Below are 57,671 nucleotides of genomic sequence, written 5' to 3'. Positions count from 1 at the left end.
CACTGGAGGGGTGCGAGGAGCGAGTCGGACACTACCCGAGCCCTCGGTCAAATGTCACGTTCCGGTTACGACGATGTGGGAAGCGTGTCGCGACTCACGTCCGTGGAGCAACAAGAAGCCCGGATTTCCGCGACTCTCAGACCTCGACGAAGAGGTGGCGGGTCACGTCCTCCGGCACGTCGAGCACCAGCTCGGAGCCCTCGGCACGGAGTGAGACGATGCCGACACCGCGCTGCAGCTGCAGCCGCACGCCGGGCCGCACCCCGGCCTCGGCGAAGCGGGCGAGGAGCTCGACGTCAACCTGGAGCGGCTCGCCGATGCGCCGGAGGACGACGTCACCGTCGTCGGTACCGGCGAGGGAGGCCAGCGCCCGGAGCGTGGGCTCGGCGGGGGCGCGGGTGTGCTCCCCGAGCTGCGCAAGCCCCGGGATCGGGTTGCCGTACGGGTCGTGGTGGGGGTGGTCGAGCAGCGCGACGAGCCGGTGCTCCACCTGCTCGCTCATCACGTGCTCCCAGCGGCAGGCCTCCTCGTGGACGTACTCCCAGTCCAGCCCGATGACGTCGATGAGGAGGCGCTCGGCGAGCCGGTGCTTGCGCATGACCTGGGTCGCCTTCTCCCGCCCCGCCTCGGACAGCGCGATGCGGCGTCCCTCCTCGAGGTGGAGCAGGCCGTCACGCTCCATCCGGGCCACCGTCTGCGACACCGTCGGTCCGGAGTGCCCGAGGCGTTCGGCGATGCGGGCACGCATGGGCACCACCCCCTCCTCCTCAAGCTCGTAGACCGTCTTGAGGTACATCTCGGTGGTGTCGATCAGGTCACTCATGCGTCGCTGCCCATCTCTCGGCTCCTGCACCGAGGATAGGACGCCCGGCGGCGCACGTCCGGTCCCCGGCGTGGCGTCCTGCGCAGTGGCACTCGGCACAGCGACCGCCCGGCGACGCTGTGGGAGAATGGCACAACCATGACCGACCGCACCCCTGCCCCGGCTCGTCCCGGCTGCCGTGCGTCCGTCGTGTGTTGTCCGACCTGCTCCTGAGCCGAACGATCCCCTCGGCCCGGAGCGTCGGACGTGTCGCCGGGCTCGACGTGGGCCCGTCCGCCGCCGGCCCGGGCCTCGACGAAAGGTCCCCCATGACGAAGACCCCATCGCGGGTGCTGGCCCTGACCGCCGTCTCCGCGCTCGCGCTGGCCGCCTGCTCCGGTGGTGACGGTGGCGACAGCGGCGGCGGCAGCGGCAGCACGACTGCCGCCGAGACAGAGGTCATCATCGGCTCGACCAACGAGCCCACCGGCTTGCAGCGCAACGTCGGCGGCAGCTCCGGCGTCCGACAGACGATGACCCGCAACGTCTACGAGGGCCTGGCGGCCATCGACGTCGACGGCGAGATCATCCCCGCGCTCGCCGAGAGCTGGGAGGTGAGCGAGGACGGCCTCACCTACACCTTCGACCTGCGCGAGGACGTCACCTTCCACGACGGCACCCCCTTCACCTCCGCCGACGCGGTGTGGTCCCTGAGCGAGATCATCTCCGAGGAGTCGGTCGCCGCCCGCAAGTCGGACCTCAGCGTCATGGAGGAGATCACCGCTCCCGACGACCACACCCTCGAGGTCGTGCTCTCGCGCCCGTCCCGCTCCCTCATCTTCCACCTCGCCGGCGAGACGATCGTCAAGGAGGGGGACACCGAGCACACCGCGGACAACGGCACCGGGCCCTACCGGTTCGTCGAGTGGACGCAGGGCGACCACCTGACGATCGAGCGGTACGACGACTACTGGGGCGAGCCGGCGAGCAACCCGGGCGCCACCTTCCAGTTCTTCACCGACACCACCGCGATGAACAACGCGCTGGCGACCGGCGGTCTCGACCTCGTCATCGCGGAGGACTCCCCCGACCAGCTCGCGCAGTTCGAGGGCAACCCCGGGTTCACCATCAGTGAGGGCACCTCGACGACGAAGTGGCTGTGGGCCTTCAACGACGACGAGGCGCCCTTCGACGACGTCCGGGTCCGCCAGGGCCTGTACCGCGCCGTCGACCGCGACGCCGTCCTCGACGCCGTCTGGGCGGGCCGCGGGCAGGTCATCGGCTCCATGGTCCCCCCGACCGACCCGTGGTTCACCGACCTGTCGGACGTGCACGCCCACGACCCGGAGAGCGCGCGTGAGCTGCTGGCCGAGGCGGGCGCCGAGGACCTGACCATCACGCTGGACTACGTCGCGGGTGACACCGAGGCGACGATCGCCCAGCTGCTCCAGAGCGACCTCGCGGACGTGGGCGTCACCCTCGAGCTCAACCCGATCGACGACGCGACCTGGTACCAGCGCATCTACACCGACCACGACTTCGAGACGACGCTGATGGGGCACGTCAACCCGCGCGACGTCTTCTGGTACGCGAACCCCGAGTTCTACTGGGGCTACGACAGCGCGGAGTTCCAGGAGCTCGTCGCGGCCTCCGAGGCCGCGGGCAGCGACGAGGAGCAGACCGCGCTGCTGCGCGAGGCCAACGAGCTCATGGCCCAGGACGCCGCGTCGGCGTGGCTCTACCTCGAGCCGCAGATCCGGGTGGCCGCGGCGGGTGTCACCGGCTACCCGGTCGACCAGGCCACCGAGAGCTTCTACGTCGCGGACATCACCCGGGAGCCCTGAGCGTGCTCCGTTACCTCGCGCTGCGCGTGGCGGTCCTCGCCGCCTCGCTGCTGCTCGCCAGCCTGGTGATCTTCGTGATCCTGCGGCTGCTGCCGGGCGACAGCGCGGGGACCTCGCTCGGGGTCGGGACGACGGCGGAGCAGCTCCAGACCCTGCGCCGCCAGCTCGGCACCGACCAGCCCGTCCTGGTCCAGTACCAGCAGTGGGTCACCGGCCTCCTGGGCGGCGACGCGGGCACCTCGTTCGTCTCCCGGCAGCCGGTCGGCGAGCTCGTCGCCGACCGGCTGCCGGTCACGGTGCCGCTGAGCCTGGGAGCCTTCCTGGTCGCCGTGCTCGTCTCGGTCCCGGTCGGCGTCCTCGCCGCGGTGCGGCGCAACAGCCGGCTCGGGGTCGCGGTCTCGGCCCTGTCGCAGCTCGGCGTCGCCGTCCCGGTCTTCTGGGTCGGGGTCATGCTCATCGGGGTCTTCGCGCTCAGCGCTGGTTGGCTGCCGCCCGGCGGCTTCCCCCGAGCCGGGTGGGGCGACCCCGCCGCCGCGGTTCAGGCCCTCGTGCTCCCGGTCCTCACCGTCGCGATCGCCATGGCCTCGGTCATGGTGCGCTACGTGCGCTCCGCCACGCTCGACGTGCTGGGTCAGGACTACATCCGCACCGCGCGGTCGCTGGGCTACTCCCGCACCCAGGCCCTCGCCCGGCACGGCCTGCGCAACGGGGCCGTGCCCGTCGTCGCCGTGCTCGGGATCGAGCTGGCCACCTCGCTGCTCGGCGCCGTCGTCGTCGAGGCCGTGTTCGCCCTGCCGGGTCTCGGCTCCCTGCTGCTGAGCTCGGTGCTCGGGCGCGACCTGCCGGTCGTCCAGACCGTCGTCCTGGCGATCACGGCCGTCGTCCTCGTCGTCAACCTGCTCGTCGACGTCGTCCAGCGGTTCATCGACCCCCGGCTGCGCACGAGTGCCGTCCTGGAGCGCGCATGACCACCGAGCTGTCCACCGTCGACCACGAGCCGGCCGCCACCCCACCCGCCGGCCGGACGCGGCCGGGCCGGTCCCTCACCGTCGGTGCCGCACTCGTGGGCCTCGTCGTCGTCGTTGCCGTCGTCTCCCTCGCCTGGACGCCCTACGGTCTCACCGACGGGTCGGGACCACGCCTCAGCGGGCCGTCGGGCGAGCACTGGGCGGGCACGGACCGGCTGGGGCGCGACCTGATGACCCAGCTCATGCTGGGAGCCCGCGCGGCCGTCGTCGTCGCCGTGTCCACGACGGTCGTGGCCGCCGCCATCGGCGTGACGGTCGGGGTCCTCGCGGCGAGCGCGACCCGCTGGCTCGACACGGCGCTGCACACCGTCGTCGACCTGCTCATCGCCTTCCCCACCCTGCTGCTCGCCATGCTCATCGTCACCGTGCGGGGCGCGTCGACCGCGTCGGTCGTCGCGGCGATCGGGATCGGCGGCTCGGCGATCATCGCCCGGGTCACCCGCGTCAACGCCGCCCGGGTGCTCCGCGAGGACTACGTGACCGCCGCCCGCGCCGCGGGCACCGGCACCCTCGGCATCCTCCTGCGGCACGTGCTGCCGAACATCGCCCCCACCCTCCTCGTCCAGCTCATGCTGCTCGCAGGCAGCGCCGTGCTGGCCGAGGCGTCGCTGTCCTACCTGGGTCTCGGGGCGCCGCCGCCCGCCCCGACGTGGGGACGGATGCTCCGTGAGGCGCAGAGCACCATCGCCACCTCCCCGACGAGCGCGATCTTCCCGGGCCTCGGCATCGCCGCCTTCGTGCTCGGCCTCAACCTGCTCGGTGACGGCATCCGTGAGCGCCGCGACCCGGAGCTGGCCCGATGACCCTCCTCGACGTCCGCGACCTCACCGTCCGGACCGCCACCGGCCGGGCGGTCGTCGACGGCGCGACCTGGAGCGTCGACACCGGCGGCCGGCTCGGGATCATCGGGGAGTCCGGCTCCGGCAAGTCCCTCACCGCACTCGCCGTCCTCGGGCTCGTGCCCGAGGGCATGGACGTGAGCGGGCAGGTCCTTCTCGACGGCGTCGACCTCCTCACCCTCCCGCCCCGCGGACTGCGCCGGGTCCGTGGGGCGCGCGTCGCGATGGTCTTCCAGGAGCCGCTCACCGCGCTCGACCCGCTCATGACCATCGGCAGGCAGATCGCCGGACCGCTGCGGCTGCACCGCGGGCTGCGCGGCGACGCGGCGCGGGCCGCGGCAGCCGAGCTGTGCGAGCTGGTGCGGCTGCCGGAGGTCGGCCGGGTGCTCGACTCCTACCCCTGGCAGCTCTCCGGCGGGCAGCGGCAGCGGGCCGGGCTGGCCCTCGCGCTCGCCTGCGAGCCGGACGTGCTCCTCGCCGACGAACCGACGACCGCACTGGACGTCACCGTCCAGGCCGAGATCCTGGAGCTGCTCGACGACGTCGCCCGCCGCACGGGCTGCGCACTCGTGTTCATCAGCCACGACCTCCCGGTCGTGGCGCAGCTCGCGCAGGACCTCGTCGTCATGCACGACGGCGTCGTCGTCGAGCACACGACGCTCGCCAGCGCCCTCGCGGGGGCCGACCACCCGTACACGCGTGAGCTCATCGCGGCGGCCCGCGCCGTCTCCCACCTACCGGAGGACGCATGAGTGCCCCGCTCCTCGAGGCCGTCGACCTCGCCCGGACGTTCGGGTCCGGGGCCGGACGCACGACCGCGCTCGACGGCGTCTGCCTGGCCGTCCCCGCCGGCCGCAGCATCGGCATCGTCGGGGAGTCGGGTGCCGGGAAGACGACGCTGCTGCGGCTGCTGCTCGGCCTGGACCGTCCCGACTCGGGGACCGTGCGGTTTCGTGGCGAGGAGCTGCGGCCCCGCGACCGTGCCCTCATGCGCCGCTTCCGCCGCGAGGTCCAGGTGGTCTTCCAGGACCCCCGGTCGTCCCTCGACCCCCGGATGCGGGTCCGGGACGTCGTCGCCGAGCCGCTGCGCTCCCTGCGGGTCCCGGGGAACCACCGCGCACGCGTCACCGAGCTGCTCGCGGCCGTCGGCCTCGAGCCGGACATGGCCGAGCGCTACCCCGCCCAGTTCTCCGGCGGCCAGCGGCAGCGAATCGCCATCGCCCGCGCCCTGGCACCGCGCCCGTCCGTCCTCATCGCCGACGAGCCGGTCAGTGCCCTGGACGTCACCGTGCGGCAGCAGATCATCGCGCTGCTCGACCGGCTGCGGACCGAGCTGGGGATGTCACTGGTCATGGTGAGCCACGACATGGCGGTCGTCGGTCACCTCTGCGAGGACGTCCTCATCATGCGCGGCGGCCGGCACGTCGAGTCCGGGCCCACCCGGGAGATCTTCCGCAGCCCACAGCAGTCCTACACCCGCCAGCTGCTCGCCGCGGTCCCGCGCCTCCCGTGAGCAGGCCGGCGCACCCCGAGATGCGGGGCGCGTGACGTCGGTCACACACTGAAGGCGTCAGGTCGACCGACCACGTCAGGAGGTTTCATCATGGCCACCGGAGAGACGGGCTTCGACGACGTCACCTTCGACCTCATCTCGGTGCAGTACCACGCACTCAAGGCCGGCCACGACTACGGCCAGTACGTGCGCGACGCCCGCAACGCGGGCAAGGAGGACATCGCCCAGTTCTTCGAGCAGGTGATGAAGGAGGACTCCGACCGCGCGCACAGGTGCCACGAGCTCCTCAAGGAGCTCGGCGGCGGGACGGACCAGACCGCACCGCAGGGCGGTTCTGCCTGACCGGGCGGCCGCGGCGTCCGGCGGTGCCCGAGTGCCGTGGCCCGCCCCGGTGCGGCCGACGCGGTCAGGGGCGCTCCCAGTGCTCCACGGGGCCGGGGACGCGGACGAACAGGGGGTGGACGTCGACTCCCGTGACGGCCCGCACAGTCGCGAGCCGGTCGGGGCTGCGCACGGCGAGCTTGGCCAGCAGGTGGGCCCACTCGTGCGCGACCTGCCCGTCGGTGACAGGCAGCTGCGGGACGCCGCCGGGCCCGATGCGGGCCGGACGGTCGATGCGGGCGGCGTCGAAGCGGTACCCGCGCTCCGTCGCCTCCTCCGCGAGGACGACGAGGTAAGCACCGATCGTGGCGACCGGGTCCGCCGCGGTACGGAAGCGCACGAGCTGGCTGTGGTTGCGGTACCCGCGGGTCCGTCCCGCCAGCACGGCCTGCGCGAGCAGCGACTCCCGCCAGCACGCGACCAGGCCCTGCCGGTCGAGGTAGGCGGGGTGGAGGGACCAGACCCTCACAGCGCCTCCCGCGCCGGGATCCCCAGCCGCACCGCCCACCGCGTCCACGGTGGGGCGACGGCCCAGTTCACGGCCAGGGTGCGGAAGGCCCGGCGGAAGCGGCGCCGTACCTGCGACCAGCCGACGAGGCTGCGCGCGGAGACACCGACGACGAGCGAGCGGTCGAGCAGGACGGCGCGCCGCGGCCCGAGCGCGAAGGCGAGGTCGAGGTCGTCGTGGAGCTCGGCGTCGTCGTCGTGCACGGCGGCGCGGACCTCGAGCCACGTCGTTCTGCGCAGCGCCATCGAGGAGCCCCACAGGGCGTGGTGCCCGAGGGCCGCGTGGCACAGCCCGTAGTAGGCACCGAGGTAGACGGCCGCGACCGCGCCGCCGGTGCGGCCGAGCTCGTAGAACCGCCCGACCCCGGTGACCGCGTGCCAGCCCGGCTCCGCGAGGACCGTGGCGACCCGCTCCACCCACCGCGCCGTCGGGACGGAGTCCGCGTCGAGTCGGGCGATGACCTCACCGCGGGCGGCGTCGTAGCCCGCCGCGGCGGCCATCGGGATGCCCACCCGGGGCTCGGTGACGACGCGGGCGCCGTGACGGCGCGCCACGTCCGCCGTCTCGTCGGTGGAGCCGTTGTCCACGACGACGACCTCGAGCGGCGCGAGGGTCTGCCGGGCCAGGGCCCGCAGGCAGCGGTCGAGGGCCGGTGCGTCGTCCCGCGCCGGGATGACGACGCTCACGCCGCTCACCGTGCCCACCGTGCGACGAGAAAGCCGGCGACGAGCGACCCCGCACCACCGGCGGTGAGGTCACCGATGGTGTCGCCGTAGTAGACGTAGACCGACTCGTCGACGAACGTGAAGCCGACCCACTCGGCGATCTCCCACACCACGCCCAGGGCGACCCCGACAGCGGCCGTCGTCACCGCGACGCCGGCCCTCCCGGCACGCCGGGACGGGTCACCGAGCATCCCCGCACGCAGCATGGTGATCCCGATCGAGGCGGCGATGAGGCCGGTGAGGAGCAGATGGACCGGGACGTCGATCCAGGTGAGCGTCTCGTACAGGCCCACGACGCTCGCCCAGGCGGCGCCGAGCAGGGTGACCCCGAGGAGCACCTGGAGCGCGCCGGGCAGGGCGAGCACGCGGCCGAGCACGACCCCGCCCAGGACGAGGGCGGCGACCGCGGCGGCGACGAGGTCGACGGTCAGCGCGGCCGGCACGCCGAGCACCGCGAGCGCGGCGACGGCGTGGGCGGCGGCGCGTGTGGCGGGCGGCCCAGGGACCGTGAGGAGGACGGCCGCGGGACTGTCGGGACGAAGCGGGCGGTCGATCATCGGGTCCACGCGATCGCGATGAGGAGCTGCGTGACGAGGAAGCCGGTGAGGATGTTGAGCCACAGGAACCGCCGCCAGCCGGCGTTGGCCGTCTCGCACTCGGCGTCGGGCACGGAGCGGTAGGGCGCGATGCTGGCGACGTAGGGCACGACGAGCAGCGCCGCGAGCCCGCCGGGCCACCCGGTCCCCAGGACGACGACGCCGGCGGCGGCGTAGAGACCCATCGCGAGCCGCACCGTCCGCGCGGCGCCGAGCCAGGTCGCGACCGAGGCGATGCCGGCCTGACGGTCGGCGGAGACGTCCTGCACGGCACCGAAGGCCTGGGAGGCCATCCCCCAGAGGAAGAAGGCGGTCAGCGCGGCGAGCGCGGTGCGGTCGAGATCGGCGCCCACGAGCACCAGGCCGTAGACGGCCGGGCTGACGAAGTGGGTGCTCGAGGTCGCGGAGTCGAGGAGGGGACGCTCCTTGAACCGCAGCACCGGCGCGGAGTAGGCGACGACCGCGAAGAGGCTGACCGCCAGCACGACCGCCGCGGCCGCCGTCCCGAGGACGAGGAGGGCGACGACGAACGGGACGGTGCTGAGCACCGCCGCCCAGATCGTCGTGCGGTGCCAGCGGCGGTCGAGGACGACGCCCTCGATGCTGCCCTTGCGCGGGTTGCGGAGGTCGGACTCGTAGTCGAAGACGTCGTTGAGCCCGTACATGAGCAGGTTGTAGGGCACGAGGAAGAACAGCGTGCCGATGACGAGGGCGGCGTCCACCGTGCCGCCGCCCATGAGGTAGGCGGCCGCGAACGGGTAGGCGGTGTTGATCCAGCTCACCGGGCGCGAGGACCCGACGAGCTGACGCAGCGCGCTCGTCGCCGTCGTCGTCATGCCTCCTCCTCCCTCTCGGGGTCGTCCCGACCGGGACGTCCCCGGACCAGCTCCCAGAGTGCGGGCAGGAGCAGCACGGACGCCAGCGGCCACGCCAGGTCCTCCACGGGCGCCAGGAGCAGGCGCACGCCGGTGAGCTGGGACTCGTCGTAGCGGAAGAGGTCCGCCCAGATCATCACGCTGTCGAACACCACGGTGAGCATGAGGAGGACGAGGAGGCTGAGGCCGGTGGCCGCCCACCACCGCCGCCCCAGCCCGCGCCGGCGCCCGACGGCGAGGGCGAGCACGAGGGCGGGGGCGATGAACAGCGCCGCGAGTCCGAGGTAGCTCATCGGCGCACCTCGGCACGCCGCCGCCGGCGGAGCGCGAGACGGACGAGCCCGTGGAGCACGAGGGTGAGGTAGCACAGGAAGGTGACGAAGAGGAGCTCCTCCAGCGGAAGCTCCGGAGCGAGCATGATGCCGGTCATCGCCTCGCTGTCCCCCCGGTGGTAGAAGCCCGCCGCGATCGCCGCGACGTCCCACAGGAGGAAGAAGGCCACACCGACGGCGAGGACGAGCCCACCGCGGCGGGCGTCGGCCCACAGCACGAGCCGGAAGCGGCGGTCGAGCAGCGCCATGCAGGCGGTCACCCCGACCAGGGCGCCGAGGTAGGCGAGGGCGACCATCAGCCCACCCGCCAGCGGGTACGTTCGGCGCGGACCCGGTCGCGCAGGATCTCGGCGCTGATGAGACACATCGGCAGCCCGATCCCCGGGATGGTGCCCGCACCCGCGTAGTACAGACCGGTGACCTTGCGCGACGCGTTTCCCGCGCGGAAGAAGGCGCTCTGCCGCAGCGTGTGCGCCGGCCCGAGCATGCTGCCGCGCCACGCGTTGAGGTCGGTGGCGAAGTCGGCCGGGCCGATGGTGCGCCGCACCCGGATGCGGTCGCGGAGGTCGCGCACGCCCGCCCACTCCGCGACCTGGTCGATGGCGGCGTCGGCGACGGCCTCGACGGCGAGGTCCCCCCTCCCGTCCTCACCGCCGTGGCCGACGGTGACGTCGGCGGGCACGGGGACGAGGATGAACAGGTTCTCCTCCCCGTCCGGCGCGACGGTCGGGTCGGTGCGCGAGGGCGTGCACACGTAGGCCGACGCGGGGCGTGGCACCCGCCCGTCCCGGATGTCGCGGAAGTTCGTGCGCCAGTCGCGCGTGAAGAACAGCGAGTGGTGGGCCAGCTCGGGCACGCGGCCACGCACCCCCAGGAGCACGAGGACGCCCCCCGGCCCGGGGTCGCTGCGCCGCCACCAACGCTCGGAGCGCTGCCGCAGGGCGGGGGGCAGCAGCGCGGTCTCGACGTGGTGCAGGTCCGTCGCACCGACGACGACGTCCGCCGCGAGGTGCCCCTCGACGCCGTCGGGCCCCCGGAAGCGCACGCCGGTGGCGCGGGCACGCCGCCGGCCCGGCCCGGGCGTCGTGGTGATGGCCGTGACCTCGTGGCTCGGGCGAAGAGTCACGCCCGCGTCCTCGGCGAGCCGGGTGAGCGCCTCCACCAGCCGGGTGAAACCGCCCTGCGGGTACTGGACGCCGCCGGTGAGGTCGAGGGCGCTCATGAGGTGGTACATGCTCGGAGTGCGCTCGGGCGAGGACCCGAGGAACACCGCCGGGTAGCCGAGGATCTGCCGCAGCCGGTGGTCGGTGAAGGACCGGGCGACGTGGGACTCCAGGGAGCGCAGCAGCAGGGGCACGAGCCGGTGGGTGCGTCCGACGACGTCCCCCGTGGCGAGGTCGCGCACCGACGTGAAGCTGGTGAACAGGAAGCGTCGCAGGGCGACGTCGTAGGTGTCCCGCGCGGAGGCGAGGTAGGTCCGCAGCCGCTCCCCCGCACCCGGCTCGATGCGGTCGAAGGTCGCGACGTTGGCCTCCTCGTCGGCGACGATCTCCACCGGCTGCTCGTCGCCCTCGAAGAAGACCCGGTAGGCGGGGTCGAGCCGGGTGAGGTCCAGCGCCTCGTCGGCGGACGTGCCCAGCTGCCGGAAGAAGCGGTCGAACACCTCCGGCATGAGGTACCACGAAGGTCCGGTGTCGAACCGGAAGCCGTCGGCGCTCCAGCTGCCGGCGCGGCCCCCGAAGGACGCGTTGCGCTCGACGAGGTCGACGCGGAAGCCGTCGCGGGCCAGGAGGGCGGCGCTGGCGAGGCCGGCGACGCCTCCTCCGACGACGACGGCGGCAGGACGCGAACGGGTCTGGCCCCCGCCGGAGCTGCGGCGTGGGGCTCGTGGGGTCACCGGCGTCCTCCCGAGAGCACCGAACGCAGCACCAGCCGGGCCTTGACGGCGTCGGGGACCCGGACCCGGCGGGTGCGGATCTCGGCGGCCGGGGTCGCGCGCAGCCGCCGGGACAGCTCCGTGAACAGCGCGTGGGCCGCCCGGACGGCTCGGCGGCTGCTCGGGGGCAGCTGGACCAGAGCCCGCTCGGCGGCCGCGAGGTCCTCGTCGATGGCGTCGAGGAGGACGTCGCGGTGGGCGTCGCCGAAGGTGGCGGGGTCGAGCCCGGGGAAGTACGTGCGGCCCAGGGCGTCGTGGTCCTCGGCGAGGTCCCGCAGGAAGTTGACCTTCTGGAACGCGGCCCCGAGCCGTCCGGCCCCGGGCGCGAGACGCGCGTAGGCGTCGTCGTCGCCGCCGACGAAGATGCGCAGGCACATGAGCCCGACGACCTCGGCGGACCCGTGCACGTACCGGGCGAGGCTGGCGTCGTCGTGGCGCGAGACCGACAGGTCGGCACGCATGGAGGCGAAGAACGGCGCGATGAGGTCCCGCCCGATGCCGTACCGGCGGGCGGTCCGCGCGAAGGCATGGACGACGAGGTTGGCACTGCGGCCGCCCTCGACGGCGCGGTAGGTCTCCTCCTCGAGCCCGTCGAGCACGACGGCGCGGGCCGGGGCGGACCACGTGGCGTCGGGCTCGTCGACGATCTCGTCCGCCACCCGGACGAGGGCGTAGACGTTGCGGACGTGCTCGCGCTCGGGCTCGGCGAGCAGCCGGCACGCCCAGCCGAAGGACGTGGAGTAGGTGCGGATGACCACGGCGGCGCTCGCGCTCGCGACGGCGTCGTACGGGCGGGTGGGGGCGGGACGGCGCGCGAGCATGCTCATCGTGCCTCCCGCGTCCGCAACACCGTGCGGACCCAGCCCTCGAGCAGCGGCGCGACCGGAAGGTGCGCGACGGCGCCGCGCGCCTCGCCGGCCAGCTCGGCGACGAGGCTCTCGACGAAGCGCCGCGCGCCGCACCGCTCGAGGAGGCGACGCACGTGGGCGGCGTCGGTCTCGTCGACCTCTCCGGAGGCGAGGTAGGGGCTGATCCGCGGCCAGTACTCGGTGGTGCGGGCGTGCGCGACGAGGGGCGTGTGCTTGCCCTCGCGGAGGTCGGAGAGCGTGCTCTTGCCGATGACGTCCTGCTCTCCGAACATGCCGTCGAGGTCGTCCTGCAGCTGGTACGCGACCCCGAGGAGACGGGCGAACCGGGTGAGTGGCTCCTCGTGGCGCTCGTCCGCGCCGGCGAGCACCGCCGCCAGCCGCAGGGGCAGCTCGAAGGAGTAGACGGCCGTCTTCTGCTGCTCCATCGTGATCGCCTCGGCGACGTCGGAGCCCGCGCCCATGCTCAGCCGGACGTCGGTGAGCTCGCCCGCGGCGGTGAGGTGGAGGGCCCGGTCGAGGTCGTCGAGCATCCGGGCGACGGTGGCCGGGGCCGCCCCGCAGAGCGCGATCATGCGGACCGCGCCGGCGAGGGCGAGGTCCCCGGCGAGGATGGCGGCCGCGGCACCGTAGTGCCCCGCTCGGTCCTCGGGTTGGCCTGCGGCACGCGCCTGTTCGCCGAAGGTGCCGGCGACGTTGGGCCGGCCGCGGCGCACCGTGTCCCCGTCGATGACGTCGTCGTGCACGACGAGCGCGGTGTGCAGCAGCTCGACGGCGGCACCCACCCGGGCCGCGACGTCACGCTCACGACCACCGAAGGCCTCGTACACGCTGTGGAACAGGGCCGGGCGCAGGCGCTTGCCGCCGTCCGCGGAGTCGGCGAGCGCCTCCCACAGCCGGCGGTGGTCCGGTGTGCCGATGTGCCGTGCGCCGTCGGCGAAGAAGTCGGTGAGCGCGTCCTCGGTGCTGCCGGCCGCGTCCGGGCGCACCTCGCGGACCGGGGCGCTCACCCGGGTGGCCCGTCGCCGAGGAAGCCACCCGCCACGAGCTGCTCGACCTGTTCCACCATCCAGGGGCTGAGCGCCCAGGGTGCGGTCTGGACGGCCTGGACGGCGCTGCGCGCGTCGACCCACCGGTACTCGACGACCTCGTCGGGGTTGGGTGCCGGCTCCTGGGTGGTCGTGGCGAGGTACACGGGGCAGATCTCGTTCTCGACGACGCCCGAGGCGTCCACCGCGCGGTAGCGGAAGTCGGGCAGGACGCAGCGCACGTCGCTCACCTCGAGGCCGAGCTCGTGCCGGGCGTGGCGCGCGATCGCCGCGGTGACGTCCTCCTCGGGGCGCGGGTGCCCGCAGAAGGAGTTGGTCCACACGCCGGGCCAGGTCCGCTTCTCCAGGGCGCGCCGCGACATGAGCAGCCTGCCCTCACCGTCGGTCAGGTAGCAGGAGAAGGCGAGGTGCAGGGGTGTGTCGGTGGTGTGGACGGTGGCGCGCGGAGCGGTCCCGATCGGGCTGCCGTCCTCGGCGAGGAGCGTGACGAGGTCATCGGTGGTCATGCCGTAGTGTCCTGTCCTCTCACCCGGGTTGCCACTCCGACGCGCAGTCGGGTGACGATCGTGACGACGACGACGAGCGCGGCGACGACGCCCGCCGCGACGGCGGTGGTGGGCGACTCGGGCTCGCCGCTGGTGCGCGCGACGACGATCCAGGCCAGGCCCCACACGATGGTGGCGGCGACCGCGACCCGTCCGCGACCCACGACGGCGAGCGCGACGCCGACGACGCCGACGGCGGCGAGCACGCCCACCGCCCACCACTGCGGCTGCCCGGCACCGGTGAAGCCGGCGCCCAGCAGGGCCGCGGCGGCGTTCGCGCACGTCGCGACGCACACCCAGCCGAGGTACAGCCCCAGCGTGCCGTCCGCGACCACGGCCTCCAGGACGCTGCGCGGCGGGACGGCGAGCAAGCGTCGGAAGGTCTCGGCGAGCACGACGAGCAGCGCGACGATGACGGCGACACTCGCCCACACCAGGCCGGCCTGCACGACGAGGATCCAGGCGGCGTTCAGCACGAGCGAGGCGACGACGAGCCAGGCGATGCGGCGCGGGTCGGTGCGGTCCCACCACTGCCACAGCGTGTAGGCCCCGAGCCCCGTGTAGATGACCGACCACACCGAGAACGCCGGCGATGCGGGGGCGAGGTGGGTGGAGTCCGCCGCGAGCAGCCCGTCGGCGGCCTCGGCGATCGGGGTCCCGCCGAAGAGGCCGACACCGATGAGCGAACCGGCGACGCACCCGACGTACGCGAGCGTCACCACCACCCGGCGCACCAGGGCCGGCTGTCCGCTCATGCGCCGCTCCCCACCGCTGCGGGCTGCCGGGCTCCCGTGACGTCGTCGTCGCTCCCGTCCTCGGGCACCCGGGCCTGCCACGGCCACCATACGGGCCGTCCGATGTCGTAGACGAGGCCGGAGACGAGCAGGCTGCGGACGATGAACGTGTCGATGAGGACACCGACGGCGACGATGAAGGCGAGCTGGACGAGGAAGAGGAGCGGGATGACGACGAGCGCACCGAAGGTGGCGGCCAGCACGAGCCCCGCCGAGGTGATGACCCCACCCGTCATGGCCAGCCCTCGCCGGACACCCGTGCGGGTGCCGTGCTCGAGCGCCTCCTCCCGCACGCGCGTCATGAGGAAGATCGAGTAGTCGATGCTCAGTGCCACGAGGAAGACGAACCCGAACAGCGGGACGGAGGCGTCCGCCCCGGGGAAGCCGAAGACGTGGTTGAAGAAGATCGCCGAGAGTCCGAGCGTGGCGGCGAAGGACAGCACGTTGACCGCGAGGATCACGAGCGGCGCGACGATCGAGCGCAGCAGGATGACGAGCATGACGAAGATGACCGCGAGGACGAGCGGGATGATGGTGCGCAGGTCCTGCTCCGCCGTCTCCTGGGTGTCCAGGCGCTGCGCGGCTGCGCCGCCGACGACGGCGTCGGGGTCGACGTCGCGGACGGCCGTGCGCACGTCGGCGGCCGTGATCGTCGCCTCCTGACTCTCGGAGGTCGCGCTCGTGACGGCGTTGACCTGCACCCGGCCGTCGACGACGACGGGCGCGCCGGCGTCGTCGGCCACGACCTGGGCGCCCTCGACGCCGTCGACCGCGGTGACGGCCGCGACCGCCTCCTCGGCAGTGTCCTCGGCGGTGATGACGACGACGGGCTCGACCTGCCCCGCGTCGAAGTGCTCGACGAGGACGTCCTGGCCGGCCACGGCCTCGGTCTCGTTGAGGAACACGTCGGCCTCACCGGTGCCCTCGGCCTGCAGGGTGGGCAGGAAGGCCGCGAGGGCGAGGAGCGCGACGGCGGTGGTGCCCCAGACGAACCGGGGACGTCGGGCCACCGCGCGGGCGATCCTGCCCCACAGGCGGCTGGTGTCGTCCGACGTCGGGGCGCTCTCCGGCCGGTACTCGGGCATCCGCGGCCAGAAGATCCACCGGGCACGACGGCCGCCGATGAGCAGCAGCGCCGGCAGCAGGGTGAGCGCGGCGAGCACCGAGGCGGCGATGCCGATCGCACCGACGGGGCCGAGGCTCGCGTTCGACCCGAGGTCGGACAGCAACAGGCACAGCAGGCCCGCGATGACGGTTCCGGCGCTCGCGACGATCGGTGGCACGGACGCCTTCCAGGCGGCCGTCATCGCCTCGCGGGGCAGGGCGTTGCGGGTGAGCTCCTCGCGGTAGCGCGCGACGATGAGCAGGGAGTAGTCGGTCGCGGCACCGATGACGAGGATGGACAAGATGCCCTGGCTCTGCCCGTTGAGGAGGAGCACCCCGTTGCCGGCGAGCGGCTTGACCACGAGCGCCGCGGCACACAGCGCGAACACCGAGGTGAGCAGGACCGTGAAGGGCAGGCTGGGCGAGCGGTAGACGACGAAGAGGATGACGAGGACGACGACGAGCGCGACCAGCAGCAGCACACCGTCGATGCCGCCGAAGGCGGAGACGAGGTCGGCGATGAAGCCTGCCGGTCCGGTCACCCAGGCGTCGAGATCGGCGTCGAGCAGGGTGTCCGCGGCGAGCGCGCGCACCTCGGAGACGACGACGTTGACGACCCGCTCGCCGGTGTCGCCGAGGTTCTCCTCGGCGAGCGCGCTGTCGATCGAGACGGGGAAGAGGAAGGCCTCGCCGTCCTCGGCGGGGATGACCGGGACGGGTCCGTCGAGGACGTCGGCCACGGTGCGACCGTCGGGCAGCTCGAGCTCGGGGATCGCGGCGGCGAACCGCTCGGCGGCGGCGAACTGCTCGGGGGTGACCTCACCCCCGTCGGCGGCGGTGGCGACGACCAGTGCGGGCAGCGGCTGGTCCGCGGTGAACTCCCGGGCGAGCTCGTCGGCACGGGTCGACTCGGCGCTCTCCGGGAGGAAGGCGGCCTGGTCGTTCTCCTGCACCTCGGACAACGTGCCCTGCGCCATCCCGCCGAAGGCGGCGACCGCGAGCCAGGCGGCGAGGACGGCGACGAGGAGCAGTGCGCGGGTGACGGAACCGCGACCTGAGGCATTCTTGTGGGCCGGGCGGGTCCGCTTCCGGCCATGATTCCTAAGCACGCTTAGTAATATGGACGACCGGCAGCCACCGCGCAACGCGAACGACCAGGGACGAGGAGCAGTGACCGACCGACGAACGGAGCCGGCATCCGCCGGCACCCCCACCGGCCGCACGCACGAGAGCGCGGCGGCCTACCCCCCGCCGGAGACGTGGCCCACCGGCCGGCTGCTGTCCGCTGCCGCTCGCCGGGTCGAGCGGGCCTGGGACACCTACCTGCAGCAGTGGGGCCTGTCGCACGCGTCGGTGCCGGTCCTCGTCGTCCTCACCGCAGGCCCGCTGTCCCAGCGGGAGATCGCCGCCCAGATGCACGTGACCGAGCAGAGCATCGGTCGGGTGCTGCAGGGGCTGCAGCGAAACGGGCACATCACCCGCGAGCGGCACCCGGAGGACCGCCGCAGGCACGTCGTCACGCTCACACCCGCAGGGTTCGACGCGCTCCGGGCCCTGGACCGCGCGCAGACCGTCGAGTCGCTCATCGGCTCCTCGCTGAGCGCGGACGAGACCGCGACGTTGCGTGACCTGCTCATCCGGATGCTCACCGACCTGCCCCTCCCCGACGAGCGGGACGGGGTGTGACCGTCCAGCCCCTACGATCAGCGTGATGGAGACCACGTCCGATCGATCCGCGCCGATCTTCCGCGTCGGGCCCGACAACGAACCGCACTACCGCGACCGCCCGCTGTCCGAGCTGCTGGAGCTGGGCTTCGAGCGCGTGTGGGGACTGCTCGTCGACGGCGTCCCCTCCCCGGTCCTGCCGCACGCCGAGCCGTTCCCGCTGCCCGTGCGCACCGGTGACACCCGGGTGGACGTCCAGAGCGCGATCGCCCAGCTGGCCCCCGTCTGGGGCTACCGCCCGATCGTCGACATCTCGCCGGAGCGCGCCCGCGAGGACCTCGCCCGCGCGTCGGTCCTCACGCTGTCCTTCGTCGCGCAGTCCGCACGCGGTCCGGACGTGCCGGCGATCCCGCAGCGGGAGGTGGAGCAGGGCAGGTCGGTGGCCGAGCGCTTCCTCATCCGGTGGAGCGGCGCGGCCAGCGCCGACCACGTGCGCGCCCTCGACGCGCTGTGGACGGTCCTCGCCGAGCACGGCCCCCAGCTGCCCTCGACCCGCATCGCAAGGATCGCTGCCGGCAACGGCGCCGACGTCGGTGCCTGCCTCGCCGGCGCGATCTCCGGCGTCAGCGGCGCCCTGGCCGCCGGTTCCGTCGCGCGCGCACGCCGCTTCGCCGTCCGGGTCCACGACGGCGAGGACGCCGTCGAGGTCGCCCGCGAGGCGCTGGGCGAGCAGGTCACCGTCGCCGGGGTCGAGAGCTCGGACGTCAGCCGGCGCGCCGAGCTGCTGCGCGAGGTGAGCCGGCGGCTCGACGTCCGACTGTTCGCGGCAGCCAGCGCGCTGGACCGGGCGACCGTCCAGGAGCTCGACGTCCCGGCGGGCGCCACCGCCTCGCTGTGGTGCGCCGCCCTGCTCGACCACCTCGGTTTCGAGCCGCGACTGTTCAACGCCCTGGTCATCTGCGGCCGGACGGCGGGCTGGTCCGCGCACGTCCTCGAGGCACAGGCCGAGCTGCTGCAGTCCTGAGGTGGACGCTCCGCCGGTCCGGTGGCGGCAGGTGGCAGGATCAGCGACATGTCGACCGTGCAGATCCCCACCGAGCTCCTGCCCGCGGACGGCCGCTTCGGCTGCGGTCCCAGCAAGGTCCGCCCCGCGCACGCGGCGGCGCTCATGGCCGTCGCCGAGACGCTGCTCGGTACCTCCCACCGGCAGGCACCGGTCCGCTCGCTCGTGGGACGCGTCCGCGAAGGGGTCGCCGACCTCCTCGGCGCACCGGAGGGCTACGAGGTGGTGCTCGGCAACGGCGGTTCCACCGCCTTCTGGGACGCCGCCAGCCTCGGCCTCGTCCGCGAGCGCGCCGCCCACGCCGCCTTCGGGGAGTTCGGCAACAAGTTCGCCGCCGTCACCCGCCGTGCGCCCTTCCTCGCCGACCCCCACGTCGAGACCGCCGAGCCGGGCTCCCTCGCGACCCTCGGCCCCGTCGACGGCGTCGACGTGTACGCGTGGCCGCAGAACGAGACGTCGACCGGGGTCCTGTCCCCCGTGAGGCGGGTCGCCGACGACGGCGCCCTCGTCTGCGTCGACGCGACGTCCGCGGCGGGCGGCGTCCCGGTCGACCTCCAGCAGACCGACGTCTACTACTTCGCGCCGCAGAAGAGCTTCGGCTCCGACGGCGGGCTGTGGGTCGCCGTCATGTCCCCGGCCGCCCTCGCCCGGGTCGAGGAGGTCGCCGCGACCGGCCGGTGGGTGCCGGAGTTCCTCTCCCTGCCGGCGGCGGTGGAGAACTCCCGCAAGGACCAGACGCTCAACACCCCGGCGATCGCCACGCTCGTCCTCATGGCCGAGCAGATCGACTGGATGCGCGACCACGGCGGACTGTCCTGGGCCGCCGCCCGCAGCGCCCGCTCCGCCGAGATCCTCTACGGCTGGGCCGCCGAGCGGGACTGGGCCACGCCGTTCGTCGAGGTGCCGGAGCACCGCTCCCCCGTCGTCGGGACGATCGACCTCGCGGAGGAGATCGACGCCGCCCGGGTCGCGGCCGTGCTCCGCGAAAACGGGGTGGTCGACGTCGAGCCCTACCGCAAGCTCGGCCGCAACCAGCTCCGGGTGGGCATGTTCCCCGCCGTGGAGCCCGAGGACGTCCGCGCGCTGACGGCGTGCGTCGACCACGTGGTCGGCGCGGGGTGAGCGCGTCCGCCGTCTCCCTCGTCCCGCTGTCGACGCAGCTGCGGGAGCGCACCCGAGCGGCGCACGAGCGTGCCGAGACCGTCCCCTTCATCACCGACCTCATGCACGGCCGGCTCGACCGCGCGGCCTACGCGGACCTGGCGGCCCAGCAGCACGGCATCTACCTCGCCCTCGAGACGTCCGGCGCCACGTTCCGCGGCGTCCCCCGTGCCGAGGGGCTGCTCCACGACGAGCTCGTCCGCACCCCGTCGATCGAGGCCGACCTCGGCTACCTCTACGGGCCACGCTGGGCCGAGCGCATCGACGTGCTGCCCGCCGCGCGGGAGTATGCCGACCGGATCGGCGACACCCGCGGCGACCTGCCCAGGTACGCGGCGCACGCCTACACCCGCTACCTCGGCGACCTCTCGGGCGGGCAGGCCGTCAAGCGGCTCGTCCAGCGCCACTACGGCCTCGGCGAGGCGGGCACGACCTTCTACACCTTCACCGGCATCGCCCGGCCCCCGGTGTTCAAGAACCACTACCGGGCACGGCTCGACCAGCTCGGCCTCAGCCCCCCCGAGGTGGCGACCGCCGTGGCGGAGGCGATGCTGTCCTTCGAGCTCGCGACCGCGCTGTTCGTCGCCCTGGGCGAGCGTCACGCCGCGTAGCCAAGCCCTCAGCCGCGCTCTCGGCTCCCGGCGACCAGCGCCCCGCCGAGCAGCACGACGACCACCAGCATGACGAGGGTGGGGAGGGAGTCCGCCGTGGTCGCGCGGGGCTGGGCCGCGGCAGGCTCCTGGGTGACGGGCTCCGCGGCCTCGGCAGCCGGCGGCGTGGCCTCGGTGCGCAGGGCGGCGGGCCACTCCGGCAGGTCACCGGGCCCCGCCTCGGGCGCGCTCACCCCGACGGCGGCAGGCTGCGGGGCCGCGGCGGGAGGCTCGGGGGCGGGCTCGGCGGTGGGCTCGAGCGGTGACGGTCCCGGGGCGGGTGGTACGAGGGACAGGGGCACACCCAGCTCCTGGTCGGGGTTCGTCGCCCCGCCGGCCGGGTAGGTGTAGACCCCTGGGACGCCGTCCTCGGGCCACCCTCTCTCGGGGGCGGCGACGACGAGGGTGGCGGTGAACGACCCGTCGGTGGCGAGCTCCACCCACTGCCCGGTGCCCCGGAGCTCGGTGGGGACCTGCTCGAGGACGTCAGCGGCGAGCGCCCGGACCTGGGTGACCGCCGTGCGGGAGCCGGCCGGCGCGCCCTCGGACGGGCGCCAGTGGTCGGCGAACGCACCGAGTGCGACGACGGTCCCCTGCGGGAGGTCGTGAGGGACGGTGCCCTCCGTGCCTCCGGCGTTCGCCGCCGGGCCGAAGCCCGTCCCACGCACGACCACGGCGTCCCCGGCGCGGACCTCGCCCAGTGGAGTCTCACCGTCGTCCGCGAGGAGCTGGACGGTGGGCGCCGGGACGGTGAGCGTGGCGGCGTCGCTGAGGACCCCGGGCTCGACACCGACGACGGCGCGCACCTGGGTGCCGTCCTGCGCCACGGAGACCGCCGGCAGGGTCAGGTCCGGGCCGGCCGATCCGGTGAGGTCCTGCCACTCGGCCAGCGCGTCCGGCCGGCTCTGCCACCGGACGTCCGACCCGGCGGGCGCGGTGACGGCGAAGTGCGCGTCCTCCCCGGCGTGGGCCACGACGTCCTCCGGCTGCCGGGTGGCGGGAGTGAGGTAGATGGTGAGGTCGAGCGAGCCGAGTGGCGCCCCGGGCTCACGACCGACGGTCGGTGCGCCGTCGGCGGTGAGCGTGACGGGTGCACCGCTGAGGGACGCGGCGCCGTCGGACACCGTGAGCGGGTGCCCGGTGAGGTCGATCGCGCCCAGCGCGACGCCCGGGGAGGTCAGCGGTTCGCCGCCGTCGGCGGGTGCGGTGACGTCGGCGAGCAGCGTGCCCTCGTCGCCGTCGACGAGCACCTGCACCTGGGTGAGACGGGCGTGCCCGGCCGGTGCGTCGTCGTCGTCGACGGCGGGGTCGCCGCCCGGCTCCACCGACGGAGCCGGTACGTCGGCAGTGTCGGACGGCGGGGCAGGGTCCGCGGACCCGGCCGGGAGCAGGATCTCACCGGCGAAGGTGACCTCGGCGGTCGTGGCGGTGACGGTGCCGCCTGTCGCCACGAGCGCGGGACCCGTCGCGGAGTCGAGGGCGGCCGTCCCACCGGCGACCGTCCACGTCGGTGCGGCGGGGGGCTCCCCCGCCCCGGGGACCAGGCCACCCGCGAGCGCCACGACGGCGAGAGCGCGTCGCACGCGTGCGCGCGTCACCGCTGTCGCCATGTCCGCCCCCGAAACCCGGCCCTCACCCGGGGACCGCTCGGCACCCACGCTAGGAGTCCACGGCGACAGTTGTCACCATGGCCTTGCCCACACCCGACACATGACCCGTTCACCGTCCCGACACGCGTGTGTCACCGGTCACTGCTTGGATGTCGCCATGCCCAGACGACCTGCCCGCATCCGGACCTGCGCGCTCGGTGCCGCTGCCGCGCTCGCCCTGACCGCCGTCGCCGCCACCCCCGGGGCTGCCGCGACCGACGACTTCCGCGTCCAGCCCTACCTGCAGAGCCCCTCGACGACCTCGATGCTCGTCAACTGGTTCTCCTGGGAGGAGGAGCCCGGGGCGCTCGAGATCCCCGGACGTGAGGCGCTCAGCTCCGTCCCCGAGCTCCAGGAGCACCTCGACTGGACCGAGAACAACCGTCAGCAGGCGGTGGAGAACCCGGAGTGGGGAGACTGGTTCCGCGAGGGACGCAACTACCGCCACCAGGTCCTCGTGGAGGGACTGGAACCGGGCACCGAGTATGAGTACACGGTGCGGCAGGGCGACTCGGAGGTCACGAGCACGCTGACCACCGCCCCGAGCCGGGAGGACTGGGAGCACATCAGGTTCACGGCCATGTCGGACTCCGAGACCGAGCCGGCGGGCCGTGTCACGCACCGCGAGTGGGTCCCGGGCGCCGTCGCCGACGGGAGCGAGCGGCCGTCCTCGACCGACTCGCTGTGGGCACAGACCTTCGGCACCCAGGAACGACAGGGCGAGCTCATCCTCCAGTACGCGCTGACCGAGGACGAGGGCTTCGCCCACAACATGGAGATCGTCGCGCAGCGCGACCCGGACCTCATGCTCTTCGCCGGCGACCTCGTCCAGGGTGGCGGCTTCCAGCCCGCGTGGGACGAGTGGTTCCGCCACCTCTCCGGGGAGGTGGGGCAGACGGCGCAGAGTCGCCCGGTCGTGACGGCGCTGGGGAACTGGGAGCCCTACGGCGCGTCCGACGGTGCGTACACGCTCCCCGCAGTCATCGACGGGCGTGCGTCCTACCGCAGCTACTTCACCCCGCCGAGCAACGGCACGCCGGAGCACCAGAGCAACTACCACCGCGTCGACTACGGTCCGCTCACCATCGTCACGCTCGACTCGACCAAGGGCGTGCCCGACGACCACCGGGACAACTACCCCGAGGACGAGCGGCTCACCGGCCGGGAGTACACCGGACCGGGTGCCGACACCCAGTCGAGCTACACGTCCACGGCGTACGAGGCCGCCGGCGGCACCGACCTGTCGCCCTACAACGAGGGCGGCGTCCAGTGGGCGTGGGCGGAGGAGCAGCTGGCGGACGCCCGGGAGCAGGGGCAGATCGTCGTGGTGCAGTTCCACCACGCGCCGTACTCCTCCGGTGAGCACGGGCTGCCGATGAACCACGAGGAGTCCTCGGGTCAGGGCGGCACGCCGATGCGCGCGTACAGCGGCATGCTCGAGGAGTACGGGGTGGCCGCCGTCATCTCCGGGCACTCGGAGATGTTCGAGCGCTCCTACGTCGACGCCGACGGGGACGGGCTGGGTCTCAACTACTACGACGTCGGCGTGGCCGGCGACGGACTGCGCGGGGAGCGGCACGAGAACGGCAACCTGCTCTCCGAGCCGCTGCTCGAGTACAACCCCTACCGGGTGTGGTCGGCGGACCAGTCCGAGCCGGAGGTCTGGGACGGCGAGCGGCTCGTCGACGGGGGCAAGCACTACGGGCACCTCGAGGTCAACGTCGAGCGCAGCGACGTCCCGGGCATGGCCGCGACCATGACCCTCACCCCCGTCTACTCCTTCCCGCTGCTCGCGGAGGACCTCACCGTCCTCGGCACGGAACGGCGCACCTACGACGACGAGGTGGTGCTGGCGATCGGTGAGGACGGCACCGTCCTCGACGAGGCGCCCACCCCCACGCCGACGCCGACCGACGAGCCCACGCCCACACAGCCGCCGAGCCCCGCCCCCACCGAGGACGACGGAGCGGGCGACGACGACGGTGGCGGTCCCGGCGGTGACGGCCCCGGCGGTGACGGCGCCGGGGGTGCCGACGACGGCGGTACCGACCCGACGACGCGCCCGGCACCGTCCGCCGGCGGGAACCTGCCGAGCACGGGAGCCCCCGTCGGACTGGCGGCGCTGGCGGCCCTCGCACTGCTGGGCGCCGGCCTGCTCCTCCGGGGGCGCCGCGGCACCGCCTGACCCGCCGGGCACGAGCGGCGGGGCCCTCCGGGTCCCGCCGCTCCCCTGACGGACGACGCTGGGACGGGCCACGCGATGGGCATACCCTGACCCGGACCTCATCCTCACCCACGGGAGCAGAACGTGACCCAGCTCAGCCTGATCATCGCGGGCTCCGAGGCGACCGGCGGGGCCGGCATCCAGGCCGACCTCAGGACCTACCAGCAGCTCGGCGTCTACGGCGTCGGGACGATCACCTGCATCGTCTCCTTCGACCCGGAGAACGACTGGGCGCACCGCTTCGTCCCGGTGGACCCCCAGGTGATCGCCGACCAGATCGAGGCGGCCACGCGCACCCACGACCTCGACGTCGTCAAGGTCGGCATGCTCGGCACCCCCGCGACGATCGCCGTCGTCGCCGAGGCGCTGCGCGCCCAGCCGTGGCGCCACGTCGTGCTCGACCCGGTGCTCATCTGCAAGGGCCAGGAGGCCGGTGCCGCCCTCGACACCGACCTCGCGCTCCGCGAGCAGGTGCTGCCGCTCGCCACCGTCGTGACCCCCAACATGTTCGAGGCACGGACGCTGTCCGGGATGGACCGCATCGAGTCCGTCGAGGACCTCGCCGAGGCCGCGCGCCGCATCCACGCCCTCGGGCCGCAGTACGTCCTCGTCAAGGGCGGGGTCGAGCTGCCCGGTGACGACGCCGTCGACGTCCTGTTCGACGGTGAGGAGATCACCGTCTTCTCCGAGCCGAAGGTCGGCCAGGAGCGCGTCTCGGGTGCCGGTTGCTCGCTGGCTGCCGCGGTGGCCGCCGAGCTGGCGAAGGGCGCCACGGTGCCCGACGCCGTCGCCACGGCGAAGGCCTTGGTCACCGCGTCCATCCACGGCCGCGTGTCCGCGAACACCCCCTTCGCCTCCGTGTGGCAGGGCGCCTACAGCGCCTGAGCCGCACCGGACGGCCCCGCGGCAGCACGCGGCCGCGAGGCCGTCCGCGTCACGACATGCCCGTCGCGTTCTCCGCGTCGGAGGCGCCGAGGCGAGCCCTGGACTCCTCACGGGAGCGTGCCCGCTCGGACGGGCCGACCATCGTCAGGTGCGGACGGTGCCGCAGCCGGTAGTGGACCTCGACGTCCCAGCTGCGCTTGGCCCAGACGGCCGCGGCCACCGAGACGAGCATGGCCGCGATGGCGCCGACACCGATGGACCACCGGGCGTTGAAGGTCTCGGCGATCCAGCCGACGAACGGCGCGCCGATCGGCGTCGTGCCGAGGAAGACCATCATGTACAGGCTCATCACCCGGCCACGCATGACCGGGTCGGTCGACATCTGCACGGTGGCGTTCGCGGCGGTCATCATCGTGAGGGACGTCAGGCCCACCGGGATGGTCATGAGCGCGTAGAGCTCGTAGGTGGGCATGAGCGCCATGGCCCCGGACGCCACCCCGAAGGCGAACGCCGCACCGAGGACCAGCCGCACCCGGGGCTGCGTGCGGCGCGCCGCGAGCAGGGCCCCACCGAGGGAGCCGATCGCCATGATCGAGCCGAGGATGCCGTACTCACTGGCGCCCTTGTCGAACACCTCGCGCGCCATGACGGCGCTGGTGAGCTGGAAGTTGAGCCCCAGCGCCCCGACCACACCGACGACCACCATGATCGTGACGATGTCGCTGCGCCCGCGCACGTACGCCAGCCCCTCGCGGATCTGGCCCCTGCCACGGGAGGTGTGCGGCAGCTCGTGGAGCTCGTCCTTGCGCATGAGGGTGAGCGAGAGGATCGTCGCGGCGAAGCTCAGGGCGTTGATGATGAAGATCCAGCCGGGCCCGACGACGGCGATGAGCAGCCCGGAGATCGCCGGGCCAATGAGCCGGGCGGCGTTGAACGATGCGCTGTTGAGCCCGACGGCGTTGGGCAGGCTGGCCGGGGGCACCATCTCGGCGACAAAGGTCTGGCGGACCGGGTTGTCCAGGGCCGTGACGATGCCGAGGAGCAGGGCGAAGACGTAGACGTGCCACAGCTGGGCGTGGCCGCTGAGCACCAGCACACCCAGGCCGGCGGCGAGCACACCGAGGCTCGACTGGGTGCCGATGAGCAGCTTGCGGCGCGGCAGCCGGTCCGCGAGCAGCCCGCCGAACGGGCTGAGCAGGAGCATCGGGAGGAACTGCAGACCGGTGACCACGCCGACGGCCAGGCCGGAGTCGCGGGTGAGCACGGTGAGGACCAGCCAGTCCTGTGCCACCCGCTGCATCCAGGTGCCGACGTTCGCGACGAGGGCGCCGGCGAACCACATGCGGTAGTTGAAGAAGCGGAGCGAGGCGAACGTCGATCTCATACGTCGGCCACCTGCCGCAGGATCGCGACGGCCTTCTCCAGGGTTGTCCGGTCCTTGGCGCTGAGCCCGCGGAGCATGTCGTCCATCCAGGCGTTGCGCAGGCGCCGGGTCTCCGTGACGACGTCGACGCCCGCGTCGGTGAGCTCGATGTGCACCTGGCGCCCGTCGGTCGGGTGGGCGCTGCGGGCGACGAGGCCTGCGCCCTCCAGGGCCGCGATGGTGCGGGTCATGGTCGGGGGCTGGACGCCGTCGCGCTCCGCGAGTGCGCGGGGCGTCGTAGGTCCGTGGTGGGACAGTCCGGCGAGCACGCAGTACTGGGCCTCGCTGAGGTCGCCGGCCACCGCCTCCGAGCGGATCTTGCGCGAGAGGCGCAGGACCGTCACGCGGAGCTCGGTGGCGAGGTCGGTGCGGCTCGCCGTCGTCGTCGAGGGCGAGGAAGGTGGCATGGCACCGATTCTAGATCGTTAGTTCAGCGAACGAAATAGATGGACCGGTGAGGTCCACCACGCCGTCGCCACCGCGCCCGCGGTCCTCTCATGTGCTGGGACGCCCGCAGCCGGGACGCCTGCCCTGCGGACGGTCGGGTGCCGGTCGCGCGCCGGGTGCGAGCATGGGTGCGTCCGACCACCACGAACCGGAGGTACGTCCGTGCGCTCGAGCTCCGACCGCATCCTCACCACCCATGCCGGCAGCCTGCCGCGCACGGCCGCCCTGCTGGAGGCCAACGCCGCCCGGCAGCAGGGTCAGGCACCCGAGGGCTTCGCCGAGCTGCTGGCCGGGGAGGTGACCGGCCTCGTCCGGCGACAGCTGGACGCCGGCGTCGACGTCGTCGGGGACGGTGAGTACGGCAAGGCGATGAGCTCGCCCGTCGACTACGGCGCGTGGTGGTCCTACTCCTTCCAGCGCACCGGTGGGCTGGAGATCATCGACGACGCGTCGTGGGCGACGGCGGAGGTGCAGTCCGCCCCGGGTGACACCCGGCTCACCGGCTTCCTCCACCGCCGGGACCGGCAGCGTTTCGCCGAGGCCTACGCCGACCCGACGTCCGGGATCTTCACCGGCGACCCGAAGGCCAGCCCCTTCCCCTCCTGCACCGGACCACTCAGCTACACCGGCCAGGACGCGATCGCCGCCGACATCGCCAACCTCCGGGCGGCTCTCGAGCGCAGCGGCGCCTCCGAGGGCTTCCTCACCGCGCTGTCCCCCGGCAGCGCCTCTCGCATCACCAACCGGTACTACGCGACCGAGGAGGAGTTCGTCTACGCGTGGGCCGACGTGCTGCGGGAGGAGTACCGGGCGATCATCGACGCCGGGCTCGTCCTGCAGATCGACGACCCCTCGATCGCGGAGAACTTCGACCAGATCACCCCCGAGCCGAGCGTCGAGGACTACGCGGCGTTCACCCGGCTCCGGGTCGAGGCGCTGAACTACGCGCTGCGCGACCTGCCGGAGGACCGGATCCGCTTCCACCTCTGCTGGGGCAGCTGGCACGGTCCGCACACCACCGACATCGCGATGGCCGACATCGTCGGGACGATGCTGCAGATCAACGCCGGCGCCTACTCCTTCGAGGCCGGCAACGTCCGTCACGAGCACGAGTGGAAGGTCTGGCAGGACGTCGAGCTGCCCGAGGGCAGGCTCATCCTGCCGGGTGTGGTCTCCCACGCGACGAACGTCGTCGAGCACCCCGAGCTCGTCGCCGACCGCATCGAGCGGTTCGTGGCCGGGGTCGGCCGGGAGCGGGTCATCGCCTCGACGGACTGCGGGCTCGGCGGGCGGATCCACCCGCAGATCGCGTGGGCCAAGCTCGAGACGCTGGCGGCCGGCGCGGAGCTGGCCACGCAGCGCCTCTGGGGCTGAAGCCCCCAGCAGGACACCACCTCCCCCGCCGGTCGATGATGGTCGGCACGCGGACACGAGGGAGGACCGATGGGCACGGCGGACGACGTCCTCGCCGGCATCGACGGCATCACCGGCTGGCAGGAGGAGCTCTACGCGCACCTCCACCGCCACCCGGAGCTGTCGATGCAGGAGGTGGAGACGGCCGCCGAGGTGAGCCGGCGGCTGTCGGCGCTCGGGTACGCGGTCCAGCAGATCGGCGGTGGCGTCGTCGGCGTCCTGGAGAACGGGCAGGGGCCGACCGTCCTGTTCCGTGCCGACATGGACGCCCTGCCCGTGGAGGAGGACACCGGGCTCCCCTACCGGTCGGAGGTCCCCGGTGTCATGCACGCGTGCGGGCACGACCTCCACGTCGCGGCGGGACTGGGCACGGCGGCGCTGCTCGCACAGGGGCGGGACGCGTGGGGCGGCACGTACGTCGCGCTGTTCCAACCCGGGGAGGAGACGGCGCAGGGTGCGCGGGCGATGGTCGACGACGGGCTGGTCGACAAGGTGCCGCGACCGGACGTCGCCCTCGCCCAGCACGTCCTCACCGCTCCTGCGGCGGGTAAGGTGGCCACCGCCCCGGGGCCCGTGCTGTCCACGGCGGCGAGCCTGAGGGTGACCGTGCACGGGAAGGGGTCCCACGGCGCGATGCCGCACCTCGGGGTGGACCCGGTGGTGCTCGCCTCGGCGATCGTCATGCGGCTGCAGGGTGTCGTCGCCCGGGAGGTCGCGCCGGACCGGTTCGCGGTCGTGACGGTCGGCAGCCTCAGGGCCGGCACGAAGGCCAACATCATTCCCGACCGCGCCGAGCTGCTGATCAACGTCCGTGCCTACGACCCCGCGGTCCTGGAAGGGCTCCTCGCCGCGATCGAGCGCATCGTCCGGGCGGAGTGCGTGGCCTCGGACTCGCCCCGGCCGCCCGACGTCGAGGTGGTCGACCGGTACCCCCTCACCCGCAACGACGACGCCGTCACGGCGACCGTCACGGCGGCCTTCGTCGAGCACTTCGGCGCCGCCCGTGTCAGGACCTTGGAGCCGGTCGCCGCCTCGGAGGACTTCAGCACCATCCCCGACGCCTTCGGCGCCCCGTCCTGCTACTGGGGCTTCGGTGGGTTCACACCGGACCAGCGGGTCGTGCCGAACCACAACCCGGGCTTCGGCCCGGCCATGCAGCCCACCCTGCGCACCGGGACCGAGGCGGCGGTGACGGCAGTGCTGGCCCATCTCGCGCCGGCACGGTGAGGCGGTCCTCCGCCGGGCGGTGACGCCTCAGATGCCCAGGGCGTCCTGGATCGGACCGATGGTGAAGTAGACGACGAACAGCGCAGCGACAATCCACATGAGCCAGTGCACCTGGCGGGCCCCGCCCTTCTTCACCGCGGACAGGACGACGTAGGCGATGAAGCCGGCGCCGATTCCCGCAGTGATGGAGTAGGTGAAGGGCATGAGGACGATCGTGAGGAACGCCGGGACGGCGATGCCCATGTCCCGCCAGTCGATGTCGGTGACCTGCTGCATCATGAGGAAGCCGACGACGACGAGGGCAGGGGTCGCTGCCTCGTAGGGCACGAACTGGGCGAGTGGCGCGAGGAACACCGACAGCAGGAACGCGATCCCGGTGACGATCGACGTGAGGCCCGTGCGGCCGCCCTCACCGACTCCCGCGGCCGACTCGATGTAGCTCGTGTTGGACGACACGCCCGCCGCACCTCCGGCGGCCGCAGCGATCGAGTCGACGACGAGGATGGCACGGGTGCGGGGCGGGTTGCCCTCCGCGTCGAGGAGCTTCCCCTCGGCCCCGACGGCCACCATCGTGCCCATCGTGTCGAAGAAGTCGGCGAGCATGAGCGAGAAGATGAGCAGGATCGCCGCAACGGCCCCGATCTTCCCGAAGGCACCGAACAGGGAGAACTGGCCCACGGTGGACAGCTCGGGGACCGAGAAGACCGACCCCTCGATCGCGGGCACCGTCAGGCCCCACCCGCCGACGTTGTCGTCGCTGATCGGGCCGACCTGTGCGACCGCCTCGATGATCCCGGCGAGCACGGTCGCCACGATCACCCCGATGAGGATGGCCCCGCGGACCCTCTTCACCATGAGCACGAGGATGAGGAAGAGCCCGACGACGAACACGACCGCCGGCCAGCCGACGATCGACCCGTTGAAGCCGAGCTGGAGCGGCGTGCCCTCCGCCGCACGGACGATGCCGGCGTTGACGAGTCCGACCAGGGCGATGAACAGCCCGATGCCGACCGAGATCGCGACCTTGAGCTGCTGCGGAACCGCGCGGAAGACCGCCTCGCGCAGTCCGGAGACGACGAGGAGGAGGATGACGATGCCCTCGACCACGACGATGCCCATGGCGTCCGCCCACGTCATGCCCGGCAGGCCGACGAGGGTGTAGGCGACGACGGCGTTGAGGCCCAGTCCGGCAGCGAGCGCCAGTGGGAAGTTCGCCGCAGCGCCCATGAGGATCGACATGAGCCCGGCGACCAGCGCAGTGCCCGCGGCGACGGCCGCGAAGTTCGGGCCGTCCGTACCGCCGCCGAGGAAGGCGCCGGTGCTGTCCGGGGTGGACAGGATGAGCGGGTTGAGCACGAGGATGTAGGACATCGTGAAGAACGTGACGATGCCTCCGCGGATCTCGCGTCCGACGGTTGACCCCCGTTCGCTGATCTGAAATCGACGATCGAGCCAACTGCGGTCTTGTGCGCGGACCGACGCGGGTGTGGACATGAGGCGAATGGTGCCAGAACCCTGCGCCGACCGGTGACCCCTTCCACGTCCTGGCAGGCACCCTGCCTCGCACCGGCACGCACGGCGACCGACGCCCCGGCGCCGTCGGGGACGCTTACCATCGGAGCCATGCACATTCCGGAGACCCGCTCCGAGGACCTGCCTCCGATGCGCGTCAACACCGTGACGATGTTCCTCATCGGGATCGTCCTCTGGATCCTCGGCCTTGCCGTGGTCCTCGTCCTCCGGGCGATGGGGTACGGGCTGGACGGCGTCGTGCAGATCTGTCTGACCGGGATCGGCATCGGCGTGCTGGCGCTCGCCTGGGCCGTGCCGCAGCACCGTCGTGCGGTGCGCCGCGAGCGGGAGCGCGAGGCCGGCGCCCGCTCGGAGGTCGAGCCGGGATGAAGGTGCTGCTCCCCGACAACGTGCCGCTCGAGGTTGCCGCACCGCCGGGTGTGGAGACCGTCGTCTTCGACGTCGCAGCGCCCGTGCCCGAGGAGCACACCGACGCCGAGGTCCTGGTGACCTGGGGTCAGGGCGCCGAGCAGCTGCGGGCCGAGGTGCCCCGGCTGACTCGCCTGCGCTGGGTGCAGACGCTCGCCGCGGGACCGGACGCGGTGCTCGCCGCCGGGTTCCCCTCGGACGTGCTCGTCACCTGCGGACGCGGCCTGCACGACGTCACCGTCGCCGAGCACACGCTGACCCTCCTGCTCGCCGGCATCCGACGGGTCGACGTCATGGTGCACGCCAAGGACGAGCACCGCTGGGCCGGGGAGATCGGCGGACCGCAGCCGCTCCACCCCCCGGGGAGGCTCACCACCCTCCTCGGCGCACGCGTGGTCGTCTGGGGGTTCGGTTCGATCGCCCGCACGCTGGCGCCATACCTCACGGCGCTGGGCGCGGACGTCCGGGGCGTGGCGCGCAGCGCCGGTGAACGGGACGGTGTCGCGGTGACCGACGACATCGACGCCGAGCTCCCGCAGGCGGACGTGCTCATCATGCTCATCCCCGGGCTGCCGGAGACCGAGAAGGCGCTGGACGCGCGGCGGCTGGACCTGCTGCCCGAGCACGCCTGGGTGGTCAACGTCGGCCGGGGTGCGACGGTGGACGAGGACGCGCTCGTCGCAGCGCTCACCGACGGGTCGATCGGGGGCGCCGCTCTCGACGTCACCCAGGTGGAGCCGCTACCGGCCGACTCCCCGCTGTGGGACGCGCCGAACCTGCTCATCTCGCCGCACGCGGCCGGGGGCAGGCCCGTCGGTGCGGACGCCCTCGTCTCCCACAACCTTGGGGCCTTCGTGGCGGGCGAGCCGCTGCGCGAGGTCGTGGAACGCTAGGCAGCCAGGTAGCGAGCCATCTGACGCTCGACCGGACTGTCGTCGCGCCGGCCCCCGGACCGGCCCGGGGTCCTGCGGTGACCGGGCAGGGCGGGCGCGGCGGAGTCGTACCGGTGCCCGGTGGGCGTGGTCGTCCGTACGACGTGCCCGTGCTGCTGCGCGCCGTCGGCGGGCTCGAGCGCGTCCGGGCCCGCTCTGCTGCGCCACCCGGGAGCCTGCTTCGCGTAGTTGCACGCCTCGCAGTAGCCCTGGAGGTCCTCCGCACTGGTGGTCCCGCTCTGGCTGTACGGCGTGACGTGGTCGATGTGCCGGATCGGCGCGTCGCACCAGGGCGTGCGGCACGTCTGGTCCCGCGCGACGACGAACCGCCTCAGCCCGGGTGGGACCGTGCGGCGCCGGGAGTCCATCGCCACCAGCTGGCCGCTGGACGGTGAGGTGTACAGCCTGCGCAGCCACAGCCGTTCCCGACGTCCCCCGCCCTCGCCGAGGCGTTGGTCGACGAGCCGCCGCGCCCAGCCGGCCGGCACGGTCCCGTAGCCGTTGACGTGGGCGGGTTCGTCGTCACCAGCGAGCAGGGTGCGGTCGGTCATCACCAGCTGGATCTCGACGGGCACGCTCGCGGTGGCGCCCTGTCCGGTGACGCGCTCGACCAGCGTGTCGGCCATGACCTGGCCCCGGCTGCGTCCGTCACCCTGTGATCGCGCCGTGTCGGCCGCCTGCCGCAGCGCCGCGAGCACCGCCACCCCCTGGGCGACCGGCAGCAGCCCGGTGAGGTAGCTCATCGTGTCGGGAGCCGGGCGCAGGCTGACGCACCGCTCGGACTCCGCGTGCGCGGCGCGGCGCACGAGTGCTGCCGCATCGAGCCGGTAGGCCACCCGCTTCGCCCGCGCCACCAGCTCCCGGTCCCCCACACCCTCGAACAGGGTGGGGTCGGCTGCCAGCTCCGCGTCGAACGCCGACCGGTCCGCGACCGACAGGCACGCCGACTCCCGCACGAGCAGGCAGGCGCGCCACTCGCTCAGTGCACCCGAGCGGAGCGCCTGGTAGGTGTGCGGCATCTCCCCCACCAGGGCCTTGCCCAGACCGAGGAGGCGGCCGCCGCGGTGCGGGGACTCCCGCCGGGCCAGGGCGACCTGGCTCCCCACCCCCTGCCCGAGACGCTCCGGCCGGACACCGGCCGCGCGCTGCTCGCGTCGCTGCGAGTCGTCCAGGTCGACCGCGATGCGTGCCTGGGCGGCGCAGGCCGCCGACTTCAGCTCCTCCAGCGCACGGAGCTGGTCGATCCGTTCCGCATCCGACACGTCGCGGTCCACGCCCGCGAGCGCGGCCCGCCACTCGGCGAGCTCCGGCACCGAGACGGGCGCGGGGAGGTGCCCGCCCTGCCTCGTGCGTCCGCTCGTCCCGTCCATGTGATCCACGCTACAAGCGGGCACTGACATCGCCCCGTCACGCACACCAGCACGCGGGCGGGGTGACCCAGTCGTCGCGGCAGGTCGAAGCGGCACGCTGCCGACCCGCTGCGAGCTGCGCACAATCCGGCTGGCGGCACCGGGGCGCCGGGCGCCGGCGCCGGAGTGGTGGACGTCAGGACACCGGGCCGGTACTGCCTCGTTCGACGAGCCGGGTGGGGAGCCGGATGTGCTCGGTGGTGACCTCGGTGCCCGCGATGAGCTGGACGAGCAGCCCGATGGCCTCGACACCCATCCGCTGGATCGGCTGCGCGACCGTCGTCAACGGCGGGGTCGCGGCCACGGCCTCGGGGACGTCGTCGAAGCCGACCACCGAGAGGTCCTCCGGGACCCGTAGGCCGACGTCCCGCGCCGCGTCGATCGTCGCGATCGCCATGAGGTCGTTGGCCGCGAACACGGCGGTGGGCGGCTCCGGCAGGGACAGGAGGTCGTGCGCCGGCTGGTCGGCCTCCTCGCGGCGGTACCCGCCGACCCGGACGAGCGCCGGGTCGACCGGGAGGCCCGCGGCAGCCATCGCGCCCCGGAAGCCCTCCTCGCGCAGACGGGAGCTCTCCAGGTCCGCCCGCCCGCCGAGGAAGGCGATGCGGCGGTGCCCGAGCCTGATGAGGTGCTCGGTGGCGAGGACCGCGCCGGCGTCGTTGTCGGCGTCCACCGTGGCGATGCCGGTCGGTCCCTTGTGCGGGTCGATCGCGACGACGGGGACGTTGTCCCGCACCTCGACGACGGTCGGGGTCACGATGACGGCGCCGTCGATGAGGGTGCCGCTGAGCCGCGACAGGGACCGCCTCTCCCACCCGACGTCGCCGCCGCTGTGCGCGGACCCGGAGTACGCCAGGAGGTCGTAGCCCGTCCCCGCCACGGCCCTCGACGCGCCCTTGAGGATCTCGGTGCTGAACGGCTCGAACTCGGCGACGAGGATCCCGATGACGTTGGTGCGGAGGCTGCGCAGGCTCCGGGCCACGAGGGAGGACTCGTACCCGAGGTCGGAGATGACCTCCTGCACGCGCTCGCTCGTCGCGGCCGCGACGCCGTAGCGCCCGTTGATCACCTTGGACACGGTCGCCACCGAGACGCCCGCGTTGCGCGCCACGTCATTGATGGTCACCCGTCCGTTCACACCATGAGCCTAGCGTGTCGAAAACGTTATCGATAACGATTGACACGCTCTGTGTCGTCCTGCCAGGCTTGCCCCACCCCGTCGACGACGACTGAAGGAAAGACACATGCCTCGCAGACGAGCAGTCAGCCTGACCGCGCTCGGTATGAGCGCCGCCCTCCTCCTCGCCGCGTGCGGCGACGGCGACGCCACCGACGACACGGGTGGTGGTGACGGCCAGAACGGCGACGACGTCACCCTCACCTGGTGGCACAACTCCAACAACGAACCCGGCGTGAGCGTCTACGAGCAGGTGGCCGCGGACTTCGAGGACGCCAACCCCGGCGTCACCATCGAGATCACGCCCCTGGCCCACGAGGACATGCTCACCCGCCTCGACGCCGCCTTCCAGACCGGGGACACCCCCGACGTCTACATGGAGCGCGGTGGCGGCGAGCTGGCCTCGCACGTCGAGGCCGGGCTCACCATGGACCTCACGGAGGTCGCCGCTGACACGATCGAGAAGCTCGGTTCGTCGGTCGACGGCTGGACCAACGAGGGCAGCGTGTACGCCCTGCCGTTCTCCGTCGGTGTCGTCGGCTTCTGGTACAACAAGTCGATCTTCGAGGAGGCAGGCATCACCGAGCCTCCGGCGACGATGGAGGAGTTCTACGAGGTCGTCGACACCCTCAAGGCCGCCGGCGTGGAGCCGATCTCGGTCGGTGCCGGTGACAAGTGGCCGGCCGCGCACTACTGGTACTACTTCGCGCTGCGCCAGTGCAGCCAGGACGTGCTCACCGACGCCGTGAACAGCCTCGACTTCTCCGACCCGTGCTTCGTCGCGGCCGGTGAGGACCTCGAGGAGCTCATCGCCGCGGAGCCGTTCAACACCGGCTTCCTCGCCACCCCCGCCCAGACCGGCCCCACGAGCGCATCCGGGCTGCTCGCCACCGGACGCGTCGCCATGGAGCTCGCCGGCCACTGGGAGCCCGGCGTCATGCAGGGCCTGACGGAGGACAACGAGGGTCTCGGCGAGGACACCGGCTGGTTCCCCTTCCCCGCCGTCGAGGGCGGTGAGGGCGACCCAGAGGCCGCACTGGGTGGCGGCGACGCGTGGGCGTGCTCCAACGACGCCCCCGACGCCTGCGTCGACTTCATCACCTACCTCCTCAGCGACGAGGTCCAGAAGACCTTCGCCGAGAACGACATGGGCCTGCCGACCAACCCGGCCGCGGTCGACTCCGTGTCCGACCCGGCCCTGGCGGACCTCCTCACCTTCCGTGACCAGGCGCCCTTCGTCCAGCTGTACTTCGACACCGCCTTCGGTGAGAACGTCGGCGGCGCGATGAACGACGAGATCGCCCTGGTCTTCGCCGGGGAGTCCTCGGCGCAGGGCATCGTGGACGCCACCCAGGCCGCGGCAGACCTGGGGTAGTGACAGTGGCAGACGACGCGAACCCCCGTCCCACGGGCGCGGGCGCCGACACTGCCACCCTGCCGGAGAACCGGGACGCCGGCCGCGCCACGACGCGGCCGGCTCCCGGGGGCGGGGTAGGGCGGCGCTCCGGCCGCACGGTCTCGACGCAGCTCCGCAAGCGCCTGGAGATCGCCTTCTTCGTGACCCCCGCCCTGGCGCTCTTCGCCGCCTTCGTCGTGGTGCCCATCGCCCAGGCGGTGCGGTACTCGGTCTTCAGCTGGAACGGGCTCGGCCCGCTCGACGACTTCGTCGGCTTCGCCAACTACGCACGCGCGCTGCAGGACCAGGTCTTCACCGACGCCGTCATGCACAACCTGACGATCGTCGTGCTGTCCATCCTCATCCAGCTGCCGCTCGGCCTCGGCGTCGCCCTCCTGCTCAACCGGGAGATGTGGGGCCGCACGGCGATGCGGATCGTCGTGTTCGTGCCCTACGTGCTGGCCGAGGTCGTCGCCGGCGTCGTGTGGTTCATGCTCCTGCAGCCGAGCGGGCCGGTCGACGCCGCCCTCGAGGCCGTCGGGCTCGGCGGGCTCGTCCAGGTCTGGCTCGGGAACCCCGACATCGCGCTCTACACCGTCATGGTCGTCCTCACCTGGAAGTACCTCGGCCTCGCCGTGATCCTGTTCCTCGCGGGGCTGCAGGGCGTCCCGCCCGAGCTCTACGAGGCCGCGCAGATCGACGGCGCCTCCTGGTGGCAGGTCCAGCGCCGGATCACGATCCCCCTGCTCGGGCCGACCATCCGCACGTGGGGCTTCCTGTCGATGATCGGCTCGCTCCAGCTCTTCGACATGGTCTGGATCCTCACCAAGGGCGGACCCGCCAACTCCACCGTGACCATGGCGATCTACCTCATCAACCAGGGGACCAACCGCAGCCTGTACGGCTACGCGTCCGCCGTCGCCGTGCTGCTGTTCGTCATCTCCCTCGTCCTGGCGCTCACCTACCAGCGCCTCATCCTGCGGCGTGACACCGTCGACGCGCCGCGCACCGCACGGAAGGTGGCCCGATGACCGTCCCGGTGGTTCCCGTCACCCGTCCCACCGCCGTCGAGCCACGCCGACGCCGGAGCAACAGCTTCGGCCGCGGCAACCCGCTGGTCTACGCCATCGCGCTCGTCGTCGCCGCGGTCACCCTCGCCCCCGTCGTGTACGCCGTCCTGGGCGGGTTCCGCAGCAACGCCCAGCTCGCGGCGGACCCGGTGAGCCTGCCCGACCCGTGGGTGCTGTCGAACTACGCGAACGTCATCACCTCGTCGAGCTTCTGGCGCTTCGCGCTCAACTCCACGATCGTCGCACTCATCACGACGACGGTCGTCGCAGTCTTCGGCATCATGGCCGCCTACCCGCTGGCCCGGTACAGCTTCAAGGGCCGCGAGGCGCTCTTCCTCGTCTTCGTGCTCGGGCTGCTCTTCCCGCTGACGGTCGCGATCATCCCGCTGTTCCTCATGGTGCGGGACCTGGGTCTGACGAACAGCGTGTGGGGTGTGGCGTTGCCGCAGGCGGCCTTCGCGCTGCCGATGACGGTCGTCATCCTGCGGCCATTCCTCATGGCGCTCCCCAAGGAGCTCGAGGAGGCCGCGCTCCTCGACGGCGCGAGCAGGATCGGCTTCTTCTGGCGGATCCTGCTGCCGCTCTCCGGCCCGGCCATGGTGACCGTGGGCGTGCTCGCCTTCGTCGCCTCGTGGAACGCCTACCTGCTGCCTCTGCTCGTGCTCAGCGACCCGGCCTCCCAGACCCTGCCCCTCGGCGTCGCGAGCTTCTCCACCGAGCACGCCCAGGACACCGCCGGCGTGCTGGCCTTCACCTCCCTGGCGATGGTTCCCGCCCTCGTCTTCTTCCTCGCCATGGAGAAGCGCATCGTCAGCGGCCTCCAGGGCGCCGTCAAGGGCTGAGCACGCCAGAACCACCTCGGCCCCGTCGGGCCGGACCACCGAACGAAGGACGACCAGTGACTGACATCGCCCCTGTCCGGCAGGGCACGCGCCCCGCCGTCGGGACCAACGGCGCCGTGCCGCACCCCGAGGCCCCGGCCAGCGCCCGCGTCCGGGAGCTGCTCGAGCAGATGACCCTCGACGAGAAGCTCGCGCAGGTCGTCGGGCTGTGGGTCGGCGCCGGCAGTGACGGCGAGGTCGTCGCGCCGCTGCAGGACGCCATGCTCGACGACCAGCCGAGCTTCACCCAGTTCGCACGGCACGGCCTGGGGCACCTCACCCGCGTCTTCGGCACCCGCCCCGTGGAGCCCGAGGCCGGTCGCAGGGCGCTGCGCGAGTCGCAGCGGTGGCTGGTGGAGAACACCCGCCTGGGCATCCCCGCGATCGCGCACGAGGAGTGCCTCACCGGGCTCGCCGCGTGGCGCGCGACCACCTTCCCCACCCCGCTCGCGTGGGGTGCGGCCTTCGACCCCGCGCTCGTCGAGCAGATGGGCGCCGCGATCGGCTCCTCGATGGCGGCCCTCGGCGTGCACCAGGGGCTGGCCCCGGTGCTCGACGTCGTGCGTGACCCGCGGTGGGGACGGGTCGAGGAGTGCATCGGTGAGGACCCCTACCTCGTCGGCACCGTCGGGACCGCCTACGTGCGTGGTCTGCAGAGCGCCGGCGTCCACGCGACGCTCAAGCACTTCGTCGGGTACTCCGCCTCGCAGGCCGGCCGCAACCTCGCCCCGGTGCACGCCGGTCCGCGCGAGGTGGCCGACGTGCTCCTCCCGCCGTTCGAGATGGCCCTGCGTGACGGTGACGCCCGCTCGGTCATGCACTCCTACAGCGAGATCGACGGCGTCCCGGTCGCCGCGGACCCCGAGCTGCTCACCGAGCTCCTCCGGGAGCAGTGGGGCTTCGACGGCACCGTCGTCGCCGACTACTTCGGTGTCGCCTTCCTGCACCTCCTGCACGGGGTGGCCGCGGACCTGGGCGAGGCGGCCGAGCAGGCCCTCGCCGCGGGCATCGACGTCGAGCTCCCCACCGGCAACGCCTACCTCACCCCCCTCCGGGAGCGGGTGGAGGACGGGCGCACACCCATCGAGCTCGTCGACCGTGCCGTGCTGCGCATCCTGCGGCAGAAGGAGGAGCTCGGGCTGCTCGACGAGGACTTCTCCGCCGACCTCGACGGTGCGGTCGACCTCGATCCCACCGCGCACCGCGAGCTCGCCCGCCGGCTCGCCGAGCGGTCGCTGGTGCTGCTCTCGAACGACGGGACGCTGCCGCTCGTCGCGCCGGGGCGGGTCGCCGTCGTCGGCCCGAACGCCGACCGGTCCCCCGCACTGTTCGGCTGCTACTCCTTCGTCAACCACGTCATCCCCCAGCACCCGGGCACCGAGCCGGGGATCGAGGCGCCGTCGGTGCTCGACGCGCTCCGCTCTGAGTTCCCGTCGGTGACCTACGCGGCGGGCTGCGCCGTCGACGACGACGACCGCAGCGGCATCGCCGACGCGGTGGCCAGGGCCGAGGATGCGGACCTCGCCGTCGTCGTCGTCGGTGACCAGTCCGGGCTCTTCGGCCGCGGGACGGTCGGCGAGGGCTGTGACCGTGACGACCTCGAGCTGCCCGGCGTCCAGCGGGAGCTCGTCGAGGCGGTGCTGGCCACCGGGACACCGGTCGTGCTCGTGCTGCTCACCGGTCGTCCCTACGTCCTGGACTGGGCGCTGGAGCGCTGCTCCGCCGTCGTCCAGGGCTTCTTCCCCGGTGAGGAGGGCGCGGCCGCCCTCGCCGACGTCCTCACGGGGCGCGTCAACCCCTCCGGGCGCCTGCCCGTGAGCCTGCCGCGCTCGGCCGGCTCCCAGCCGTCGTCCTACCTGCACGCCCGGCTCGCCGGGCCCTCGGAGACGAGCAATCTCGACCCCACGCCCGTGCTGCCCTTCGGGCACGGCCTGAGCTACACGACGTTCACGCACTCGGCGCTCACACCGGCCACCACCGAGGTGGCCACGTCCGAGGCCATCGAGCTGACGGTCCGCGTCCGCAACACCGGCACCCGGGCGGGCAGCGACGTCGTCCAGCTCTACGCCCGGGACGTCGCGGCCTCCGTGACGCGACCCGTCGCCCAGCTCATGGGCTACTGCCGCGTCGACCTCGAGCCGGGTGAGGAGGTGACCGTCCACTTCGCGGTCCCGACGACGCGGCTCGCCTTCAGCGACCGGCGGATGTGCCGGGTGGTCGAGCCCGGCGCCGTCGAGCTGTGGGTCGGGCCGAGCTGCGCGGAGCGGGAGACCGAGGCACGGGTCGAGCTCGTCGGCGGTGTCCACGAGGTCCGGCCCGACGACGACCGGTGGGTGCGCACGGAGGTCACGCGGTCCTAGCGGCGGTCACAGGCCCGCGCGGCGGCGGGTGGTGCGGTTGGCGTGCACCGACCAGCGGGGCACCGAGCGGCTCAGCCCGGCCGCCGCGACGAGGCCGCCGCCGCCCATCACCCAGATGCCGGCCGCGAGCGACCCGAGTGCCGCCCCGCCGGCGACGACGAGCGGTCCGACCGCCGCGCCGCCGTCCTGGAACATGCGCCAGATCCCGAGAAACTGGGACCGCTCGCCCTCGGGCGCGGTGTCGGCACCGAGGGTCATGAGGATCCCCGAGCTCATCCCGTTGCCCAGCCCGAGCAGCACCGCCACCCACGTCACCGCGGCCACCGTCGTCGCGAACGGGAGCAGCGCGAGGGCCACGCCCATGGTGAGCATTGCCGGGACACCGATCCACAGGCGTCCGAGCGCGTCCATCACCTTGCCCGCCGGGTAGAAGAGCAGCATGTCGGCTGCCCCCGCGACCCCGAAGATGACGCTGGTGACCGCAGGGTCGAGGCCGAGGTGCTCGCCCCACAGCGGGAGGACGGTCTGCCGGGCACCACGGACCGCACCGACCAGGAGGACGGCCACACCGAGCGTCGTGAAGACCCGCCGGTGCTCGATCAGCACCGACCGCATCGACCGTGCCGGCGCCCGCGGCCCCGAGGTCGCGACCCGCCGCTCCGGTGGCACCGCGGCGATGAGGACGGTCGCGGCCAGCGAGGTGCCCAGGGCGAGCCAGTACGCGGTCTGCACGTCGCCGCCGTGGATGACGGCGGCACCGGCGAAGGGCCCGACGAACAGCCCGATGCGGTGCACCCCGGCGAGGGTTGACAGCACCCGCGCCCGACGCAGCGGCGGGGTGATCTCGGTGAGGTAGGCGTGTCGCGCGAGGTTGAACACGGCGCTCGCCGCGCCGATGAGGAGCACGCTCACCGCGAGCATCGGGAGCCCGGGAGCCAGCGCGCAGCCGATGAACCCGACCGCCGCGACCGCTCCGGCGAGAAGCATCGCCCGGCGGTCACCGACCCGGGCGGCCAGCGCCCCTGCCGGGACGTCGGCGAGCAGCTGGCCGACGGGGACGAGCGCCGCCATGACGCCCGCCATCGCGAGCGACGCCCCCAGGCCCGTCGCGGTGATCGCGACGATCGGCAGCATCGCGCCGATGCCGATCTCGAAGACGAGCGAGGGCACGAAGGCGCCGAGCACCACCGTGCGCAGCGGGAACATGCGCTCGCGGCTCACACCGCTCCCGCTCGCTCGCGGTCCCCCGCGTGACACGGCCGGTCGGTACCGCGGGCGGTCACGACCCTTCCGGGGTGACCTCGTCCCCGCCGCGGTCCGGGGTGGTGGCCCGGGACCGCTCGAGGGCGACGACCTCGAGGTCGAGCTCGTCGATGACCGGGGCCGGCGGGTTCCAGATGCTCGGGCGCTTGCGCTCACCGGTCTCGGAGTGCGCGCCGCAGCCGTGGTCCAGGCTCACGACAGCGCCGTCGTCCGGGGACCACTCGTTGGCGCACACACCGAAGACCTGGCGCAGCGATCCGGCGAGGGGCAGGAAGAAGGCGCACGTCGAGCACGGTTCGCCGGCGGCGCGCGCACTGGGCGCGGTCGGGCCGCGGTCCCCCTCGTACCACCGGGTCGCCGCCTGGCTGCGGCCCTCGGCGGAGAGCACGCGCTCACGGCCCAGCCCCACCTCGTAGGCGAGCTCGGGCCCGAGCTGGTCGGCGTCCTCACCGCTGGCCTCGTAGCCGGCGGCCAGCCGCTCGTCCTCACCGACGTAGGGCAGCTCGTCGGTGGGGCCGACGTCACTGGGCTGGAGCCGGTCGGCCCAGGGCACCCAGCCGGGGGCGAGGACGGCCTGCTCGCCCGGCAGGTGGTTGACCTCGACGACGGTGGGCGTGCGGGCGCGCGGCGGGCGGGCGAGCGTCACGGCCCAGTACCAGCCGCGGTACCCGGGCGTGCGGGACTCGAAGACGTGGGTCAGGACGCGCGGGCCCTCGACGACGTAGCCGGCGTGCTCGCCCACCTGGGTGGCTCCGACGTCGTCGACGATGACCTCGCGGGCGAGGTCGACGGCCCCGGCGAGCACCGCTTCCTTGGGGGGCGGGGCAGCGCGGGGCACGAGCACAGCAGAGGTCACGGCTCGATCCTACGTGGGTCCGGGGCTCAGGCGTCGAACTGGTCGGCGAGCACGCGGAGCACCTGCGCGATCTTGGTGCCGCGGGACCGCTCGGGGTAGCGGCCGCGGCGCAGCTCGCCGGAGATCCTGTCGAGCTCGCGGATGAGGTCCTCCACGATCGGGACCATGTCCTCGGCGGGCCGCCGCTGGGCACGCACGACCGAGGGGACCGGGTCGAGCACCCGCACGGACAGCGCCGACGGGCCCTTGCGTCCGTCGGCCAGGCCGAAGTCGACGCGCGTCCCCGGCTTGGGGCTCGGGTGGTCCGCCGGCAGCGCCGAGGTGTGGAGGAACACCTGGGCGCCGTCGTCGGCGGTGATGAAGCCGAAACCACGTTCGGGGTCGAACCACTTGACCTTGCCGGTGGGCACGTGAGGACCTCTCTGGACGGTGGTGCAGGGGGCGGCGGCGCACACGCCGCGCTGCCGTCCCCAGGATACCGGCCGCCGCCCGCCCGCGAGCGCCGCTCCGCTGCGGACGAACGCGGCCCGCCGGAGGGCTATACCGTGGGACCGGGGGCACGCGGCCCACGCAGCGAGCGGAGGACGAGCACATGACGCAGCAGCCACCGGACCCGGTCCAGCAGGAGGTCCTCGGGGCGCTCGCACGCTGGGTCGTCACCGAGTTCCCGACCGACGCCGGCTGGGACGGGCTGCACCTCCAGCTGCGCCCGCTGCGCGACGAGGTCCCCTTCCGGGTCATCGAGGTGCGCGGGGAGGAGCGCCGCTCCAGGGTGGGCCGGCTGACGCCCGACCAGCCGCCCCACACGATCGCCCGCCGGCTCCAGGACCTCGGGGCACGGCCCGGTGAGGGCACCTGGATCGAGGCCTCGGTCTCGCTCGCCGCGACCGGCTGGCCCACCCCCTCGTTCACGGTGACGGGACGCTTCAACCGGGATGTCGAACCGACCCCGTGGCGGGAGGGGGAGACACCCCTCGACGCCACCGACCTCGTCCACCACCTCACCCGCTACCCGCGCCGGGCCGACGCCGTGCCGTCCTGGATGGCCGAGCGGATCCAGGCCGCCGGCCTGGCAGTCCCGGGGCCGGCGGACACCCCCGAGCCCGCCGCCGCCCCGACGGCCCCACCGGCCCCGGGGACGGTCGCCGTCAGCGCCTCCCCGGACGTCGGTGAGCTCCCCCGCCCGGAGGTCCTCGACGTCGTCGTCGACCGGGACGGGCCCGTCCTGCCCGACGGCACCCGCCCGGGCCGCCGTCGGCTGCGCCTGGGCGGGTCGCTGGGACTGCTCGACGTGCTGGAGACGGCCGGCGTCCCGCTGCCCTTCGTCGACGACCGGGGCACCTGGATCGTGCGGCACGGGGAGTCCCGGGACAGCGGGCAGATGCTCGCCGTCGTGGAGCAGGGGCCCGGCGCGTCGACCGGCGCCGTCCCCGACGCGCGCATCCACCTCCTCACCGAGGCCCGGCCTGCCGACCTCCTCGACGACTCCGGGCGGCTCGCCCTGTACTACTGCTCGGTCCCCGGCGACCTCCAGGTGGTCCTCGACAGCGCGCGCCTCGGGGAGGTGGCACCGCCGCCCGAGCCTCCCGCGCCGCCGGACAACGAGCCCGTCCGCGCGGCCGTCGCCGAGTTCGCCGCCGACCCCTCGCCCCAGCGCATGCTCCACGTGCTGCGCCAGGTCCTCGGCGGGCGCCTCGTCGTCGACGCGACCGGCTCGCAGCTGCCGGAGCCCGGCTCCCGCACGCCCGAGCTCCGCCTCATCACCCTCACCGCCCCGGACAGCACCCGGGCCCTGGGCGCCTTCACGAACAACAACGCGCTCGTGGCGTTCCGCTCGAAGGCCGGCGGGGAGCAGCCTGAGCGGGTCACCGGTGTCGCGCAGCCCGGCGTGCGGCTGCTCGAGCTGTTCCGGCGCGCCGAGGAGCTGCAGTGGCTCATCGTCGACCCGGGCGGGCCCTCGTGCGCGATCGGCCGCAAGGAGATCGACTTCGCGCTCTCCGCCCCCAGTGCCGCCGCGGTCAAGGACGTGCTCGCCCGCGAGCACTCCGCCCAGGAGCTCGTCGCCGCGCTCGGTGAGCCGGGCGCGTCCCTGTTCATCGCGCACACCGAGGTCGAGGGCCGCACCGGCCCCGTGCTCGTGCGGGACCAGAACGACGACAAGCCCGTCCTCCTCGCCTTCACCTCGCCGGCCGAGGTGGCGGCGTACAACACCGCCTTCGGCGTCCGCAGGCTGCCGGTCGGCGCGATCCTCCAGCTCGTGCTGGCGAACCGTGCCAAGGCACTGGTCCTCAACCCCTCCGGTCCGCGCGCCGTGCTGCCCAGCGCGCAGGTGTGGCACGCACTGGGCAACCCGGACCTGCCTCGGGCGGCCGACGGCCGTGACGGTGGCGCGTGAGCTCGGCCGTCCGCCTCGCCGACGTCGTCGCCACGCTCGCCGGGCTGCCCGACGCGGAGCTCGTCCGGCTCCTGCGGGAGCGGCCGGACCTGCCCGTCCCCGCGCCGGCCACCCTCACCGCCCTGGCGGCCCGCGCGTGTTCCCGGCCCTCCGTGGAGCGGGCGCTGGCAACCCTCGACCAGCACACCCTCGAGGTCGCCGAGGCCGTCTGCGCGCTGGGGGCCCTCGGTCCCGTGACCGTCGCCGACCTGCTGCCGGCCATGGGCGCGGACGAGCCCGATCACGCCCGGCTCGTCGAGGTGGCCTACGACGACCTCGACCGGCTCCTCCTCGTCGTCGGGGGTCGGCCGGTGGTCGCGCTGCACGAGGCGCTCGGCCCCTACCCGGTGCGGCTCGGGCCCGCGCTGGCATCGCTGGAGGACGTCCACGACCCCGTCGTCACCGCCGAGCAGCTCCACGCCGTCATGGCGGACGCCCCGCCGGCCGCGGTCCGGGTGCTCGAGGCGCTCACCTCCGGCACACCGGTGGGCGTGACGGGCGGCCCGGAGCCCACCGGCGGCACCCGGTGGCTGCTGGACCACGGCGTCCTCCAGCGGCTCGGGGCCACCCAGGTGGTCCTCCCCCTCGAGACCGGGCTGGCCGCCCGCGGCGGGCGGACCCACCCGTCGCCGCATCCCCGCCCGCCGCAGGCCACCGCACCCACCCGGCCGGACGCCGTCGTCGCCGCCGAGTCCGCCCGCGCGGCCGAGGAGGTCGTGCGGCTCGTCGGCCTCGTCGTGCGGCAGTGGTCGCTCGACCCCGTCCCCGCCCTCCGCGGTGGCGGGCTGGGCGTGCGCGAGCTGCGGCGGCTCGCCGCCGACCTCGACGCCTCGCCGGAGCACGTGGCGACCGTCGTCGAGCTGGCGGCGATGGCCGGGCTCGTGGCCCCCGACGACGACGGCGAGCGCGCGGTCCTCGCTCCCACCTCGCTCGCCGCTGACTGGACCGAGGACGAGCTCGCCGACCGGTGGGCACTGCTCGTCGAGGGCTGGGTCACCTCAGCCCGGATGCCGTGGCTCGTCGGCACCCGGGACGAGCGCGGCGGGCTGCGGGCGGCGCTCGGGCCCGGCCTCGAGCGCGGGTGGGCGGCTCGGCTGCGGCGGCGGGTGCTGTCGATCCTCGCCTCCCTCCCCGCCGGGGCAGCACCGGGCGCCGAGCACGTCCACGCCGTGCTGCGCTGGCAGGCGCCCCGCGTCACCCCACCCGCGGCCAGCGTCGCGGCCGTGCTCGCCGAGGCCGAGCTGCTCGGCCTCACCGGAGCCGGTGCGCTGAGCTCCGCCGGCCGGGCGGTCGCCTCCGCCGAGGCACCGGTCGACGTCGCCGCCGCGCTCGCCGCGGACCTCCCGGAGCCGGTCAACGAGATCCTCGTCCAGGGTGACCTCACCGCCGTCGTGCCCGGCCGCCCGAGCGCCGAGCTGTCCGAGCTGCTCGACCAGGTCGCCGACGTCGAGAGCCGGGGCGCCGCCCTCACCGTCCGCTTCACCGCCGAGTCCGTCCGCCGCTCGCTCGACGCCGGGCTCGAGCCTGCCGTCCTCCTCGACCGGCTCGCTGCCGCCTCCCGCACCCCACTGCCGCAGGCGCTGGAGTACCTCGTGGGCGACGCCGCCCGGCGGCACGGCCAGCTGCGCGTGGGCGGGGCGGCGAGCTACCTCCGCACCCCCGACGAGGCCACGACGAGGGCGCTGGTCACCGACCCCCGCCTGGCCGCGCTGTCGCTGCGCGAGCTGGCACCCACCGTGCTCGTCACCGTCGCCTCACCGGGGGAGCTGCTCGAGACGCTGCGCGGGACGGGTGCGTCACCCGTGCTCGAGGGTCCCGCCGGCGCGGCTCTCGGTGGCCGTCCCGGGCGCCGCGCCGTGCGCGCCGTCCCGCGGGTGCGGCGCGCGGGCGAGGTCCACGTCCAGGGCCCCGACGACGTCCACCTCGAACGACTCGTCGGCCGGATGCGCGCGGGCCAGGAGCGGGCGGCCCAGCGCGACGACCTGCCCGCCACGGACCCCGTCCACACGGTGGCCGCGCTGCGGGAGGCGGCGGACGGCGGGAACGCGGTGCGCGTCGTCGTCATCGGGGCGAGCGGCAAGCCCGAGCGTCGCCGGGTACGGCCGCTGAGCGTCGAGGGTGGTCGCGTCCGGATGCGGGACCTCGACCGGGAGGCCGAGCTCGTCGTCGCCGTCCACCGCATCAGCGCGGTCGGCGACGCCTGACGGGAGACCAGGCTCACCGTGACCTGGGCTGCCCCGCGCGCGACAATGGTCTGATGCCCGACGGCCCCCTGATCGTCCAGTCCGACAAGACGCTGCTCCTCGAGGTCGACCACCCGCGGTCGCGCGACGCGCGCCGCGCCATCGCCCCGTTCGCCGAGCTCGAGCGCGCCCCGGAGCACATCCACACCTACCGGCTCACCCCGCTGGGGCTGTGGAACGCGCGGGCGGCCGGGCACGACGCCGAGCAGGTCGTCAGCGCCCTCATCGACTACTCGCGCTACCCCGTCCCCCACTCCCTCCTCGTCGACGTCGCGGAGACGATGGACCGCTACGGGCGGCTCACCCTGGTCTCCCACCCGGCGCACGGGCTCGTGCTGGAGACGACGGACGTCGCGGTCCTCGAGGAGGTGCTGCGCTCCAAGCGGATGGCCGGCCTCGTCGGCGAGCGGCTCGACCGGGCGAGCGTCGTCGTCCACCCGAGCGCGCGCGGCCAGGTCAAGCAGGCGCTGGTCAAGCTCGGCTGGCCCGCGGAGGACCTCGCGGGGTACGTCGACGGCGAGGCGCACGACATCAGGCTCGACACCGGCGACTGGGCGCTGCGGCCCTACCAGGAGGAGGCGGTCGAGGGCTTCTGGCACGGCGGCTCGGGCGTCGTCGTCCTGCCGTGCGGGGCCGGCAAGACGCTCGTCGGCGCGGGCGCGATGGCCCGGTCCGCGACGACGACGCTCATCCTCGTCACCAACACCGTCTCCGCCCGTCAGTGGCGCAGCGAGCTGCTGCGGCGGACCTCGCTCACCGAGGACGAGATCGGCGAGTACTCCGGGGCGCGCAAGGAGGTGCGGCCGGTGACGATCGCGACCTACCAGGTGCTCACGCTGCGCCGGAAGGGTCTCTACCCTCACCTCGAGCTGCTCGATGCCCGCGACTGGGGCCTCATCGTCTACGACGAGGTCCACCTCCTGCCCGCCCCGATCTTCCGGATGACGGCGGACCTGCAGGCACGCCGGCGGCTCGGGTTGACCGCGACGCTCGTGCGTGAGGACGGCCGTGAGGACGAGGTCTTCTCCCTCATCGGGCCCAAGCGCTACGACGCGCCGTGGAAGGACATCGAGGCACAGGGCTACATCGCGCCCGCCGAGTGCACCGAGGTGCGGCTCACCCTGCCGGATCGGGACCGGATGCTCTACGCCACCGCCGAGCCCGACGAGCGGTACCGCCTCGCCGCGACCGCCGGTGGCAAGGAGCGGGTCGTGGAGGACATCGTCCGCCGGCACCCCGACGAGCAGGTGCTCGTCATCGGCCAGTACCTCGACCAGCTCGAGGACCTGTCCAACCGCCTCGACGCGCCGCTCATCACCGGTGCGACGCCGGTCAACCAGCGAGAGCAGCTCTTCGCCCAGTTCCGGGGCGGCGAGCTGCCGGTGCTGGTCGTGTCCAAGGTCGCCAACTTCTCCATCGACCTGCCGGAGGCGTCCGTCGCCGTCCAGGTCTCCGGGTCCTTCGGGTCCCGGCAGGAGGAGGCGCAGCGGCTCGGGCGGCTGCTGCGACCCAAGGCCGACGGCAAGACCGCGCACTTCTACACCGTCGTCACCCGTGACACCGTCGACCAGGAGTTCGCCGCCCACCGGCAGCGGTTCCTCGCCGAACAGGGCTACTCCTACCGGATCGTCGACGCCGAAGAGATCGACGCCGTCGAGCACTGACCCCCTCTGCGCCGAGAGCGGACTTGTTGCGGCAACAACTCCGCTCTCGGCGCCACGGCTGGGGGGCGGTTAGAGGGACGCGGCCTTTGTGATGCGCTCCAGGGTGGCGGCGGTGCGTCGGGTGAGGGCGGCGTCGTCCGGGTCGGGCGTGCCCGTGCGCACCCGCTCGGCGAAGTGCGCGACCTGCGCGCCGTACTGGTCGCCGTCGACCTCGACGACGGTCCGCTCCTCCCCGCGCTCGACGACGATGCGGGCGGTGCCGCCCCGGACGTCCGCGCGGAAGGCGTCGGGCAGGTGGATCGTGCCCTCGCTGCCGTGGAGGCGCGCATCCGCGCGGAAGGCCGCGTCGAGGGAGCAGTGGAGGTTGGCGGTGAGCTCCCCGTAGCGGGCGGCGATCGCGACCCGGGTGTTCGCGCCGTCGGGCACGTCACGGTGCGCGACGACGCCCACGTCGTCCGGCTCGCTGCCGGTGAGCCAGCCGAGCAGGTCCACCGGGTAGCAGCCGATGTCGTTGAGCGCCCCGCCACCGAGGTCGCGCCGCAGCCGGATGTCGAGCGGCTCCTGGCGGCCCTGCACGAAGTGGAAGGAGGACTCGACGGTGACGAGCCGCCCGATCGCGCCGGAGTCCAGCAGCTCCCGCAGCCGGGCCAGCTGCGGGTGGTGGCGGTACATGAACGCCTCGGCCAGCTGGACGCCCGCGTCCGCGGCGGCCGCCTCGACCGCGTCGAGCTCGGCGAGGCCCTGGACGATCGGCTTCTCGCACAGGACGTGCTTGCCCGCCCGCGCGGCCGCGATCGACCACCGCGCGTGCTCGGTGTTCGGCAGCGGGACGTAGACGGCGTCGACGTCCGGGTCGGCAAGCAGCTCCTCGTGGCTCGCGTAGTGGCGCTCGATGCCGAGGTCCGCGGCGAACTCCGCCGCGCGGCCGCTGGCCGAGCTCACCGCCACCACCTCGCCGGCACCGCTGCGCCGGATCGCCGGGACGACCGCCTTCCGGGCGATCCGCGCCGCTCCGAGCACGCCCCACCGGATGTCCACCATCGGTTCCTCCTGTCGTCGGCCGGCGCCCAGGCTAGCGGGCACGCGGTCGCTCCGGGCGGCGCACGGCATGATGGGGCCGGCAGCGGACGACGACGGGAGGCCCGGTGGGCGAGCAGGACGAGCGGGTGAGTGCGGAGCTCGTCGCCGTCATCACCGCCGTGCAGAACGGCGTGCCGCTGGTCCTCACGACGGCCGACGGCCGCCGTCTCCCCTCCGGGCCGCTGCAGTCCGGCCACCGCTCGATGCAGGCCGGCATGCGCTCCTGGGTCGCCCGCCAGACCGGGTACGACCTCGGCTACGTCGAGCAGCTCTACACCTTCGCCGACCGCGGCCGGGGCCCACGCCCGGTCCTGGAGGTCTCCTACCTCGGGCTGACGACGGTCTCGGCGGTCACGCCCGGGTGGCGCAGCTGGCTGGAGTACTTCCCGTGGGAGGACCACCGCTCTGGCGACGACGGCGTCATCGCCGCCACGCTCGCGCCCGCCCTCGCGGCGTGGGCGTCCTCGACGACGGCGGCGCAGGCCGAGCGGCGGCGGCTGCGCGTTGCCGTGACCTTCGGGCTCGACGGGCACCCGTGGCTCCCCGACATGGCCCTCCAGCGCTACGAGCTCCTCTACGAGGCCGGCCTCCTCCCCGAGGCGCACGGCGGTGACCCGACGCCAGGAACCGGGCTGCCGATGGAGCGCGACCACCGGCGCATCCTGGCGACCGGGATCGGCCGCCTGCGGGCGAAGATCCAGTACCGCCCCGTCGTCTTCGAGATGCTCCCGGAGAGCTTCACCCTCAGCCGGCTGCGGTCGACCGTCGAGGCGGTCGCCGGCCAGCACCTCCACAAGCAGAACTTCCGCCGGCTCGTCGAGCAGCAGGAGCTCGTCGAGGAGACCGGTGAGGTGGACGCGACCACCGGCGGGCGCCCCGCCAAGCTCTTCCGCTTCCGGCGCGCCGTCCTCGACGAGCGGGAGGCGGCCGGCACCAAGCTGCCCATCGTCCGCCCCCGGTAGCCCGTCATCGACATTGCAATGGCCCGGCGGGGACGCGAAGATCGCAGGTGTGAGCCACCCGACCCCCCGGCGCCTGCGCGCCGTCGTCCTCCTGCTGCCCCTCCTCGTCCTGCTCGGCGCGCTGACCGGCCCGGCCGCCGCTGAACCGCCGCTCTTCCTCGAGGACCGGGTCACCGACAACGCCGGGGTGCTCGACGGCGGCGAGGGCGGTGACGTCGAGGACGCCGTCGCCGAGCTGCAGGACGACGCAGGGATCTCGCTGTTCGTCGTCTACGTCGACGACTTCGACGGGATGAATGCCGACGCCTGGGCAGAGGAGACCTTCGACGCCTCGAACATGGGCACCGACGACTCGCTCCTCGCCGTGGCCGTCGACGACCGCGCCTACTTCCTGGGTGGCGGCACCGCGGTCGTCTCGGAGCAGGGCTACGCGCAGATCCGCACCCAGCTGGTCGAGCCCGAGCTCTCGCAGGACAACTGGGCGGCCGCTGCCGTCGCGGCCGCCCAGGGGCTCCAGGACTGGGAGCCCGGCGACGGCGGTGCCGGCACCGGCAGCAGCGGTGGCGGCGGGATCGGCTTCGGCACGATCTTCCTCATCGGCCTGCTCGCCATCGCGGCGATCGCGCTCTTCTCGTGGGTGAGGAACCGCGGCCGCGACTCGGCGGCGCCGCGCGGCCCCCGCGGCCAGGAGCTGCCCGCCGACCACCCCCTGCGGCTGCCCACCGAGGAGCTCAACAAGCGCGCCGGCTCGGCCCTCGTCGCCGTCGACGACGCGATCCGGTCCTCCGAGGAGGAGCTCGGGTTCGCCAAGGCCCAGTTCGGTCTCCAGGCCACCGACTCGTTCAGCGCCGCGCTCGCCGAGGCCAGGACCAAGGCCGCGCGCGCCTTCCACGTCCGCCAGCTGCTCGACGACGATCAGCCGGAGACCGAGCCGCAGGCCCGCACGATGATGGCCGAGATCCTCACCCTGTGCGACGAGGTCGCCGAGACCCTCCAGGCCCAGGCCAGCCACTTCAGCGAGCTGCGCGACATGCAGTCGCGCGCGCCGCAGGTGCTCAGCGAGATGGAGACCCGGGCAGCGGAGGTCGAGGGCCGGCTCCCGACCGCCCGGGTCGTCCTCGACGGCCTCGCCGCCCGGTACCCCGCCACCGCTCTCACCTCCATCTCGCAGAACCCGGCGCAGGCCACCGGGCTGCTCGAGGGTGCCCGCGAGGCGATCGCGGAGGGCCGGCGCCAGATCGAGACCGACAACCGGGCCGCCGCGGTGGCGGCTGCATACACCGCCCAGGAGGCCATCGGCCAGGCCTCCTCCCTCCTCGACGCGGTCGAGCGCGCCAACGACGACCTCGCCCAGGCGGCCCAGCGGCTCGACGCCGCCCTGGCCTCCATCGGCTCCGACGTGCGCGACGCCCAGCGCCTCGCTCCCGACGACGCCGTCGTCGGTCCGCGCGTCGTCGAGGCCCGCGCCGCCATCGAGCAGGGCAACCAGGCGCGTCAGGGCGGGGACCCCCTCGCCGCGCTCGAGCGGCTCGCCGCCGCCGAGGACGCCCTGGACGCCGTGCTCGCGCCGTCCCGGCAGCTGGAGGAGCGCCAGGAGCGCGCCCGCACCCAGCTGACCCACCGGCTCGACGCCGTGAACGCCCGGATCGCCGCCGTCTCGGAGTACGTCCGCACGCGCCGCGGCGCCGTCGGCAGCGAGGCCCGCACCCGCCTGTCGGAGGCCGCGCGGCTCGCGCAGCAGGCCGGCGAGCTGGCGGGACTCGACCCCGAGCGCGCCCTCGGCCTCGTCCAGCAGGCCGAGCAGCGCGTCGCAGCGGCCCAGCAGCTCGCCGAGCAGGACACCAACTCCTTCGGCGGTGGCGGCTTCGGCGGCGGGATCGGCGGCGGCTACGGGGGTGGCCGCGGCGGGCTGGACGTCGGCTCGCTCATCCTCGGCGGCATCCTCCTCGGCGGTGGCGGCCGGCACAGCGGCTGGGGCGGGGGCGGATTCGGCGGCGGAGGCGGCTTCGGCGGAGGGGGCGGCTTCGGTGGCGGAGGCGGGGGCTTCGGCGGCGGCTTCGGCGGAGGGGGCGGCCGGTTCTGACCGCCCTCCGGCACACGTTTTGCAACAATTCATGACGACCACTCGACGAGAGGCAGCACCATGACCGAGAAGCAGAGCATCCTGGGCCGCATCGCCCAGCTGACCAAGGCCAACATCAACGCGCTCATCGACCGCGCCGAGGACCCGCAGAAGATGCTCGACCAGCTCGTGCGGGACTTCACCAACTCCATCGTCGAGGCCGAGGAGGCGGTGGCCGTGACGATCGGGAACCTGCGCCTCGCCGAGCAGGACCACGCCGCCGACCTCGAGGAGGCCCGCGACTGGGGCAACAAGGCCATCGCCGCGTCGAACAAGGCCGAGCAGCTGCGCGCCGCCGGGGACGCCGGCGAGGCCCAGCGCTTCGACGACCTCGCCAAGATCGCGCTCACCAAGCAGATCAACGCGGAGAAGGAGGCCCGGGACGCCGAGCCGATGATCGCCTCGCAGAACGAGGTGGTCGACAAGCTCAAGACCGGCCTCACCCAGATGCGCACGAAGCTCGACGAGCTGAAGTCGCGCCGCGACCAGCTCGTGGCCCGCGCCAAGACCGCCGAGGCGCAGGGCAAGGTGCAGAGCGCCATCTCCTCGATCAACGTCCTCGACCCCACGACCGAGATCTCCCGCTTCGAGGAGCAGGTCCGCCGCGAGGAGGCCCGCGTCGCGGGCCGGGCCGAGATCAACGCCGGCTCGCTGGAGTCCCAGTTCGCCGAGCTCGAGGACTACGGCACGACGAGCGAGGTCGAGCTCCGGCTGGCCGCCCTCAAGCAGGGCAAGACCCCGGACCAGATCGAGTCCTGACCACCACCGCACCACCGGCGTGAAGGGTTCGGGTCCGTGGCGGACCCGGACCCTTCACGTCGTCCTGGACCCCCGTCCCCACCCGCGGCGAACCCGCCCGGCCGTGTCGCGCCGTCGTCGTCGGCTCGTCGCTAAGGTGAGCCCATGTCCGACGCGCCGCGCACCTACCTGCTCATCGACGGGGAGAACATCGATGCCACCCTGGGGATGAGTGTGCTCGGCCGTCGGCCGGCCCCCGAGGAGCGTCCCCGCTGGGACCGCATCCTCGACTTCGCCCACGCGGCCTTCGACCAGGACGCCAAGGGGCTCTTCTTCCTCAACGCCAGCTCCGGGCAGATGCCGATGAGCTTCGTCCAGGCGCTGCTCGCGATGAGCTTCCACCCGATCCCGCTGTCCGGCCTCTCCTCGGAGAAGGTGGTCGACATCGGTATCCAGCGCACCCTCGAGGCCATCCTCGACCTGCCGGACGGCGACGTCCTCCTCGCCTCCCACGACGGCGACTTCCTCCCCCAGGTCGAGCAGCTCGTCGACGCCGGGCGGCGGGTCGGGGTCATCTGCTTCCGCGAGTTCGTCAACTCCCACCTCGCCGAGCTCACCCACCGCGGGCTGCGGCTGTTCGACCTCGAGGACGACATCGGCGCCTTCCAGGCACCGCTGCCGCGCGTGCGGATCATCCCGCTCACCAGCTTCGACCCCACCCGCTACCTCTGACCGTGACGCGCCTGCTCGTCCGGCGGGCCCGGCTGGTCCCCGTCGCGTCCACCCGCGGCTCGGCCTCGGCCCACCCGGGCGGCGCCGTCGTCGACGTCCGGATCGAGGCGGGGCGCGTCGTCGAGGTCGGGCCGGACCTCGCGGCCGGGGGTGAGGAGCTCGACGCCGACGGCCGCTGGATCGTCCCCGGCCTGTGGGACCAGCACGTGCACAGCGCGCAGTGGGCCCGCTCCTTCGCCCGCCTCGACCTCACGCAGGCGGCGAGCGCCGCCGACGTCGTCGACATCGTGCGCTCGGGCGTCTCGTCCCGTCCGCCGGCACCCGGGGCGCTGCTCGAGGGCTACGGGTTCCGCGACGCGCTGTGGCCGGACCTGCCGACGACGACGGCGCTGGACGCCGTGGCCCCGGACGTCCCCGTGGTCCTCATCTCCGGCGACGTTCACTGCGGGTGGCTCAACAGCGCCGCGCTGCAGCGGCTCGGACTGCCTTCGCGGGCCGGCCTGCTGCGCGAGCACGAGTGGTTCGACGTGCTCGCCGCGATCGGGCGCATGCCGCACTCCGGGGAGGAGGGCTTCCGGGCGGGGCTGGCCACCGCGGCCGCGCGGGGCGTCGTCGGCGTCGTCGACATGGAGTTCGCGCCCAACCACCGGGTCTGGCCGGAACGGGTCGCCGACGGCCTGGACTCGCTGCGGGTGCGGACGGGCGTCTACGTCGACGACCTCGCCGACGTCCTCGCCGCTGGCCTGCGCACCGGAGACCCACTGCCGGGCGGCGGCGGCCTGCTCACCATGGGCCCGGTGAAGGTCATCTCCGACGGCGCGCTCAACACCCGCACCGCCTTCTGCCACGAGCCCTACGGCGTCGTCGACCACGGCGCCGGGGTCGAGCCCGGAGACGGGCACGCCTCCTTCGGGGCGCAGACCGTCCCGGCGAGCGAGCTCGTCGAGCTCATGCGCCGCGCCGCCGCTGCCGGGCTCACGGCGGCGGTGCACGCGATCGGCGACGCCGCCGTGACGATCGCCCTCGACTCCTACGCCGCGAGCGGCGCACGCGGGACCATCGAGCACGCCCAGCTGGTGCGCCGGTCGGACGTGGCCCGCTTCGCCCAGCTCGGGGTGGGTGCCAGTGTGCAGCCTGCGCACCTGCTCGACGACCGCGACGTTGCCGAGGCCTGCTGGCCGGGCCGGGCCGACCGCACCTTCCCGCTGCGCGACCTCCTGGACGCGGGTGCGGAGCTGCGCTTCGGCTCCGACGCCCCGGTCGCGCCGCTCGACCCGTGGCTCGCGATGTCGGCCGCCGTGCACCGCAGCGCCGATGAGCGCGGGCCCTGGACGCCCGCGCAGCGGATCGCCCCAGCCGAGGCGCTGGCCGCCAGCACCGACGGCTGGGGCACGGTCGCGCCCGGCCACCCGGGCGACGTCGTCCTCCTCGACGCCGACCCCCTCGCCCCCGCCGCCGACTCCGCCCAGGCCGCCGCCCACCTGCGCACGATGCCGGTGTCTGCCACCGTCGTCGCCGGCCGACTCACCCACCGCACCCACCCATAGCCCCTCGGTCCCCTCCCCTTTCGCGCCGACAGCGGAGTTGTTGCACCCACCCCTCCCCCCGCCCACCCCTCCCGCCGAGAGCGGAGTTGTTGCACCAGCACGCGCGCAGCCCGTGCCGGACACCACGACGTTGTTCCACATGCACCGTCCGCTCGTGGATCGTCCACAGTCCGATAGTCCTGCCGAGCCGCCGTGGTGGTGCCGCGTGGATCGTCGGGGCGATGGACGTCATCACCGAGCCGTTCACCTACCGTGAAGCTCTCCGCCATGGCTTGAACGGCCACGATCTCCTCGCGCTCTGCCGGGCCGGCGAACTCGTCCGACCGCACCGAGGCGTCTACCTTCCCAGCCGTCTCGTCGATGATCTGGATGCCCGCGTGACGGCCGTGAAGCTGGTGCTTCCGTCGCGCGCTGCGCTGGCACGGGAGTCGGCCGCGTGGCTGTACGGAGTCGACGTACGCCCGCCCGAGCGGTGGCGAGCGCCGCCGCTGCTCGAGTGCGTCGTGCCGCTCGACAGCGTCCGACCCGAACACCCGGCGATCAACGCATTCATCAGTGAGCTGCCCCGAGACGACGTCGTCGATGTCAATGGTGTTCCGTGCACGTCACCGACACGTACGGCCCTTGACCTTGCCCGCTGGCGCCCCAGGTTTATCGGACTGGGCGCGGTCGACACGCTGACCCACGTCGGACTGACAACAGTCGCGGAGCTCGAGAAGGCTGCGGCCCCGCTCCGCGGACATCGCTTCATCCGACGGGCTCGCGAGGTCATCGAGCTCTGCGAACCTGCGACAGAGTCGGTCCCCGAGTCCTGGTGCAGGCTGCGCATCATCGAAGCTGGGCTGCCTCGGCCGGCAGTGCAGGTGAGCCTGCGGGACGAGCAGGGCCGGGAGGTGTATCGGCTCGACATGGGAATCCTCGAGGCGCGCGTCGGCATCGAGTACGACGGCGCGGAACACCACCTACGAACCGTCGCCCAGCGCGAGCACGATGAGAGACGCCGAGCCGACATCGACCGACGTTTCCGGTGGAAGACTGTCGCGGCGACCTTGGTCGACGTCCTCGGGCACGAACCGAGGCTGGAACATGCGGTCATGGAGCTGCTCGGGATCTCGATCGAGTTCCGCCGTCGCCCCTGGAATCCCTGACAGCTCAGCCCTCGCCGCCGCGATGGAGCGGCTCGCATCCCCCGCGATGGAGCGGCCCGCAACAACTCCGCTCTCGCCGCGAGAGGGGGCGGCGCGCCCGCAACAACTCCGCTCTCGCCGCGAGAGGGGGCGGCGCGCCCGCAACAACTCCGCTCTCGCCGCGAGAGGGGGC

Annotated in this window: 52 protein-coding genes; 29 read left to right on the top strand and 23 right to left on the bottom strand. The window is 73.5% G+C overall.

Annotated features, from left to right (window positions below):
- Positions 1-136: 136 nt before the first annotated feature.
- The gene (locus VR894_RS06680; protein ID WP_324650585.1) at positions 137-823 is read right to left on the bottom strand and encodes a metal-dependent transcriptional regulator; all 687 of its coding nucleotides are present in this window, start codon (positions 821-823) and stop codon (positions 137-139) included.
- A gap of 308 nt (positions 824-1,131) precedes the next feature.
- Here VR894_RS06680 and VR894_RS06675 point away from each other — a divergent pair, with 308 nt between their 5' ends.
- From VR894_RS06675 to VR894_RS06650, 6 genes are all read left to right on the top strand, one after another.
- Complete coding sequence (locus VR894_RS06675; RefSeq protein WP_324650584.1) at positions 1,132-2,646, top strand: ABC transporter substrate-binding protein; 1,515 nt, start codon at positions 1,132-1,134, stop codon at positions 2,644-2,646.
- A 2-nt stretch (positions 2,647-2,648) separates the two neighbouring features.
- Positions 2,649-3,614 (top strand): ABC transporter permease, encoded by a 966-nt coding sequence (locus VR894_RS06670; RefSeq protein ID WP_324650583.1) that lies wholly within the window; start codon positions 2,649-2,651, stop codon positions 3,612-3,614.
- Entirely contained in the window at positions 3,611-4,477 is an 867-nt protein-coding gene (locus VR894_RS06665; RefSeq protein ID WP_324650582.1) for an ABC transporter permease, read from the top strand. The genes VR894_RS06670 and VR894_RS06665 overlap by 4 nt, the downstream gene beginning before the upstream one ends.
- Entirely contained in the window at positions 4,474-5,265 is a 792-nt protein-coding gene (locus VR894_RS06660) for an ABC transporter ATP-binding protein (RefSeq protein WP_324650581.1), read from the top strand. The genes VR894_RS06665 and VR894_RS06660 overlap by 4 nt, the downstream gene beginning before the upstream one ends.
- The gene (locus tag VR894_RS06655) at positions 5,262-6,026 is read left to right on the top strand and encodes an ABC transporter ATP-binding protein (protein WP_324650580.1); all 765 of its coding nucleotides are present in this window, start codon (positions 5,262-5,264) and stop codon (positions 6,024-6,026) included. Before VR894_RS06660 ends, VR894_RS06655 begins: the two co-directional genes overlap by 4 nt.
- Positions 6,027-6,116: 90 nt before the next feature.
- A complete protein-coding gene (locus tag VR894_RS06650) occupies positions 6,117-6,368 on the top strand; it encodes an acyl carrier protein (protein ID WP_324650579.1) in 252 nt (83 codons plus the stop codon).
- Between the two features lie 64 nt (positions 6,369-6,432).
- Here VR894_RS06650 and VR894_RS06645 read toward each other — a convergent pair whose 3' ends face one another.
- Genes VR894_RS06645 through VR894_RS06590 form a run of 12 tightly spaced genes read right to left on the bottom strand, consistent with a single transcriptional unit; the run spans position 6,433 to position 16,846 of the window.
- Positions 6,433-6,876: a pyrimidine dimer DNA glycosylase/endonuclease V gene (locus VR894_RS06645; RefSeq protein WP_324650578.1), complete on the bottom strand. Its 444-nt coding sequence runs from the start codon at positions 6,874-6,876 to the stop codon at positions 6,433-6,435.
- A complete protein-coding gene (locus VR894_RS06640) occupies positions 6,873-7,601 on the bottom strand; it encodes a glycosyltransferase family A protein (RefSeq protein ID WP_324650577.1) in 729 nt (242 codons plus the stop codon). The genes VR894_RS06645 and VR894_RS06640 overlap by 4 nt, the downstream gene beginning before the upstream one ends.
- Positions 7,602-7,606: 5 nt before the next feature.
- A complete protein-coding gene (locus VR894_RS06635; protein WP_324650576.1) occupies positions 7,607-8,197 on the bottom strand; it encodes a hypothetical protein in 591 nt (196 codons plus the stop codon).
- Positions 8,194-9,072 (bottom strand): prenyltransferase, encoded by an 879-nt coding sequence (locus VR894_RS06630; RefSeq protein ID WP_324650575.1) that lies wholly within the window; start codon positions 9,070-9,072, stop codon positions 8,194-8,196. Before VR894_RS06630 ends, VR894_RS06635 begins: the two co-directional genes overlap by 4 nt.
- The gene (locus VR894_RS06625) at positions 9,069-9,404 is read right to left on the bottom strand and encodes a lycopene cyclase domain-containing protein (protein WP_324650574.1); all 336 of its coding nucleotides are present in this window, start codon (positions 9,402-9,404) and stop codon (positions 9,069-9,071) included. Before VR894_RS06625 ends, VR894_RS06630 begins: the two co-directional genes overlap by 4 nt.
- The gene (locus tag VR894_RS06620; protein WP_324650573.1) at positions 9,401-9,739 is read right to left on the bottom strand and encodes a lycopene cyclase domain-containing protein; all 339 of its coding nucleotides are present in this window, start codon (positions 9,737-9,739) and stop codon (positions 9,401-9,403) included. The genes VR894_RS06625 and VR894_RS06620 overlap by 4 nt, the downstream gene beginning before the upstream one ends.
- Positions 9,739-11,340, bottom strand: a complete 1,602-nt coding sequence (gene crtI / locus VR894_RS06615; protein ID WP_324650572.1) for a phytoene desaturase family protein — start codon at positions 11,338-11,340, stop codon at positions 9,739-9,741. The genes VR894_RS06620 and crtI overlap by 1 nt, the downstream gene beginning before the upstream one ends.
- Positions 11,337-12,206: a phytoene/squalene synthase family protein gene (locus tag VR894_RS06610; protein ID WP_324650571.1), complete on the bottom strand. Its 870-nt coding sequence runs from the start codon at positions 12,204-12,206 to the stop codon at positions 11,337-11,339. Before VR894_RS06610 ends, crtI begins: the two co-directional genes overlap by 4 nt.
- The gene (locus VR894_RS06605; RefSeq protein ID WP_324650570.1) at positions 12,203-13,255 is read right to left on the bottom strand and encodes a polyprenyl synthetase family protein; all 1,053 of its coding nucleotides are present in this window, start codon (positions 13,253-13,255) and stop codon (positions 12,203-12,205) included. Before VR894_RS06605 ends, VR894_RS06610 begins: the two co-directional genes overlap by 4 nt.
- Positions 13,252-13,800 (bottom strand): isopentenyl-diphosphate Delta-isomerase, encoded by a 549-nt coding sequence (gene idi / locus VR894_RS06600; protein WP_324650569.1) that lies wholly within the window; start codon positions 13,798-13,800, stop codon positions 13,252-13,254. The genes VR894_RS06605 and idi overlap by 4 nt, the downstream gene beginning before the upstream one ends.
- Positions 13,797-14,594 (bottom strand): tryptophan-rich sensory protein, encoded by a 798-nt coding sequence (locus tag VR894_RS06595; RefSeq protein WP_324650568.1) that lies wholly within the window; start codon positions 14,592-14,594, stop codon positions 13,797-13,799. Before VR894_RS06595 ends, idi begins: the two co-directional genes overlap by 4 nt.
- Positions 14,591-16,846: an MMPL family transporter gene (locus VR894_RS06590; RefSeq protein WP_324650567.1), complete on the bottom strand. Its 2,256-nt coding sequence runs from the start codon at positions 16,844-16,846 to the stop codon at positions 14,591-14,593. Before VR894_RS06590 ends, VR894_RS06595 begins: the two co-directional genes overlap by 4 nt.
- 61 nt (positions 16,847-16,907) lie before the next feature.
- On the opposite strand from VR894_RS06590, the gene VR894_RS06585 reads away from it, so the two are divergent.
- Genes VR894_RS06585 through VR894_RS06570 form a run of 4 tightly spaced genes read left to right on the top strand, consistent with a single transcriptional unit; the run spans position 16,908 to position 20,237 of the window.
- Complete coding sequence (locus VR894_RS06585; RefSeq protein ID WP_324650565.1) at positions 16,908-17,423, top strand: MarR family winged helix-turn-helix transcriptional regulator; 516 nt, start codon at positions 16,908-16,910, stop codon at positions 17,421-17,423.
- 25 nt (positions 17,424-17,448) lie between these two features.
- On the top strand, positions 17,449-18,426 hold the full coding sequence (locus VR894_RS06580; RefSeq protein WP_324650564.1) for a citrate/2-methylcitrate synthase: 978 nt from the start codon (positions 17,449-17,451) through the stop codon (positions 18,424-18,426).
- Between the two features lie 48 nt (positions 18,427-18,474).
- Positions 18,475-19,587 (top strand): phosphoserine transaminase, encoded by a 1,113-nt coding sequence (gene serC, locus VR894_RS06575; RefSeq protein WP_324650563.1) that lies wholly within the window; start codon positions 18,475-18,477, stop codon positions 19,585-19,587.
- Positions 19,584-20,237 (top strand): biliverdin-producing heme oxygenase, encoded by a 654-nt coding sequence (locus VR894_RS06570; protein WP_324650562.1) that lies wholly within the window; start codon positions 19,584-19,586, stop codon positions 20,235-20,237. The genes serC and VR894_RS06570 overlap by 4 nt, the downstream gene beginning before the upstream one ends.
- Before the next feature lie 8 nt (positions 20,238-20,245).
- On the opposite strand, the gene VR894_RS06565 is transcribed toward VR894_RS06570, so the two are convergent.
- A complete protein-coding gene (locus VR894_RS06565) occupies positions 20,246-21,874 on the bottom strand; it encodes an HtaA domain-containing protein (protein ID WP_324650561.1) in 1,629 nt (542 codons plus the stop codon).
- Between the two features lie 169 nt (positions 21,875-22,043).
- On the opposite strand from VR894_RS06565, the gene VR894_RS06560 reads away from it, so the two are divergent.
- Both VR894_RS06560 and thiD read left to right on the top strand, forming a co-directional pair.
- Complete coding sequence (locus tag VR894_RS06560; RefSeq protein WP_324650560.1) at positions 22,044-24,110, top strand: metallophosphoesterase family protein; 2,067 nt, start codon at positions 22,044-22,046, stop codon at positions 24,108-24,110.
- Positions 24,111-24,233: 123 nt separating this feature from the next.
- Positions 24,234-25,034, top strand: coding sequence for a bifunctional hydroxymethylpyrimidine kinase/phosphomethylpyrimidine kinase (thiD, locus tag VR894_RS06555; RefSeq protein ID WP_324650559.1), 801 nt, complete (start codon positions 24,234-24,236; stop codon positions 25,032-25,034).
- A 49-nt stretch (positions 25,035-25,083) separates the two neighbouring features.
- On the opposite strand, the gene VR894_RS06550 is transcribed toward thiD, so the two are convergent.
- Positions 25,084-26,418, bottom strand: a complete 1,335-nt coding sequence (locus VR894_RS06550) for an MFS transporter (RefSeq protein ID WP_324650558.1) — start codon at positions 26,416-26,418, stop codon at positions 25,084-25,086.
- Entirely contained in the window at positions 26,415-26,864 is a 450-nt protein-coding gene (locus VR894_RS06545) for a MarR family transcriptional regulator (protein WP_324650557.1), read from the bottom strand. The genes VR894_RS06550 and VR894_RS06545 overlap by 4 nt, the downstream gene beginning before the upstream one ends.
- A gap of 202 nt (positions 26,865-27,066) precedes the next feature.
- Here VR894_RS06545 and VR894_RS06540 point away from each other — a divergent pair, with 202 nt between their 5' ends.
- A complete protein-coding gene (locus VR894_RS06540; protein WP_324650556.1) occupies positions 27,067-28,278 on the top strand; it encodes a cobalamin-independent methionine synthase II family protein in 1,212 nt (403 codons plus the stop codon).
- A gap of 69 nt (positions 28,279-28,347) precedes the next feature.
- Positions 28,348-29,544, top strand: a complete 1,197-nt coding sequence (locus tag VR894_RS06535; RefSeq protein ID WP_324650555.1) for an amidohydrolase — start codon at positions 28,348-28,350, stop codon at positions 29,542-29,544.
- Between the two features lie 27 nt (positions 29,545-29,571).
- Here VR894_RS06535 and VR894_RS06530 read toward each other — a convergent pair whose 3' ends face one another.
- Positions 29,572-31,038, bottom strand: coding sequence for an NCS2 family permease (locus VR894_RS06530; protein ID WP_324650554.1), 1,467 nt, complete (start codon positions 31,036-31,038; stop codon positions 29,572-29,574).
- Between the two features lie 129 nt (positions 31,039-31,167).
- On the opposite strand from VR894_RS06530, the gene VR894_RS06525 reads away from it, so the two are divergent.
- Together VR894_RS06525 and VR894_RS06520 are read left to right on the top strand one after the other, a co-directional pair.
- Entirely contained in the window at positions 31,168-31,446 is a 279-nt protein-coding gene (locus VR894_RS06525; protein WP_324650552.1) for a DUF2530 domain-containing protein, read from the top strand.
- Entirely contained in the window at positions 31,443-32,378 is a 936-nt protein-coding gene (locus tag VR894_RS06520) for a phosphoglycerate dehydrogenase (RefSeq protein ID WP_324650551.1), read from the top strand. The genes VR894_RS06525 and VR894_RS06520 overlap by 4 nt, the downstream gene beginning before the upstream one ends.
- On the opposite strand, the gene VR894_RS06515 is transcribed toward VR894_RS06520, so the two are convergent.
- Together VR894_RS06515 and VR894_RS06510 are read right to left on the bottom strand one after the other, a co-directional pair.
- Positions 32,375-33,787, bottom strand: a complete 1,413-nt coding sequence (locus tag VR894_RS06515; RefSeq protein ID WP_324650550.1) for an HNH endonuclease — start codon at positions 33,785-33,787, stop codon at positions 32,375-32,377. The two genes, VR894_RS06520 and VR894_RS06515, sit on opposite strands and share 4 nt — an antisense overlap.
- A gap of 175 nt (positions 33,788-33,962) precedes the next feature.
- Positions 33,963-34,952 carry a LacI family DNA-binding transcriptional regulator gene (locus tag VR894_RS06510; protein ID WP_324650549.1) on the bottom strand — a complete coding sequence of 330 codons (990 nt, stop codon included), beginning with the start codon at positions 34,950-34,952 and terminating at the stop codon, positions 33,963-33,965.
- A 118-nt stretch (positions 34,953-35,070) separates the two neighbouring features.
- On the opposite strand from VR894_RS06510, the gene VR894_RS06505 reads away from it, so the two are divergent.
- From VR894_RS06505 to VR894_RS06490, 4 genes are all read left to right on the top strand, one after another.
- The gene (locus tag VR894_RS06505) at positions 35,071-36,378 is read left to right on the top strand and encodes an extracellular solute-binding protein (RefSeq protein ID WP_324650548.1); all 1,308 of its coding nucleotides are present in this window, start codon (positions 35,071-35,073) and stop codon (positions 36,376-36,378) included.
- Between the two features lie 5 nt (positions 36,379-36,383).
- Positions 36,384-37,430 (top strand): sugar ABC transporter permease, encoded by a 1,047-nt coding sequence (locus tag VR894_RS06500; RefSeq protein ID WP_324650547.1) that lies wholly within the window; start codon positions 36,384-36,386, stop codon positions 37,428-37,430.
- Positions 37,427-38,311, top strand: coding sequence for a carbohydrate ABC transporter permease (locus VR894_RS06495; RefSeq protein WP_324650546.1), 885 nt, complete (start codon positions 37,427-37,429; stop codon positions 38,309-38,311). Before VR894_RS06500 ends, VR894_RS06495 begins: the two co-directional genes overlap by 4 nt.
- 170 nt (positions 38,312-38,481) lie before the next feature.
- Complete coding sequence (locus VR894_RS06490; RefSeq protein WP_324650758.1) at positions 38,482-40,710, top strand: glycoside hydrolase family 3 N-terminal domain-containing protein; 2,229 nt, start codon at positions 38,482-38,484, stop codon at positions 40,708-40,710.
- 6 nt (positions 40,711-40,716) lie between these two features.
- On the opposite strand, the gene VR894_RS06485 is transcribed toward VR894_RS06490, so the two are convergent.
- From VR894_RS06485 to VR894_RS06475, 3 genes are read right to left on the bottom strand one after another with little or no spacing between them, the layout of a single operon-like run.
- Entirely contained in the window at positions 40,717-41,931 is a 1,215-nt protein-coding gene (locus VR894_RS06485; RefSeq protein WP_324650545.1) for an MFS transporter, read from the bottom strand.
- 58 nt (positions 41,932-41,989) lie between these two features.
- Complete coding sequence (locus VR894_RS06480; protein WP_324650544.1) at positions 41,990-42,829, bottom strand: DUF3027 domain-containing protein; 840 nt, start codon at positions 42,827-42,829, stop codon at positions 41,990-41,992.
- Between the two features lie 26 nt (positions 42,830-42,855).
- On the bottom strand, positions 42,856-43,239 hold the full coding sequence (locus tag VR894_RS06475; RefSeq protein ID WP_324650543.1) for a cold-shock protein: 384 nt from the start codon (positions 43,237-43,239) through the stop codon (positions 42,856-42,858).
- Between the two features lie 182 nt (positions 43,240-43,421).
- On the opposite strand from VR894_RS06475, the gene VR894_RS06470 reads away from it, so the two are divergent.
- From VR894_RS06470 to VR894_RS06460, 3 genes are read left to right on the top strand one after another with little or no spacing between them, the layout of a single operon-like run.
- Positions 43,422-45,224 carry an SseB family protein gene (locus tag VR894_RS06470; protein ID WP_324650542.1) on the top strand — a complete coding sequence of 601 codons (1,803 nt, stop codon included), beginning with the start codon at positions 43,422-43,424 and terminating at the stop codon, positions 45,222-45,224.
- The gene (locus tag VR894_RS06465; protein ID WP_324650541.1) at positions 45,221-47,467 is read left to right on the top strand and encodes a helicase-associated domain-containing protein; all 2,247 of its coding nucleotides are present in this window, start codon (positions 45,221-45,223) and stop codon (positions 47,465-47,467) included. Before VR894_RS06470 ends, VR894_RS06465 begins: the two co-directional genes overlap by 4 nt.
- 53 nt (positions 47,468-47,520) lie before the next feature.
- Entirely contained in the window at positions 47,521-49,170 is a 1,650-nt protein-coding gene (locus VR894_RS06460) for a DNA repair helicase XPB (protein ID WP_324650540.1), read from the top strand.
- Positions 49,171-49,239: 69 nt separating this feature from the next.
- Here VR894_RS06460 and VR894_RS06455 read toward each other — a convergent pair whose 3' ends face one another.
- Positions 49,240-50,211 carry a Gfo/Idh/MocA family oxidoreductase gene (locus VR894_RS06455; protein WP_324650539.1) on the bottom strand — a complete coding sequence of 324 codons (972 nt, stop codon included), beginning with the start codon at positions 50,209-50,211 and terminating at the stop codon, positions 49,240-49,242.
- Positions 50,212-50,315: 104 nt separating this feature from the next.
- On the opposite strand from VR894_RS06455, the gene VR894_RS06450 reads away from it, so the two are divergent.
- The 6 genes from VR894_RS06450 to VR894_RS06425 all read left to right on the top strand — a co-directional run bounded on the left by VR894_RS06450 (position 50,316) and on the right by VR894_RS06425 (position 57,499).
- Positions 50,316-51,212, top strand: coding sequence for an NUDIX hydrolase (locus VR894_RS06450; RefSeq protein ID WP_324650538.1), 897 nt, complete (start codon positions 50,316-50,318; stop codon positions 51,210-51,212).
- A 49-nt stretch (positions 51,213-51,261) separates the two neighbouring features.
- Positions 51,262-53,295 (top strand): TPM domain-containing protein, encoded by a 2,034-nt coding sequence (locus VR894_RS06445; RefSeq protein WP_324650537.1) that lies wholly within the window; start codon positions 51,262-51,264, stop codon positions 53,293-53,295.
- Between the two features lie 60 nt (positions 53,296-53,355).
- Positions 53,356-54,093 (top strand): PspA/IM30 family protein, encoded by a 738-nt coding sequence (locus tag VR894_RS06440; RefSeq protein WP_324650536.1) that lies wholly within the window; start codon positions 53,356-53,358, stop codon positions 54,091-54,093.
- A gap of 144 nt (positions 54,094-54,237) precedes the next feature.
- The gene (locus VR894_RS06435; RefSeq protein WP_324650535.1) at positions 54,238-54,804 is read left to right on the top strand and encodes an NYN domain-containing protein; all 567 of its coding nucleotides are present in this window, start codon (positions 54,238-54,240) and stop codon (positions 54,802-54,804) included.
- 2 nt (positions 54,805-54,806) lie between these two features.
- A complete protein-coding gene (locus VR894_RS06430; RefSeq protein WP_324650534.1) occupies positions 54,807-56,351 on the top strand; it encodes an amidohydrolase in 1,545 nt (514 codons plus the stop codon).
- Between the two features lie 221 nt (positions 56,352-56,572).
- Positions 56,573-57,499 (top strand): type IV toxin-antitoxin system AbiEi family antitoxin, encoded by a 927-nt coding sequence (locus VR894_RS06425; RefSeq protein ID WP_324650533.1) that lies wholly within the window; start codon positions 56,573-56,575, stop codon positions 57,497-57,499.
- Positions 57,500-57,671: the final 172 nt, after the last annotated feature.

Source organism: Georgenia sp. H159 (genome assembly GCF_035607575.1).
GTDB lineage: Bacteria > Actinomycetota > Actinomycetes > Actinomycetales > Actinomycetaceae > Oceanitalea.
This window is presented reverse-complemented; position numbering and strand designations above follow the sequence as displayed.

Coding starts and splice junctions, on each gene's coding strand:
- VR894_RS06680 (WP_324650585.1), bottom strand. CDS start 823: ATGAGTGACCTGATCGACACCACCGAGATGTACCTCAAGACGGTCTAC.
- VR894_RS06675 (WP_324650584.1), top strand. CDS start 1,132: ATGACGAAGACCCCATCGCGGGTGCTGGCCCTGACCGCCGTCTCCGCG.
- VR894_RS06665 (WP_324650582.1), top strand. CDS start 3,611: ATGACCACCGAGCTGTCCACCGTCGACCACGAGCCGGCCGCCACCCCA.
- VR894_RS06660 (WP_324650581.1), top strand. CDS start 4,474: ATGACCCTCCTCGACGTCCGCGACCTCACCGTCCGGACCGCCACCGGC.
- VR894_RS06655 (WP_324650580.1), top strand. CDS start 5,262: ATGAGTGCCCCGCTCCTCGAGGCCGTCGACCTCGCCCGGACGTTCGGG.
- VR894_RS06650 (WP_324650579.1), top strand. CDS start 6,117: ATGGCCACCGGAGAGACGGGCTTCGACGACGTCACCTTCGACCTCATC.
- VR894_RS06635 (WP_324650576.1), bottom strand. CDS start 8,197: ATGATCGACCGCCCGCTTCGTCCCGACAGTCCCGCGGCCGTCCTCCTC.
- VR894_RS06630 (WP_324650575.1), bottom strand. CDS start 9,072: ATGACGACGACGGCGACGAGCGCGCTGCGTCAGCTCGTCGGGTCCTCG.
- VR894_RS06625 (WP_324650574.1), bottom strand. CDS start 9,404: ATGAGCTACCTCGGACTCGCGGCGCTGTTCATCGCCCCCGCCCTCGTG.
- VR894_RS06620 (WP_324650573.1), bottom strand. CDS start 9,739: ATGGTCGCCCTCGCCTACCTCGGCGCCCTGGTCGGGGTGACCGCCTGC.
- VR894_RS06610 (WP_324650571.1), bottom strand. CDS start 12,206: ATGAGCATGCTCGCGCGCCGTCCCGCCCCCACCCGCCCGTACGACGCC.
- idi (WP_324650569.1), bottom strand. CDS start 13,800: ATGACCACCGATGACCTCGTCACGCTCCTCGCCGAGGACGGCAGCCCG.
- VR894_RS06595 (WP_324650568.1), bottom strand. CDS start 14,594: ATGAGCGGACAGCCGGCCCTGGTGCGCCGGGTGGTGGTGACGCTCGCG.
- VR894_RS06580 (WP_324650564.1), top strand. CDS start 17,449: ATGGAGACCACGTCCGATCGATCCGCGCCGATCTTCCGCGTCGGGCCC.
- serC (WP_324650563.1), top strand. CDS start 18,475: ATGTCGACCGTGCAGATCCCCACCGAGCTCCTGCCCGCGGACGGCCGC.
- VR894_RS06560 (WP_324650560.1), top strand. CDS start 22,044: ATGCCCAGACGACCTGCCCGCATCCGGACCTGCGCGCTCGGTGCCGCT.
- VR894_RS06550 (WP_324650558.1), bottom strand. CDS start 26,418: ATGAGATCGACGTTCGCCTCGCTCCGCTTCTTCAACTACCGCATGTGG.
- VR894_RS06545 (WP_324650557.1), bottom strand. CDS start 26,864: ATGCCACCTTCCTCGCCCTCGACGACGACGGCGAGCCGCACCGACCTC.
- VR894_RS06535 (WP_324650555.1), top strand. CDS start 28,348: ATGGGCACGGCGGACGACGTCCTCGCCGGCATCGACGGCATCACCGGC.
- VR894_RS06530 (WP_324650554.1), bottom strand. CDS start 31,038: ATGTCCACACCCGCGTCGGTCCGCGCACAAGACCGCAGTTGGCTCGAT.
- VR894_RS06525 (WP_324650552.1), top strand. CDS start 31,168: ATGCACATTCCGGAGACCCGCTCCGAGGACCTGCCTCCGATGCGCGTC.
- VR894_RS06520 (WP_324650551.1), top strand. CDS start 31,443: ATGAAGGTGCTGCTCCCCGACAACGTGCCGCTCGAGGTTGCCGCACCG.
- VR894_RS06515 (WP_324650550.1), bottom strand. CDS start 33,787: ATGGACGGGACGAGCGGACGCACGAGGCAGGGCGGGCACCTCCCCGCG.
- VR894_RS06505 (WP_324650548.1), top strand. CDS start 35,071: ATGCCTCGCAGACGAGCAGTCAGCCTGACCGCGCTCGGTATGAGCGCC.
- VR894_RS06495 (WP_324650546.1), top strand. CDS start 37,427: ATGACCGTCCCGGTGGTTCCCGTCACCCGTCCCACCGCCGTCGAGCCA.
- VR894_RS06490 (WP_324650758.1), top strand. CDS start 38,482: ATGACCCTCGACGAGAAGCTCGCGCAGGTCGTCGGGCTGTGGGTCGGC.
- VR894_RS06470 (WP_324650542.1), top strand. CDS start 43,422: ATGACGCAGCAGCCACCGGACCCGGTCCAGCAGGAGGTCCTCGGGGCG.
- VR894_RS06460 (WP_324650540.1), top strand. CDS start 47,521: ATGCCCGACGGCCCCCTGATCGTCCAGTCCGACAAGACGCTGCTCCTC.
- VR894_RS06455 (WP_324650539.1), bottom strand. CDS start 50,211: ATGGTGGACATCCGGTGGGGCGTGCTCGGAGCGGCGCGGATCGCCCGG.
- VR894_RS06440 (WP_324650536.1), top strand. CDS start 53,356: ATGACCGAGAAGCAGAGCATCCTGGGCCGCATCGCCCAGCTGACCAAG.
- VR894_RS06435 (WP_324650535.1), top strand. CDS start 54,238: ATGTCCGACGCGCCGCGCACCTACCTGCTCATCGACGGGGAGAACATC.
- VR894_RS06425 (WP_324650533.1), top strand. CDS start 56,573: ATGGACGTCATCACCGAGCCGTTCACCTACCGTGAAGCTCTCCGCCAT.